The organism is Verrucomicrobiota bacterium, assembly GCA_021413925.1.
Classification (GTDB): Bacteria; Verrucomicrobiota; Verrucomicrobiia; order Chthoniobacterales; family UBA6821; genus UBA6821.
In genome coordinates, this window is sequence record JAIOPL010000016.1 from 1 (window position 1) to 57,671 (window position 57,671).

48 protein-coding genes and 1 pseudogene (1 of these 49 running past the window's edge) are annotated in these 57,671 nt (G+C 60.3%); 12 read left to right on the plus strand and 37 right to left on the minus strand.

The window, feature by feature from the left end:
• Positions 1-324: 324 nt before the first annotated feature.
• Both K8R57_08020 and K8R57_08025 read right to left on the minus strand, forming a co-directional pair.
• Positions 325-900: a hypothetical protein gene (locus K8R57_08020; GenBank protein ID MCE9588244.1), complete on the minus strand. Its 576-nt coding sequence runs from the start codon at positions 898-900 to the stop codon at positions 325-327.
• A gap of 10 nt (positions 901-910) precedes the next feature.
• Positions 911-1,555 carry an SGNH/GDSL hydrolase family protein gene (locus tag K8R57_08025; protein MCE9588245.1) on the minus strand — a complete coding sequence of 215 codons (645 nt, stop codon included), beginning with the start codon at positions 1,553-1,555 and terminating at the stop codon, positions 911-913.
• A gap of 545 nt (positions 1,556-2,100) precedes the next feature.
• Between K8R57_08025 and K8R57_08030 the strand changes: the two genes are divergently transcribed.
• Positions 2,101-3,510 carry an MFS transporter gene (locus tag K8R57_08030; GenBank protein MCE9588246.1) on the plus strand — a complete coding sequence of 470 codons (1,410 nt, stop codon included), beginning with the start codon at positions 2,101-2,103 and terminating at the stop codon, positions 3,508-3,510.
• Positions 3,511-3,777: 267 nt separating this feature from the next.
• Here the strand turns inward: K8R57_08030 and K8R57_08035 are convergent, their stop codons facing one another.
• The 6 genes from K8R57_08035 to K8R57_08060 all read right to left on the minus strand — a co-directional run bounded on the left by K8R57_08035 (position 3,778) and on the right by K8R57_08060 (position 13,729).
• On the minus strand, positions 3,778-7,797 hold the full coding sequence (locus K8R57_08035; GenBank protein MCE9588247.1) for a DUF4838 domain-containing protein: 4,020 nt from the start codon (positions 7,795-7,797) through the stop codon (positions 3,778-3,780).
• Between the two features lie 58 nt (positions 7,798-7,855).
• On the minus strand, positions 7,856-9,244 hold the full coding sequence (locus K8R57_08040; GenBank protein ID MCE9588248.1) for an FAD-dependent oxidoreductase: 1,389 nt from the start codon (positions 9,242-9,244) through the stop codon (positions 7,856-7,858).
• Between the two features lie 148 nt (positions 9,245-9,392).
• Positions 9,393-10,568: a glycoside hydrolase gene (locus K8R57_08045; GenBank protein MCE9588249.1), complete on the minus strand. Its 1,176-nt coding sequence runs from the start codon at positions 10,566-10,568 to the stop codon at positions 9,393-9,395.
• A gap of 200 nt (positions 10,569-10,768) precedes the next feature.
• Positions 10,769-11,686: a dihydrodipicolinate synthase family protein gene (locus K8R57_08050; protein MCE9588250.1), complete on the minus strand. Its 918-nt coding sequence runs from the start codon at positions 11,684-11,686 to the stop codon at positions 10,769-10,771.
• A 62-nt stretch (positions 11,687-11,748) separates the two neighbouring features.
• A complete protein-coding gene (locus K8R57_08055; GenBank protein MCE9588251.1) occupies positions 11,749-12,405 on the minus strand; it encodes a GntR family transcriptional regulator in 657 nt (218 codons plus the stop codon).
• A 457-nt stretch (positions 12,406-12,862) separates the two neighbouring features.
• On the minus strand, positions 12,863-13,729 hold the full coding sequence (locus K8R57_08060) for a helix-turn-helix transcriptional regulator (protein MCE9588252.1): 867 nt from the start codon (positions 13,727-13,729) through the stop codon (positions 12,863-12,865).
• 87 nt (positions 13,730-13,816) lie between these two features.
• On the opposite strand from K8R57_08060, the gene K8R57_08065 reads away from it, so the two are divergent.
• Positions 13,817-14,653: a phytanoyl-CoA dioxygenase family protein gene (locus K8R57_08065; GenBank protein MCE9588253.1), complete on the plus strand. Its 837-nt coding sequence runs from the start codon at positions 13,817-13,819 to the stop codon at positions 14,651-14,653.
• A 349-nt stretch (positions 14,654-15,002) separates the two neighbouring features.
• On the opposite strand, the gene K8R57_08070 is transcribed toward K8R57_08065, so the two are convergent.
• The 12 genes from K8R57_08070 to K8R57_08125 all read right to left on the minus strand — a co-directional run bounded on the left by K8R57_08070 (position 15,003) and on the right by K8R57_08125 (position 31,485).
• Complete coding sequence (locus K8R57_08070) at positions 15,003-16,124, minus strand: right-handed parallel beta-helix repeat-containing protein (GenBank protein ID MCE9588254.1); 1,122 nt, start codon at positions 16,122-16,124, stop codon at positions 15,003-15,005.
• Between the two features lie 4 nt (positions 16,125-16,128).
• The gene (locus K8R57_08075; protein ID MCE9588255.1) at positions 16,129-17,403 is read right to left on the minus strand and encodes an alpha-L-fucosidase; all 1,275 of its coding nucleotides are present in this window, start codon (positions 17,401-17,403) and stop codon (positions 16,129-16,131) included.
• Positions 17,404-17,868: 465 nt separating this feature from the next.
• A complete protein-coding gene (locus K8R57_08080) occupies positions 17,869-19,260 on the minus strand; it encodes a hypothetical protein (GenBank protein MCE9588256.1) in 1,392 nt (463 codons plus the stop codon).
• Positions 19,217-19,891, minus strand: coding sequence for an SGNH/GDSL hydrolase family protein (locus K8R57_08085; GenBank protein MCE9588257.1), 675 nt, complete (start codon positions 19,889-19,891; stop codon positions 19,217-19,219). The genes K8R57_08080 and K8R57_08085 overlap by 44 nt, the downstream gene beginning before the upstream one ends.
• Positions 19,892-19,910: 19 nt before the next feature.
• A complete protein-coding gene (locus tag K8R57_08090; GenBank protein ID MCE9588258.1) occupies positions 19,911-21,005 on the minus strand; it encodes a hypothetical protein in 1,095 nt (364 codons plus the stop codon).
• A gap of 411 nt (positions 21,006-21,416) precedes the next feature.
• Positions 21,417-23,543, minus strand: a complete 2,127-nt coding sequence (locus K8R57_08095) for a beta-galactosidase (GenBank protein MCE9588259.1) — start codon at positions 23,541-23,543, stop codon at positions 21,417-21,419.
• A 28-nt stretch (positions 23,544-23,571) separates the two neighbouring features.
• Positions 23,572-25,674, minus strand: a complete 2,103-nt coding sequence (locus K8R57_08100; protein ID MCE9588260.1) for a glycoside hydrolase family 52 protein — start codon at positions 25,672-25,674, stop codon at positions 23,572-23,574.
• Positions 25,675-26,096: 422 nt separating this feature from the next.
• The gene (uxaC, locus tag K8R57_08105; GenBank protein MCE9588261.1) at positions 26,097-27,524 is read right to left on the minus strand and encodes a glucuronate isomerase; all 1,428 of its coding nucleotides are present in this window, start codon (positions 27,522-27,524) and stop codon (positions 26,097-26,099) included.
• A gap of 48 nt (positions 27,525-27,572) precedes the next feature.
• Positions 27,573-28,076 carry a gluconokinase gene (locus K8R57_08110; GenBank protein ID MCE9588262.1) on the minus strand — a complete coding sequence of 168 codons (504 nt, stop codon included), beginning with the start codon at positions 28,074-28,076 and terminating at the stop codon, positions 27,573-27,575.
• The gene (locus K8R57_08115) at positions 28,073-29,377 is read right to left on the minus strand and encodes a lactate racemase domain-containing protein (protein MCE9588263.1); all 1,305 of its coding nucleotides are present in this window, start codon (positions 29,375-29,377) and stop codon (positions 28,073-28,075) included. Before K8R57_08115 ends, K8R57_08110 begins: the two co-directional genes overlap by 4 nt.
• An 8-nt stretch (positions 29,378-29,385) precedes the next feature.
• Complete coding sequence (locus tag K8R57_08120) at positions 29,386-30,231, minus strand: SDR family oxidoreductase (protein MCE9588264.1); 846 nt, start codon at positions 30,229-30,231, stop codon at positions 29,386-29,388.
• Between the two features lie 6 nt (positions 30,232-30,237).
• A complete protein-coding gene (locus tag K8R57_08125) occupies positions 30,238-31,485 on the minus strand; it encodes a tagaturonate epimerase family protein (GenBank protein ID MCE9588265.1) in 1,248 nt (415 codons plus the stop codon).
• 142 nt (positions 31,486-31,627) lie between these two features.
• On the opposite strand from K8R57_08125, the gene K8R57_08130 reads away from it, so the two are divergent.
• A complete protein-coding gene (locus tag K8R57_08130) occupies positions 31,628-32,431 on the plus strand; it encodes a helix-turn-helix transcriptional regulator (GenBank protein ID MCE9588266.1) in 804 nt (267 codons plus the stop codon).
• Between the two features lie 45 nt (positions 32,432-32,476).
• Here K8R57_08130 and K8R57_08135 read toward each other — a convergent pair whose 3' ends face one another.
• Entirely contained in the window at positions 32,477-33,922 is a 1,446-nt protein-coding gene (locus K8R57_08135; GenBank protein ID MCE9588267.1) for a hypothetical protein, read from the minus strand.
• Between the two features lie 101 nt (positions 33,923-34,023).
• Between K8R57_08135 and K8R57_08140 the strand changes: the two genes are divergently transcribed.
• A complete protein-coding gene (locus K8R57_08140) occupies positions 34,024-34,884 on the plus strand; it encodes an AraC family transcriptional regulator (protein MCE9588268.1) in 861 nt (286 codons plus the stop codon).
• A gap of 49 nt (positions 34,885-34,933) precedes the next feature.
• Here the strand turns inward: K8R57_08140 and K8R57_08145 are convergent, their stop codons facing one another.
• On the minus strand, positions 34,934-35,818 hold the full coding sequence (locus K8R57_08145) for an AraC family transcriptional regulator (GenBank protein ID MCE9588269.1): 885 nt from the start codon (positions 35,816-35,818) through the stop codon (positions 34,934-34,936).
• Positions 35,819-35,952: 134 nt separating this feature from the next.
• Here K8R57_08145 and K8R57_08150 point away from each other — a divergent pair, with 134 nt between their 5' ends.
• Both K8R57_08150 and K8R57_08155 read left to right on the plus strand, forming a co-directional pair.
• On the plus strand, positions 35,953-36,750 hold the full coding sequence (locus K8R57_08150; GenBank protein MCE9588270.1) for a phytanoyl-CoA dioxygenase family protein: 798 nt from the start codon (positions 35,953-35,955) through the stop codon (positions 36,748-36,750).
• 699 nt (positions 36,751-37,449) lie between these two features.
• A complete protein-coding gene (locus K8R57_08155; protein ID MCE9588271.1) occupies positions 37,450-37,683 on the plus strand; it encodes a hypothetical protein in 234 nt (77 codons plus the stop codon).
• Between the two features lie 18 nt (positions 37,684-37,701).
• Here the strand turns inward: K8R57_08155 and K8R57_08160 are convergent, their stop codons facing one another.
• Positions 37,702-38,763: a fatty acid desaturase gene (locus K8R57_08160; protein ID MCE9588272.1), complete on the minus strand. Its 1,062-nt coding sequence runs from the start codon at positions 38,761-38,763 to the stop codon at positions 37,702-37,704.
• A 104-nt stretch (positions 38,764-38,867) separates the two neighbouring features.
• On the opposite strand from K8R57_08160, the gene K8R57_08165 reads away from it, so the two are divergent.
• Positions 38,868-39,722, plus strand: coding sequence for an AraC family transcriptional regulator (locus tag K8R57_08165; GenBank protein ID MCE9588273.1), 855 nt, complete (start codon positions 38,868-38,870; stop codon positions 39,720-39,722).
• Positions 39,723-39,824: 102 nt separating this feature from the next.
• On the opposite strand, the gene nagB is transcribed toward K8R57_08165, so the two are convergent.
• The 12 genes and pseudogenes from nagB to K8R57_08225 form a co-directional block, all read right to left on the minus strand.
• Entirely contained in the window at positions 39,825-40,610 is a 786-nt protein-coding gene (gene nagB / locus K8R57_08170) for a glucosamine-6-phosphate deaminase (GenBank protein MCE9588274.1), read from the minus strand.
• Between the two features lie 37 nt (positions 40,611-40,647).
• Positions 40,648-41,523, minus strand: a complete 876-nt coding sequence (locus K8R57_08175) for a PIG-L family deacetylase (protein ID MCE9588275.1) — start codon at positions 41,521-41,523, stop codon at positions 40,648-40,650.
• Between the two features lie 221 nt (positions 41,524-41,744).
• Positions 41,745-42,845, minus strand: coding sequence for an aminoglycoside phosphotransferase family protein (locus K8R57_08180; GenBank protein MCE9588276.1), 1,101 nt, complete (start codon positions 42,843-42,845; stop codon positions 41,745-41,747).
• A 14-nt stretch (positions 42,846-42,859) separates the two neighbouring features.
• On the minus strand, positions 42,860-43,783 hold the full coding sequence (locus tag K8R57_08185) for a nucleotidyltransferase (protein MCE9588277.1): 924 nt from the start codon (positions 43,781-43,783) through the stop codon (positions 42,860-42,862).
• A 133-nt stretch (positions 43,784-43,916) separates the two neighbouring features.
• Complete coding sequence (locus K8R57_08190; protein MCE9588278.1) at positions 43,917-44,609, minus strand: LUD domain-containing protein; 693 nt, start codon at positions 44,607-44,609, stop codon at positions 43,917-43,919.
• Positions 44,606-46,012, minus strand: a complete 1,407-nt coding sequence (locus K8R57_08195; GenBank protein ID MCE9588279.1) for an iron-sulfur cluster-binding protein — start codon at positions 46,010-46,012, stop codon at positions 44,606-44,608. Before K8R57_08195 ends, K8R57_08190 begins: the two co-directional genes overlap by 4 nt.
• Before the next feature lie 3 nt (positions 46,013-46,015).
• Positions 46,016-46,732 carry a (Fe-S)-binding protein gene (locus tag K8R57_08200; protein ID MCE9588280.1) on the minus strand — a complete coding sequence of 239 codons (717 nt, stop codon included), beginning with the start codon at positions 46,730-46,732 and terminating at the stop codon, positions 46,016-46,018.
• A gap of 93 nt (positions 46,733-46,825) precedes the next feature.
• Positions 46,826-49,015: a bifunctional rhamnulose-1-phosphate aldolase/short-chain dehydrogenase gene (locus tag K8R57_08205; GenBank protein MCE9588281.1), complete on the minus strand. Its 2,190-nt coding sequence runs from the start codon at positions 49,013-49,015 to the stop codon at positions 46,826-46,828.
• 137 nt (positions 49,016-49,152) lie between these two features.
• A pseudogene (locus tag K8R57_08210) lies at positions 49,153-50,506 on the minus strand (rhamnulokinase).
• A 168-nt stretch (positions 50,507-50,674) separates the two neighbouring features.
• Positions 50,675-51,427, minus strand: a complete 753-nt coding sequence (locus K8R57_08215) for a class II aldolase/adducin family protein (GenBank protein ID MCE9588282.1) — start codon at positions 51,425-51,427, stop codon at positions 50,675-50,677.
• Positions 51,428-51,521: 94 nt separating this feature from the next.
• Positions 51,522-53,147: a fucose isomerase gene (locus K8R57_08220; protein MCE9588283.1), complete on the minus strand. Its 1,626-nt coding sequence runs from the start codon at positions 53,145-53,147 to the stop codon at positions 51,522-51,524.
• A 106-nt stretch (positions 53,148-53,253) separates the two neighbouring features.
• Positions 53,254-54,036, minus strand: coding sequence for a DeoR/GlpR family DNA-binding transcription regulator (locus K8R57_08225; protein ID MCE9588284.1), 783 nt, complete (start codon positions 54,034-54,036; stop codon positions 53,254-53,256).
• Positions 54,037-54,098: 62 nt separating this feature from the next.
• On the opposite strand from K8R57_08225, the gene K8R57_08230 reads away from it, so the two are divergent.
• From K8R57_08230 to K8R57_08250, 5 genes are read left to right on the plus strand one after another with little or no spacing between them, the layout of a single operon-like run.
• A complete protein-coding gene (locus K8R57_08230; GenBank protein MCE9588285.1) occupies positions 54,099-54,335 on the plus strand; it encodes a hypothetical protein in 237 nt (78 codons plus the stop codon).
• A 21-nt stretch (positions 54,336-54,356) separates the two neighbouring features.
• Entirely contained in the window at positions 54,357-54,509 is a 153-nt protein-coding gene (locus tag K8R57_08235; GenBank protein ID MCE9588286.1) for a hypothetical protein, read from the plus strand.
• Between the two features lie 28 nt (positions 54,510-54,537).
• Positions 54,538-55,038: a transcriptional regulator NrdR gene (gene nrdR, locus K8R57_08240; GenBank protein ID MCE9588287.1), complete on the plus strand. Its 501-nt coding sequence runs from the start codon at positions 54,538-54,540 to the stop codon at positions 55,036-55,038.
• Positions 55,039-55,049: 11 nt separating this feature from the next.
• Positions 55,050-55,616, plus strand: a complete 567-nt coding sequence (locus K8R57_08245) for a hypothetical protein (protein MCE9588288.1) — start codon at positions 55,050-55,052, stop codon at positions 55,614-55,616.
• A 40-nt stretch (positions 55,617-55,656) separates the two neighbouring features.
• Positions 55,657-55,995, plus strand: a complete 339-nt coding sequence (locus K8R57_08250) for an HIT domain-containing protein (protein MCE9588289.1) — start codon at positions 55,657-55,659, stop codon at positions 55,993-55,995.
• A 34-nt stretch (positions 55,996-56,029) separates the two neighbouring features.
• On the opposite strand, the gene K8R57_08255 is transcribed toward K8R57_08250, so the two are convergent.
• Together K8R57_08255 and nadB are read right to left on the minus strand one after the other, a co-directional pair.
• A complete protein-coding gene (locus tag K8R57_08255; GenBank protein ID MCE9588290.1) occupies positions 56,030-56,740 on the minus strand; it encodes a DUF2076 domain-containing protein in 711 nt (236 codons plus the stop codon).
• Between the two features lie 91 nt (positions 56,741-56,831).
• A protein-coding gene (nadB, locus tag K8R57_08260) for an L-aspartate oxidase (protein MCE9588291.1) crosses the window boundary here: on the minus strand, positions 56,832-57,671 show its 3' portion. Its footprint extends 756 nt past the window's final position; only the last 840 of its 1,596 coding nucleotides appear in the window; its start codon lies off the right edge, out of view — the gene reads right to left on this strand; its stop codon occupies positions 56,832-56,834.

Genomic DNA, 57,671 nt, shown 5'->3' on the forward strand with positions numbered 1-57,671 from the left:
TGCCTGTGGGCTCACTCTTGCAAGCTAGCTTGCAGAGATGAGCACACTGTCAATCACACTCAAGTTCCGACATGTCGAAACTTCCTCCATGCCAGCCAACAGCAGATTTCTGCCATCTCATCTGTTGCGGTCCTCTTCGGTTTCTCGGCTGTCCACTCGGTGGTTTGAAAATCCCCCGGAAACAATTCCTTCTTCCATCCCTTCGTGTGCTTCGTGTCCTTCGTGTCCTTCGTGGTTAAAAATGCAGCCTTCCGCCTTGATAGTCCTTCTCTCGTCCTCACCCACCGGAAAAAGCAGGGAGTCTGTTTTTTGGAGGTCTCTTGGTTATGCCCGGTTGCTTTGTTGCAGATCTGCCAACCGCACCCTGCGCCACTCATGCTTGCGGTGGAAGCTGCAGACGGCATGAGGAGAGGTCGTTGAAATCACGGGCTGGGCCGCTCCCGGCGTGTAGTCGTAGCGGCCGAAGGAGAGCAACCACTCGGGATGTTCCCCCGGGAAGAGCCCCTGGAGCGGAACTCTCGCCTCGACCCTCCACCCCCCGGGCGTGAGCGCGGTGTCACTGGTGAAAATCGGCGCGGCGACCGAGCGTTCCTCAAGGGATTTTTCGGTCCCGGTGCCGTCGAAGTAAAGCTGGAGGACGCTGTTGGAGGGGGTCACATGGAGTTCGTAGTAGGCCTTCTCTTCGGCAGGCCCGAGGAAAATCTCGAACGCATCGCACTGCATAAAGGCCGGATAGTTCAAGGGGAAGACATCCTGGATCGGGTGCGCGTCGATCAACTCCGCGCGGATGAGGAGTTCATTCCCCGCGAGGCCGACGGCCACCTGCCCCGGCGCGAAGGCGGGTTCGGCTTGAGGCAGCCAGGGTTGACCGAATGACCAGACGACCGGTGGATTTTTCATGATGTTCGGGTTAAACCCCCGCGGTTTTTTCGAGCCAGCACTTGGCCATCAACCGGTGCCCTTCGTAGGAGGGATGCACGCCGTCGGCGGCCCAGTGCTCCGGTGGTGCCTGCTTCACAGCCTCGTCGAACATCGACTGGAAAGGCACCAGCACCGCGCCGAATTCCTTGGCAAGTTTTGCAACCACCGCTCGGCGCTGATCGATCTCCCCGACCCAATCGTCGCGGACCACGCCGCAGCGCAAGACGAACGGTTCGCAGAGCACGAACTTCACTGATGGCAGTGCCTCTCGCACCTCGTCGAGCAAGGCACGATAGACACGCTCATACTTCGGAACCGACACGCCGTTGTCGCTGCCCTTGCCGTGCCAGGTGTCATTGACGCCGATGAGGATGCTGAGCACATCGGGCTTGAGATGAATGATGTCGTTCTTGATCCGGACATCGAGGTCCACGATGCGATTGCCGCTGATACCTCGATTGAAAATGCGAAGGCCATCGGCAGGCCTTGTCTCCAGGAGTTCGAAGGCCGCAATCCCGGCGTATCCCTGCGCGAGTCCGGCGCGATCATTGGCAATGCCGGCGGCATCGCGACTGCGGTCGCAATCCGTGATGGAATCGCCTTGGAAGAGGATGGTGCTGTTGTTCGGAATCATGGTGCTGGTAGCCGGAAGAGTCTGCTCGGGTTCTGCCGAAATGATCAAGCCATACCGGGAAGTGAAGGTTGTTGGGCGGAAGGTTGCATTTTTTTAAACCACGAAGGACACAAAGGACACGAAGGACACAAAGGGATGAATCAAGTAAGATAGGTGGAAAACTCCAGATTCCAGGTCTTTTTGGTCGGCTCCTTCCAAGCCCTCGACTCTCGACTCTCGACTCTCGACTCTCGACTCTCGACTTCAGATTGTTGATTGCTGGCATCAGGCTTCTCGATTGACGGCACTTGCCTCCCGGCAAGCGGTGCCGCCCCGTTGGGGCTACGACTGTGTCGTCGTCTTCCGCGCCCCTTCCCAGCGGCTTGGTTCTCGACTCTCGACTCTCGACTTCAGATTATTGATTGCCCAAGGAAGCTCTGATTCATTCCCATGAAGGCTGCGATGAAATCACGGCTTCCCTAACTCTCCCCCTTCATCTTTCATGATCTTTCATTTTGCCTTTCCCTCCCTCCCCTCACGGATCCTCCTCCGCGCCTGAAAGCGCGATGAAGCACCCCAAACAGTTCAGCGTCGGCACCCTGGTCTATTCACCGGCGGGCCTGGCCTGGCTCTTCACGTGGCTGCTGTGGGGCGATTTCTGCTTCACGATGATGGAGACGGTGGTGCCGAGTATCCTCCCCCTGCGGATGCGCGAGCTCAACGCCCCCAACTGGATCCTGGGTCTGGTGATGACGACCATCCCGAGCATCCTCAACGTGCTGCTGAACCCGATCATCAGCACGGCGAGCGACCGGCACCGGGGACGCTTCGGGCGGCGGATCCCGTTCATGCTCTTCACGGTGCCCTTCGTCTCGATCGCGCTCTGCGTGATGGCTTTTTCCACGGAACTGGGCGGATGGATGCACGGGCTGATCGGCCAGACGACCGGTTGGAGCGCGGCGGCGGTCACCGTGGGGGTCATCGCCGTGGCGATGGGACTCTTCAGGTTCAGCGACATGTTCGTCAACACGACCTTCTGGTACTTCTTCAACGACGTGGTGCCCCAGCAGGTCATGGCCCGGTTCCTCGGCCTCTTCCGGGTGGTCGGCGCGGGTGCCGGCGCGCTCTACAGCTACTTTGTCTACCAGTATGCCCTGACCCATCTGCGCCTGATCTTCCTCTGCGTGGCCGGTCTTTACCTTGTCGGCTTCACCCTGATGTGTCTCATGGTGAAGGAAGGGGAGTACCCGCCCCCCGACAAGCTGGTGGAAGGGCGGAGCAATGTTTTCCTGATGATGCGGAACTATGCACGGGAATGCCTGCAGCACCGGATCTACGGCTACTTTTTCCTGCACAACATGTTCTGGAACCTCGCGGCGGCCTGCGCCATTTTCAATGTCTTCCTCAACCTCTCGCTCGGACTGACGCTCAAGCAGCTGGGAACAATCACCGCCGGGGTGGCCGTGACCAACATGCTCCTCGCTTATCCGGCCGGGGCGTTCGCGGACAGGCACCACCCGCTCAGGGTGATGCTCTGGATCAAAACCGGCCTGCTGCTCATCGCGCCGTTGAATTTCATCTGGCTCTTCACCCACTTCACCCCGCAGGTCAATTTCAAGGTCCTGATTGCCCTCCAAGCGGTGAATCTGCCGCTGACCATGATCTATCAGGCCGTCTTGCTGCCCATGACCATGCGAGTCCTGCCGCGGGAACGCTTCGGGCAGTTCTGCTCGTTCAACGCGATCTGCGGGGCGGCCGCCGCCGCGCTGGGCGGCGTCGTGGCCGGCGGCTACATCGACATGATGCGCAAGGTCTTCCCGGACGCGACCTGTGGCAAGGATTTCTGCTACCGCATGATCCCGGCGTGGAACCTTCCGTTCCTGGGGCTGGGATTGATTTTCCTCGTGCTGCTCTACCGCACCTGGAAACAACTCGGCGGCGACACCCATTATGTCCCGCCCGGCTCGGACGCTTGAGCATCACCGCAGAGGGCTGGAGCTGGGAGCTGGACCACCATCTCGTTAATCTCTCGTTTCTTGGGCGATCAGCTTGACCTTCGACAAATCAAAGGACTCGCGCAAAGGCGCAAAGGCGCGAAGGAATCAAAGAGGGAATCTGCACACCAATCCCCAAGTTTAATCCTTCGTGCTCTTCGTGCCCTTCGTGGTGAAATGATCCTCTTTGACTTGGAAAGTGATTCCTTTAACCACCATTCCAAACAGCGATGAGCCATCGTGTTTTCTTCATGGTGCCGCCGCTTCGTTTTGGGACTCCTTCGATTGCATGTTCCCCGCATTCCCCCGTTGATCGGCCAACCATGCGCCAAGAGAAGGGCCGTCGGATTTCTCCTTGCACTGGGTCATGCCTTCGCGCTTGGCGACGCGCTCATACCAATCGAGAAGCTCGGCCTTGGTGGCCATCTCTTTTTCGAGCGGGATCCGGGCTGCCAGCACCGGCAGGCGGGCCTTCTCCACGCGGCGGAGGATGGTGGCATCGCCCTTGGCGGCGGCCGTGGCCTCCGCGAACAAGGCTTCGTATTTCATGATCTCATCCAGCGGGAAGGCGTTTTTCTGGCGGTTGAACCCGCTGCCGAGGGTGATGTTCTTTTGCTGAACATAGTCGTGTGACTGCTGGTAGTAGCGGGCGAGCGGCCCTGCAGCCGGTCCGTAATACGCCTTGAGGAACTCATCGAGCAACGCCTTGTCGTCCGCGGCGGGATTCCAGATCAACTTGGCGAGCAGCCAAGTCCGTTCCTCCTGCAGCTCATGGGTTGTCATGTATTGCTGCTGCACGCGCACCCCGCGCACGTTGTGTGCCGCGAACAGCTCGAGATTCGGCTTGCTGCTCCACAGGTTCGGCTGGAGCCACTGGTGCATGAAATCCGCGGCATAGTCCCAGATATACAGATGCTTCGAGACCTTCGCCCATTCCTCCAGATCCTTGGCGAAGGGCGCGTTCAACTTGTCGGCGGGATCGCCAAGCGGCCGCCCTTGGTTGCACTCGATCGAGCACAACTGGATCGCCACATTGCTTCGCGGCCTGGCGAGGCGCGGCACATTGCGGGAGTATTGATAGGCGAATGTATGGACCAGCACATCGGGGTGCGTCTTTTCGATGCGCTCGGCCACCCGGTTGACAAAACGGATGATCGAGCCGGACGGACCGCCCTCTTCGGCATCCACCGCCGCGCACTGCGGGCACTCGCAATAACCTCCCCAGTCCTCCTGCGCCACCGAGACGATCTTATACCATGGATACAACCGGAGATTTTCCTCCAAGTAATTCACCATGATGTTCTCGACCTCCGGGTTGGAGAGGCAGAGCTGGGCGTTTCTGCCGGCCTGTCGCTTGCCTTTGATCATCGAGAAATACTCCGGATGTTCCTTGAAATACTTTTCCGGCGGCACCGCCTTGTAGAAGGTGTGGCCCATGCTGGGGAAGAACCTGAAGGTGCCGCCGCGCGCATCGTTATACATGGGCGAATCGCCGAGATATTTGTTTCGGACAGACCAATCGGGACTCATCATGGCCAGGAAAGAAGATTGGTCGCGGAGTTCGAAGGTGGGCACATAAGTCAGCGCGAGTTTATCCACCCGCCGCTCACCGCTGGCCGGAACGACCGTGCAGTCCGGTGTATACCAATGGCAGCCAAGTTGGTCCTCCAGGAAGGTGTAAACGGCATACAGCGCCCCCCGTTGGCCGCCGGCCAGCACGAGATGCGTGCCGGCACTGTTCAGGGCGATCCCGTCCGGGCCCAGTTTTTCCCAATCCACCGTCACACCGAGCTTGGGCAGCAGGTTGCTTCGCCCGACCACCAGCAGCGAGCGGCTTGCCGGATCGGCCTCGGCGTCGCGGAGGATTGGAAGATCCTGGCCGGTCATTTGCTCGAGATAATTGCGAAGTTCCCGGGCGGCGCGCTCCTCGGAGGGCGTGGGTTGGTCGGGTATGACAATCGCATGGGTCGCAGCTCCCAGTTGTTTCCCAGCGATCCACACCGCGCAATTCCCCAGCGAAGCCCGACGGCCGGCGAGATAACGCACGGCCTGCTCCAATTCGCCTTGCTGGAGGCGGCGCAATTCCGCCGCCATCGGCGATTCCGGGGGCAGGGCGCCCCGCACGCGTTGCAGCGACTGCCCCACCGCGTCGAGCATGCGCGCGATATCGGCACAGGTGTCCGGCGACCCCTTCACATTCAGGCAGTGCCGGATCAACCGGACATAGTCGGCTCCGGACTCTGCCGTTGCCGCCGGGGAGTCCACGAGGCCCCGTTCCAGCTTGGCCAGCAACTCGAGGTCGGAGGCGAAGCGGTCGCGGTAGAGTTGATTGGGCGGGGTTTGGTTGAAATAAGACTTCGGACGCTCTCCGGCAATCACCGGCTCGGAGGTGGCGGCCGGGATCCGGTTGCGATACGGCCTGTGGTCCGCGCCGTTGTTGGGGTAGTCGGCATAGCGGCCGATCTGCTTGAGGAAGAGGCCCTCCGGCGAAAAGACTTGGACGCGATGATTGCCGGGGTCGGTCGCATACACGCTCCCGTCCGGCGCCACCGCGATGTCGCCGATGGAATCACCAAACTCTCCCGCCCCTCGGCCTTTGCCCCCCCATTTCTTCACCAAACTGCCATCGGCGGCGACTTTCTGGATTTCGCAGCGGCTCGGATCCACGGTGTAGAAAAACTCGCCGGCAGGTTGGAAGCGTTTCCAGACGGTGTTTTTATCCACCCGCTGCAACTCGGAAACATACTTGCCCTCAGCGTCGAATTTCAAAACCCGATTGCCGCCGCCGCCTGTTTGAAGCACATAGATATTGTCCTGCCCATCGCCGGTGATCTGGCCAATCTGGTTCATCTCCTTGATTTCGGCTCCGGTCAGAGGCAGATCACCGATCAGCGTGCCATCCGGCGCATACTTCACGAGACCACTCTTCTCCAGAACAATCATCGCACCTTTGCTGTCGATGATGATTCCCCTGGCCGTGCCCTTGTTTTTCAGTGTGATTTCCTTCACGTAGCGGCCCTTGTTGTCATAAACCGTGAGCGACTTTTCGGCCACATGGATGTTTCCCGCCGGGTCCAGCGCCACAGCGTAAGGGGCCTCGTATTTGAAACGGAAATTGCCCGGGACGCGCGCGACGGCCGCCTCGCCGAATGCCACCAACTGATGTCCCCGTGGATCCAGGATCGAGATCTCGCTCCGCTCCCTGTCGGTCACATGAATGTTGCCGTTCCGATCAATCACGATCTGCTCCGGAGTGTTGAACCGGCCCTCGGTCGTCACTTTCCAAGCTCCCTTGTCCGCACCCTGTGCGTCGAGAACCTGAAGACGGTTGCCGGTCGAGTCGGTGCCATAGAGCGTATCGCCGGCAGGGGACACGGCCAGGCTGTGCAGAAACTCGAACCGCCCTCCCTCCATGCCGTCGCTCCCCAGGGCACGCTGCAGTTTACCCTCCGGGGAGAAGATCTTGATCCGCCGATGCTGGCTGTCGGCCACATAGACCAGCCCGTTCTTGTCGACCGCCACACCCGTCGGCCAATCCAAGTCAGCCCCTTCGGCCCGGCCGATGGACGTCATCGGTTTGCCGGCGGAGTCGAAACTCATGAGCCGGTTGTTCCGGCTGTCGGTCACCCAGACGGTGCCGCGGCCGTCGACCGCAATGCCGTTGGGCCACCCGAACTGTCCGGGGCCATCGCCTTGAGTGCCCCACTTCGCGCGGAACCGGCCGTCCGGCCCCAAGACCTGCACCCGGTAGTTGAGCGTGTCGGTGACATAGATGTTGCCCTCGGCATCCACGGCGATCGCCTGCGGACGGCAAAACTGCCCGTCGCCGCTGCCGGGACCGCCCCACTTGGCGATGAATCCTCCCTTGGAGTCAAACTTCTGGATCCGGTCACTTCCGGAGTCCACGACATAAATGTCTCCCTTGGCATCCACGGCGATGCCCGCAGGCCGGTCAAGCCGGCCATCCCCTTTGCCCGGACCGCCGAAAGCCATGAGCGGTTTGCCATCGGGAGCGAACACCTGGATCTGGTCGTTGAATTCATCCGCCACCAGAATCCGGCCACCGGCATCCCGGGCCACGCCGGCCGGGCCGCGGTAGTCCCACTCTTCGGTGATCCGCTTGGGCACCTGCCAGGGAAATGCCGATGCGACGTCCGCCGCCGGTTTGTCGGCCGGTTCCGCCGCGCTTAGCATTGGGGCTGAAGCCCCCATCAGTGTCAGGCCCAGCCCAAGCAGGCGGGATTTCAGTTTCAGGGAGGTTGTGTTCATGGCGTGAATTCTCGTTTTGGTTAATTGGTAAGATTTCATTGCGATTGGCGGTCTCCTGCTATTCATCCCAATCCACAAGAGCCTCCTGAGCCTGGAGTGTAATCCTGAGACGCGCAGTGTCCACATCGCGAAAAGCGCATTCCTCTTGAGCAACCCTCGCCGCGGCAAGTCCCGCCGCGTGGCCCATGGCGTAGCAGGGCGCCTGCTCGCGGAGCGGCCCCAACACATCCCTCTCGACGCTGATGGCACGGCCGGGACAAATGACATTGCGAATCGGGCGCGGCACCATCACCCGGTAGGGAATCGGCGTGTAGAGGCGCTTCATGCCCACCTTTTTATCGTGCATCGGCTGATGGCTCGGCTTTTTCGGGTCCGGCAAGTCCCACCAATAGCCGCTGAATCCGATGGTGTCCTCGAAATCCCTGGCGTCCACGAGATCCTCGACCGAGTAAACATAATCGCCCACGATTCGCCGTGTCTCCCGGATGCCCAACACCGGCGCCACGCTTTTGATGCGGGCGTCGGCGAAGCCGGGGAAATACTTCCGCATCAGCGCAAACAGTCCCGTCACTTCGCGGCGACCCTGCATCATGCCTCGCGAAACCGAGCGCCCGTCGGTGCCATCCACATCACAAATGCGGGTGGTGTTGATCATGAGCGTTCCCTTTTCGTGCATCTGGATGCTGATGAAAATATCGTAGGAATACGGCCATTCACCCCGTTCACGCAGCGACTGGATGAGTTCCTTCAGGCGGGGGGAATCCTTGGCGTAGATCTCGGCGTTGAGCTTGTCCTGATCCACCCGGTCCACATGAAACATCAGCGTCGCCGGCGTCATGAGCCCGTCCTCCGGGCGCCCCTTTACCATCTCGCAACCGCTGCGCGCGGCCACATCACCGTCACCAGTCGCATCGACCACCGCCTTCGCGGCAAAGGCATGCAGGCCGGACTTGTTGAAGACGATCACATGGCTCACCGCCTGTTCACTGACGATGACATCCACGAGGCCCGTGAAATAGAGCACATCCACACCGGCTTCGGCCATCTTCTCGTCGAGCAGGGCCACCATGGCGATGGGGTCGAACGGCACGCCGGCAGCAAGTCCCGTAGACTGGCCGTAAGGCGTGTATTTTTCTTCCGGGATGGTTTTCGGATCCACCGCGGAGCCGCGGCGGATGAGTTCCTCCGTGATCTCCTTGAAGATTCCCCGCACGCAGTCCCTGCGGTTGTCGGCCGTGCGACCACCGAGCAGATGCGAGACCCCGGCGGAGGTTCCGACACCGCCGAGTTGTCCGGTCTGCTCGATCAGCAACACGCTGGCGCCGGCCCGTCGGGCCGCAAGCGCGGCCGGGATGCCACTCGGTCCTCCGCCGCAGACAATCACATCGTAATGACCCAAGACCGGAAGATTTTTGGAATAATGTTCGGTTGTATGTTCGGTTTTCATGGAAATAAAAATGACGTCTATTCGGGGAGTGGCAGGCCTTGCAGGATTTCAAACGAGGGTTCTACCCCGCCGCCCATGACGAGCACATCCCATTCGCCGAGCACAGGGATATCGCGTCCAGGCTGATCACAGATTCTGGTGTTTTGATTCATGGTTTCAAATCCTCCGGATACTCCAGGAGGCAACGTTTGGCGCCGCAATCTACCAATTCGTGGGAGCTGCCGGCGAAACTTCCGTTCGGGTCCGCATAATGGACGGAATAGACGACCAGCATTCCCTCGGCGGTGAAGCAGATGGAGGGGTAAATCGCCTGGCGGTCCTGGAGTTGAACTCCCGACTCGTCCACCAGCACGGGTTCGCCCCACGATCTGCCGCTGTCGGAAGAGACGGCATAGCAGAGCGGCGTGCGCGGGAAGAAAGCACCGACCAGATGTCTTGTCGCCTGATCCGGGGTATCCCCGGGTTCGGTGGTATGTGAACCGGCACCGGCTTCGAGAGGCTTTGCGTGGTTGTAGAACACGATGAGACGGCCGTCCGGCAGGGTCTTGAGGGTCAGCGGAGCGCAGGCGGCGACAAGCGTTGTCGGCTCGGGAGCCGACCAGGTGTCCCCGCCATCCTCCGACCACGAGGCGTATTTGCAGCCGCTGCCGGTCCGCGCCACCATGATCAGGCGCCCGCCTTCCACCTCCGCCACGCATGGCTCGGCCATGCCGCGTCCATCGGACAATTCGGCCGGCTTGCTGGAACGCTTCCAGGTTTCCCCGGCATCATCGCTGAAAAAGCAGAGGCCCAGGTTGCAGTCGCCCTCATAGGTGCCCATTCCCTGGGGCATGTGCGAAACCGGAACGACGAGCCGGCCATTCTTCATCTGGATCATCCGGTCGTTCATCACATACCAGACGCCTTCGGGCTCGCCGATCGTGCGCGCGGGCGTCCATGTCCGGCCATCGTCATTGGAAAAAGAAATCACTGGCAGACCGCCACCGTGGAGCCCCTCCACATGGCGGTGCCCGAGAAAAGCCAACCGGCCGTCCTGCAGGCGCAGGAATGTGATCCCGCCATCGGAGAGCATGCCGGTCACATTCCACTCCATCCTCAGGCGTCCATCCTCCCGCCAGGTGCGACCCCCATCGCGGCTGCGGTAGGTCATGGGAACGGGAAAAGTGGCGGCGAGCTGTTCGAAATTCGCCGGCGGGCGACCCCAGGGTGCCACCATGAGGATCTCCCCGTCGGGCAGAAGAAAGGTGCCCGGCCCGATGAAGGAGCGCTGGGGAGTGTGGCGGACGAATGTTTCGGGTTGAGCGATGTATTTTGCGCGCTTCATATTGAAAGGTTCATTTATTGTTAACATGGTTGGTGAAGGCTGTGGTTTTTTCACCACGAAGGAATGCAAGAAGGAATGTGTGCATCAAACTCCATCTTCATTCCTTCGTGTGCTTCGCGCTCTTCATGGTGAGATGCTGCCCGGATAAAACCTGCTCGCAATCGAGTCGCTCACGCGGAGGATACGAACAGGGATCAGTTTCATTGAAGTTCGGGCGGCAGGGATTTGAACAGGTCTTGGATGGACGCGACCTGCCCGGCATCCAGGCGCGGGAGCGGCAGACGGCAGGGACCGCAATCGAAGCCGGCCGCGGCCATGGCGACTTTCTGCCCGGCCAGTCCGCCGTGGCAGACGATCTTGAAGATGAGCCGGCGGGATTCCATCTGGAGCCGGCGCGCCTCGACGGCATCCCCCCGCCCGTGCGCGGCGATCAGGCTCCGGTAAAGGGGCGCCATGAAATTGTAAGTGCTTCCGACCGCACCGGTCGCGCCCGCCGCTAGTCCGAAGAGCAGCAACTCGTCGCGGCCGAAAAGGATCTCGAGCTTCTCTCCGGCGAGGGAGAGGCAGTCGAGGTATTCCCCGAGATCAGCGTGGGTGAACTTGACGCCCGCGAAGTTGGGAATCCGCTGGATGGCCGACTCGATCAGGCGCGGGATCGACAGCGCGAGGCCGGTCATCGAGGGGATGTGGTAGTAGTAAAAGGGCAGGTTCGGCGCGGCGGCGGCGACTTCCTCCGCCTGGGCAACCGCGGCCTCCTCGCTGCCGGGCTTGAAGAATGTGGGCGAGAGCATCGCCACGGCATCCGCGCCGGATTCCGCCGCGTGCCGCGCCAACTCGACGGAAACCGCCGGACAATCGTTACCCGCGTGGGCGAAGATACGGAACGATTGATCGCTCCCACGGGCGGCCGTCCAGGCCGCGACCACCTGCTTGCGCTCCTCGGCGGTCATCAGGGCGCCCTCACCCGTGGTTCCGCAGACGAACGCGCCGTCCACCCCGCGTTCGCGCAGGAATTCGTAATAGGGCTTCACCCGGTCTGGATCGACAGCCCCGCCCGGTTTCATGGGAGTGAACGGGGCGGCGATGAGTTGGAATGGTGTTTGTGTTGCTTGGTTCATTGTGTTTTGGAGTCGATGAGTGTTTTCAAGGGTTGCGCTCATGATGCCTCATGCCTCATGCCTCATGCCTTGAGGGCATCGGATTTTCCCGACCAGACATGGCGCCTCACCGCGTCGGCGGCGGCATTCGGCTTGCTGGCGGCAAGCTCCTCAAGCAGCGAGGCATGGGTATTGACCGGTTCCCCGGCCTGCATCGGCATCAGGAGATTGATGCGGTAAAACAACCCGATCTGCATCACCCGGCGATACTCGCGCAGCAATGCGGGGCAGTCGGCCAGTTCCACCAAGGCGATATGAAACTCCACTTCGTGACGGGCGCGCTCGGAGTAGGGCAGTTCTCTGCAATCGGCCGCATGGGCCAGCGGCCGCAGTGTCTCCAAGCGGTTCCTCACCGGATCACCGCAGATCATGCGGGCGGCTTGGCATTCCAGAGCCTCGCGGACGATCAAATGCCCGCGCAGATCCTCCACCCGCGCATGGCGCACGCGTGTACCGAGGCGCGGCAGCGCCTCGACAAGCCCGGCGCATTCCAGCTCGATCATGGCCTCATGAACCGGTGCCGGGCTCATCCTGAGCTCCTGCGCGACTCCGCGCCGGTTCAGCAAATGACCGGGGGAGTAACGCCCATCGAGAATACGATTCAAAATATCCGTGTAAGCCCGCTGCTTCATCGTGGAGGGAGTCCCCACATTGCGTGTTATGGCCCGCAGAGAATTCATGGAGCCATTGGAATACCATTTGATATATCAGCGGCAATAAAAAAGTGAAACACAGAGAACAATCGGATTTTTTAGGGCAGAAAAGAAGACCGGACTCAGAAAGGCGGAGGAAATGAAGCCTTTTAAGCTGATGTCTGTCTGGCCTCTGCAGACTGCATTTTTTAAACCACGAAGCACACGAAGGGGAGGAAAGAGACCAAGGGATCAAAGAACGAACATGTTCGATGTACCTCGATGGCCCTTCCTCTCACCAGATTGGATAAATCATCAAACTCCGTGTTCACTCCTTCGTGTTCTTCGTGCCCTTCGTGGTGAATAATCTACCCCCCTTGCTTCGATCGATCCTGTGATCCGAACCCTTCATTTCACCTCAGGCCACGGGATAAACACACTTTCTGCGGATGATCCCAAATCACCCGGATGATTCCTTTACCTTACTCCGTCGCACGATTCAGGCTTATTTGGAATCCTGTTTACCCAATGAATCCCGACCGACAATGAGGCGGGCCTGCATGCGGTATCGGCGTGGCGTGGTTCCAAAACGGGCGGCGAAGAGTTTGTAGAAGTGAGCCAGATTAGGGAGTCCGCAGTCGTCTGCGATGTGAAGGATCGTGTCATCCGTGCCGGAAAGTCTTGCGGCGGCGTGTTCGAGTCTGGCCGCATTCACGATCTCCGTGGGGCTGATGCCGAGATGGGTGCGGCATGCCCGCGCGACATGATCGGGACTGCGTCCGGCAAGGCGGTAGAAAGACTCAATGCCCTGGGGGAGATGCTCGGTTTTCCTGATTCCATGGCATGCGGCATCCAGCCAATCGGGAACCGCAGGGCGTGGTGTCTCCGAATCTGCGGAGTGGCATCTCAGAAATAAAATTTCGAGCAGAAAAAGATCCAACTGCGCCCGTGAACGGACGGCTGAGTTCAGGCGCTGGGACTGTCGCCTGATGGCAAGAAAGTCCTCATGCCGAAGAGGAATTTCTCTCGATGGCGATGAGAGTTGCATCGGATCTTTTTCTTCAGGGAAGTATCTTTTCAACAACTCCTCCCAGCAGCGCTTGGAGAAGGCCAGATTTACAATACGCATCGTCTTTTCCGCTCCAGCACTAAGCGCGTGGATGTCGGTATCCTTCACCAGCACGACCATTCCTTCCCGGAGAGAGCGTTTGCGGTGGTTGATGTGATGCACTCCCTCGCCCTCCTCGACCCAGAAGATTTCATAAAAATCGTGATCGTGAAAATTGCTTGGAACCGAAGAGTCAAAAAAGCCGCTGGCATAGTGATAATGCTGACCGGCGGGCACAAAGCGTTTCAGAGGGAGCCGATTCATGGTTAATGGCAAATGCCGCTATAGCATAATAAAAAACATCCCCAGCGGAAGAATGTTTTTTCCACCCATGCTTTGATCGGAATCCTTATGAGCACCACATCCACCATAGTCCCGCCACGCCTCAATGCCGACGAAGTTGCGCAATACAGCAATGACGGATACTTCGTATTCAACAAACCGGTTCTGCCAGCAGACCGCTTTCAATCCCTGAAGAACTGCTTCGAGGGTATCCTTGCCAACCTTCCGGCCGACGAGCGTCCCGAGGCCATGGATGTTCCCCACTTCATGCATCCCGAGTTGCTGAAGTATGCCTTCGATGAAAACATCCTCGCCCTTGTCGAGCCGATCGTCGGTCCCGACATCGCGCTCTTCTCCACCCACTTCATCTGCAAGCCGAAGGGCAATGGCAAGCGCGTCCCTTGGCATGAGGACTCCGCCTACTGGAAAGGCCAGATCGACCCGATGGAAGTTGTCACCGTCTGGTTGGCGATCGATCCCTCCACCAAAGTCAACGGCTGCATGAAGGTCATTCCCCGCACGCATGTCGAGGGACAGAAGGGATTTTCCGACTACGATGCCGTTGATATGGCAACGAGCGTCTTCGGCACCGAAATCAAAAAGGAACAGCGCGAAGACGAGCGTCAGGTTTGCATCGAGCTTCAGGCCAACGAATGCTCACTGCATGATTCCCGTATCATGCACGGCAGCGAACCGAATACCTCGCAGATCCGCCGCTGCGGATGGACGATGCGTTTTGCCAGCACCGCCTGCAAATTCAATGAAGAGAAATTCGCCGGCGCGCATCAGGTCTACCTGGCAAAGGGGCGCGACCTTGGCGGCAACCGCTATGCCGACCCTACCCGGTCCTATCCGGAAGTGATGGCCGCCCGTGGCGCCTCCACTCGTTACAAGAACGCTCACTAAAATGAAACCGGCGTCGCGCACGCGGTCCGATCCCGTTTGCGCCGCGCCTCATCGCCTCTTCATTTGCGGCGGCAGCTTTTTGGCAAGAACGGGTTGTCGCGCTATAGCCAAATTAATTTGAGTCATTGCCACAAAATGCAGAAGAGGCACAAGAGGGAGGAAGGAATGTTCACATCAACCCCCCTGTTCACTCCTTCATGCTCTTCGTGGTGATCTGTCAAAAAGCTCTTTTTTCCGGCAGGAATCTGCTGAGTCTTTCGGCGATGGGCGCCAATCCTCCCCGGCATCCATGCCTCAGGGCATCAGGGCCTCGGTGGATCGGGGCTTTCCGAAAGGGGGTGAGGTTCGGTTATCGCCGGGGTGTCGGCTTTTCGAAGAGTTCGCCGGGGTTGTCCTTGATCAGCACGCCCGGCCCGTGGCCTCCGCGGTCGAGGATGAGTTCCTTGAGCGCTCCGGAGTCCATGACATTGTCCTTGATCACCACATTCCGCAGGGCCTGCGCCACGACCCCGAAATCGGGCGACCAGTTCTCCTCCCGGCTGAAGCCGGTGCTGCCCTCGTTGTTCTCGTCATCGAGTCCGGCAACCATGGTGTTGGCGGCGACGGTGACGCCGCGCGCGCCGATGAGAACGATGTGGGCGCTGCAATCCTCGCCCGGGCGGTTCCAGACGGGACGGCCGCTGCGGTAGATCATGTTGCCGGTGATGGTCGTGTAACCGACTCGGCCGACTATGCGGTCGGTCACGACCGGATTGTCCGGTGTGGCCGCGAAGAGGATTCCCGGGCCGCTGCGGTCGATGTAGTTTCCGGTGATGTTGTAATGGGAACCGTTGAGGATGCGCAGGCCGCCGAGTTGGTTCCACTCGATCCTGTTGCCGGTGATGGTGACGGCGTTATTCTCGCCGATACTCGCGTAGCCGGCACCGCCATTGAGGGAAAACCAGTTATCGAGGACGAATCCGTCCCAACCGCGCACGGAGAGGCCGTGCCCCTTGTTTTCGGAAAACATGTTGCCTCGGACCCGGAAGCACCAGATCCGGCTCAGGCGCACTCCGTCGCCGCTGAAGCGCGAGACCTTGCAGCCCTCGATGAGCGGGCTGTCCTCGGTGGTGCCGTAGTCCGGCTTGTCCACCAGGATGCCGTGCACTCCCTCGCCGAGATGCTGTCCATCGAGGCAGAGTCCGTTGACGCGCGCGCCGATGGCGAGCGTGAGATCGAGCAGGCAGGGGGCGGCGGGATCGATGAGCTTGAGCGTGGATCCTCCGTTTCCCTTCCAGGCATAGGCGGGCGAGCCGGTGATACCGGTGTTGGGATGAACCTTCAGCCGGCCTACGCAATAGGTTCCCGGCGAAACCTCGACCGTCGCCTGGCTCTCCGCCGCGAGATCAAGGAGCTTCTGGAAGACTGCCGTGTCATCGGTGATGCCGTCGCCTTTGGCGCCGGCGGATTTGACATTGAAAGGAGTGGTCATGGTTTTAGTGAGCGATGTCCGAGGGGCACGGGTCGTAGTGGGGATGAGGGGCTTTCGGGATGCGGAGCCCGCCGGTTTGGTAAACCACGGGGGCGCTATCGCATTCGATCCTCAGCACGGGCCAGAGGCCGGTCTCGTCGGTTGCGGGCACATTGGCGATCTGAACGCGTGTGCCGGTCTGGGTGAAGGGCAGAGCCTCGCCGTTGTCGAGGCGGCTCACGGAGAGGACCTTGTTCTGCAGTCCGCCGAGGGTCGCCTTGTCGCCGGGAGAGCGGCGCAGCAGCCAGAAAAGGGAATTTCCCTTCACTGTCATCGGGCCGTGGAAATTCCAGTCGCCGCGATGGTTGCCGCGTTCCTGCAGGCTGAAGGTGAAGAGTTCGGTGCCGTAGATCGCCTCGCCGTTTTTGCGGAGCCACTCGCCGACGCGGTGCAGCACACGGGTGCAGGGCTCCGGCACGACGCCCTCCGGCGTGGGCCCGACATTGAAAAGCAGGTTACCGTTCCCCTGCGCGCAGCGGGTGAGCATGTCGAGGACCTGCGACTCGGTTTTCCATTCATGGTCGCCGGCATGGAAGCTCCAGCTCTCGTTCATCGTCACGCAGGCTTCCCACGGGCGCCACGGATTCGGCGCGCTGAGGTGCTGCTCAGGCGTGGCGAAGTCGCCCGGCAGGCCGTTGCGGCCGTTGAAGAGGATGTGCGGCTGGATCCCGCGGACCATGGCGTTCATCTTCTCCGCCTGCCAGCCATCGGCGTTGAACGGCCACCAGCCGTCATACCAGAGGATGTCGATCGGGTTGTAGCGGGTCACCAGCTCGCGGATGCGCGCGTGCGTGGCGGCGATGAACTTCTCGTAGGCGGCGGGATCCTCCAGCGCGGCGACCGAGTCGGGCTGGTCATACCAGTTGTTGAGGCTGTGGTAGAGCCCGACCTTGAGGCCGTGCTTGCGGGCGGCGGCGATGATCTCGGCGACGAGATCGCGTCCGGCCGCACCGCTGTTGCCGATGTGGAAATCCGAGAGTTCGGTCGGATAAAGCCTGAACCCCTCGTGATGCATCGTCGTGAGCACGACATAGCGCATGCCGGCATCCACCGCCATGCGGCAGAGCCTGTCGGCATCGAAATCCTTCGCGGTGAAGCGGGCGGCGAGCTGCTTGTATTCCTCCAGCGGAATCTCCTCGCGGTTCCAGACCCACTCCGCGCGTCCGAGCAGGGAGTAGAGGCCGTAGTGGATGAAGAGCCCGTAGCGGGCTTCGGTGAACCAGTCGGTTGAAGCGGTCATTTGGGTAAACACAAAAAATGCATCAGAGGGGAGGATGTACCAAGGATTTTATCAGGATCCAACGGTTGCGAAGCAACGACCGGGCAAGCAAAACAGGGATAGAGATGCATGGAGGTTTTCACAGGGATAAAGGGGATGAAGGGGATAAAAATGAGTTGAGTCATGGCCACAAGATGCACAAGAGGCACAGGAAAATAGCACCTATCCGACTGGGCTTCATCTTCTGAACGTGTGATCAATCAAACCTTCTGCCAAAACACTTCACCACGAAATTACCAGGTGATCCCTTCCTTCATCCCTCTTGTGTTTTTTGTGCACCTTGTGGCTACACCTTTTCTAAAACCGCTCTAGACTGAAGGCTGGAGGCTGCTAGCGAAATACAGGCATGGTACCCAGCGCATCGCGCTGTGGTGGATGCTGAGTGGGGGATCACGAAAATCCGGGATGAAATCAATGGGCGCCAACTCAGGGATTTTTCTCCCGCACGGAGTCGATTTCCAGATTCCGAACGCGCTGCCAGCGGAGTGCCGGGCGCGCGTCGGGGGCGATCGTGCGGAAGACGAGATTCGAGAGTTTCACATCCTCGACGTCCCTCAAAAAGAGGGCGTAGGAAGGGAGCATGCCGAAGGCGTCGCAGGAGGGATAGGAATCGCGCTTGGACTCCACGCTCGATTCGGCGAGGGCGTCGTCCCCTCCCCCTTCGAATTCCAGGTCGCAATTCGCGATGCGGACGCCCCGTACCGGCTCATCGGGCAGGCCCATGATGTATCCGCCGCGCGGTCCGGCCCGGCGCGCGGAGACATGGGATATTGAAATGTTGCGGGCGAACTGGACCGGGATTTCCTCCTTTTCACCGGAGGCGACCCGGCCGCGATCCCCGAGCTTGATGAAGAACGGGACGCGGACCTGATCCATCTGGACATGGCTGACGGAGATGTTTTCCAGCATGCCGCCGTCGACGCAGCCGATGGCGATCCCGCAGGCGCCGCGCCAGTCGCCACCCTGAGTGCCCGTGCCGGTCTCCTCGACGAGGCTTGGCACCATCTGCAGATTCGACACGGTGATGTTGCGGAAGCCGCCGTTGGACTCGGTGCCGGTCTTGAAGTGGTTGCAATGCGTGCGTGTCAGGCAGTTGGTGACGACGACATTCTCCGTGGGCCGGTCGGCGCCGGATTTCAGGCAGATGGCGTCGTCGTGGGAATCGATCACGCAGTCGCTCACCACCACATCGGTGCAGGAATCGATATCGCATCCGTCGTTGTTGCAAAAACCATGATGATTGAAAACATCAAGTCCCCGCAGGCGCACCTTCACGCATTTCAGGTAGTGCTGCATCCAAAAGCCCGAGTTGAGCAAGCGAAGTCCCTCGACCACCACATCCTCGCATTCAATGAAGAGGATGTTCCTGGGCACTGCGGTCCAGAGATCCCCCGGCCTCATCACCAGCAAGCCCCCCTGCCCGTCAACGGTGCCGGCTCCGCTCAAGCGGATGCGTTTGGCCTTATGCGCGAAGAGAAGGGCACGCACGCCGTTGCGGCCTTCGTAGAAGGGCACGGGCGACGGGTTGTAATGCGTGTAATCGGCGAGGTCGGGATTCCCGAGAAGGACGGCACCGGCCTCGAAATGGAGATGGATGTCGTCGCGCAGTTCCAATCCGCCGCAGAGGTAGCGTCCGGCGGGAAAAACAACGGAGCCGCCGCCCGCGCGGGCGCATTCGTCGATGAGAGTCTGGATGGCCCGGGTGTTCAGGGTGGCGCCGTCGGGCACGACGCCGTGTTCGAGGACATTGATCATGGGATTCGGCGGATTGGCCTCAGCGAAGGAGACCGTGGTTTTCGGCGGCCTGGAGCCATGCATCGGCAATGAGACGGGCGCCGGCGTGTGTGGGATGAATCCCGTCGTAGGCCCAGTGGGCGGCGGGGGCGCGCAGGCAGGCGTCATCGAAGATTTCCTGAAGCGGAACAAGCGGCAAGCCGCGTTCCCCCGCGATGCGGGCGATTTCTTGGCGGCGGCGGGAGAGATGCTCCCGCCAGTAGGGAGTGACCACATCCACCTCGAGCAGGAACGGCTCGAGAAGCAGGATTTTCGTCTCCGGCTTGCGCTCCAGGACGGAATCCAGGAGCCAGGCGTAGTTCTCCTGAAACTTCGCGAAGGCCTCGGCGTCCCTGCGGGCCTTCTCCTCTTCAGGCAGACTCGCGTCGGAGTGGGTGTATTTGCAGAAATTCTGGGTGTCATTCACACCGGCCAGCAGCGAGAGGAGATCGGGTGCGATTTGCAGGGCATCGGCCTCCCATCGCGCGGCGATCTCGGCGACCTTGTGTCCGCTGATGCCCCTGTTGACGAACTCCCAACCGCGGTCGGGGCGTGTGGCCGCGAGGTGCGAGGCCACGAGGAAGGCGTAGCCGTTGCCGAGTTGATAGGCGGGGTTGATTTCCTCCGGCTTGCGGAAGGCGTCGGTGATCGAGTCACCTTGGAACAGGATTTTCATGATTGTTTTGCAGGAAGCGTCAGGATTTTGGACTCGTTGGTATTTTCAACATGTCCAGCATTACCGGCCAGGCATCGTCGGCGTAAAAGCGGTGTCCTCCGTCGCAGATCACATGCCGGCAATTCTCCGGAGATCCAACCGCCTGGTAAATCTCCTGCACCCTTGCAAATTCGGCTTGGGCGGGTCCGATAGGGAATATCCCGTCGCACTTGCCATTTACAATGACAAGTGGCTTGGGCGCGATCAGTCCCGCTATGTCGCCCATTTCCGCATGCAGGAGCAGATTTGGCACATAGTTGCAAACACAGTGGAATGTCGCCTGAATGGACGCGGCAAAAGTGGAGAAGCAGCAGGCGGGCATTGCGGCTTGCACCCGTGGAAGGAGCGCTGCCGCGAACAGTGTTGTCGTGCCTCCACCGGACTCTCCCATCAGACCGACTTTGTTCATAGCCACATCACCGCGCTGCTCAAGATAATCGATGGCACGATCGATATCATAAACGCGCTCGGCCAGCAGCGTCGACCCGACCAACATAGCGTTCATTGCCGCCTGGTGGCACAGATAATCGAGATGCTGCCACTGCAGGCGTTCCTGCCTTTCCCCGAACGAGCGTTGTTCAACGCACAACGCCGCGATGCCACGCGCCATGCAGCCGATCCCGAAATCCTGGTCACCGTCCACCGCCATCGCGACAGATTCGTCCTCGAAGTTGACTGCGATCGAATTGTGCATGCCGGTGGTATGCCCTTGCAGGCAGATGAAGAAATTGTATGGGGGCTGGGCAGATTTGGGCAGGCAGACATAAGCCGGCACATCGGCACCGGGTTCAGAGGTGAACACAATTTTCTCAATCGTCCCCAGCGGATGCTCCCTCTTCCAAATCGTCCGCACATTCAGCGGAACGGGCTCGGGGACGAATTTCATGTAGCCGATCAAGTCAGCCAACTTCCCCCGTAACTCGCTTTGCCAGGCTGAAACATCACCGCCCTGGTATGCCGAGGCAGGCTTCGTGCGCGCGGTCCAAGCTCGGTGGACAAGGGATGGAGAGAGGTTCAGATCCTCCGGCTTGCGGAAGGCGTCGGTGATCGAGTCACCTTGGAACAGGATTTTCATGATTGCTGGAATGAATATTGACCACAGAGAACAGTGAAAACACAGAGGAAAAAAAGACGGCGCCCCTAGGGAATTCCCTAGCTTCAGCCCTCTTCGGTCTCTCGGCTATGCCCTCGGTGGTTTAAAAATCCCTCGGGACCGATTCCTTCTTTCATACTTCCAATCTTCACCCACTGGAAACAGCGAGGAGCCCAACCTTTTTTGGGACTCACCATCCGGATGAACGATCCAGGCCTGTTGGCGCGCTTCCTTATACCATCTCCACTCTTATTCCGGTTGAATTCGCTGGTTCTTTCGGCGATGGGCGTTGTTGTCATCCCTCGGGTTATCTTCAGATAGCCCTCGGTCTTCCGCCTAGCCCATCACCAAAATCCCTTCGCTAATTCCACCAGACTAATCATGGAAATGGTATTAAACCACGCGGAAGACGGAGCCGGATTTGCGGTCGAGATCGATGAGGGCGCATCCATCCGTGACCGGAATGGTTTCGCCGGATTCGAGATCCACGAGACCGGTGGCCGATTTGTCGGCGAAAGTGACCTTCGCCCGGGCGGCTTCGGGATAATGGTTCAGGGCAAAGAGAATCCGATCCTCCGGTCCCTCGTGCAGGACGGCGCTGAAGAGGTTGCGCGGTTGTTTGTAAACGCAGTGGCCGCCCTCGGACTTCATGTCCTTGCCGCTGTTCCAATCGACCCAGGTGACCGTGCCTTCGGGTTCCACGCGGACTTTGGGCGCCGGCGTTTCCTTGTCGAGCAGGGCGGAGAGCCAGGCGATCGACTCCAGCGAATCCTCCTCCGGTTGACCGGATCCGAGGCCTACCGGCATCCACCAGATGCTTCCCTTGCCTTTTGCAAGCGGTTCGCCGGACTTCGCGGGAGCGCCGCCGAGAAAGGTGATGACGGCGCCGGAATCGTTGCGACCGGGCCATGTTCCCGAGACGACGAGTTTACCGCCGTCGTGAACATATTGTTCCAAGGCCTGTGCCGTGACGCTGTGGATGACGGGTGAGCCGGGCAGGATGACCAGAGGTGCCGCTCCGAGCTTCGCCACGGAGTGCACGGGATCGATCACCGAGGCCTGACGGCCGGTATGCTCGACGACTCGGAAAAGACCCTCGTATTCACGCGAAGCCTGGCCGCACTTGGCACCGTCCACCCTGGGTTCGCCGACATAGAGGGCGTTGTCGTTGCAGGGCGATGGATCGCCGATGTAGGAATGCTGGTGGCTGGTGAGGTCATAGATGACCGCGAGATCGGTGGCGGGAACGAGGTCGTCCCAGCCTTTGATCGTCTCGCAGGCGAGCTTTTTGACCGACCGGAGCACGGCCAGACTCGGACGTGCGTGGCCATGGGAACTGACCGGGGAGTCGCCCCAGCAGTCGCGGTCATGAAACATGAACCAGGAAAGCGCCTTGCAGCCTTGCGCCAGCGCGCAGAGGGCCATGAAGCGCATGTGGTCGTACGAGACGCGGGATTTCAGCGCGCGCTCCCAAGTGCCGCTCATGAACTCGGCCGACCAGGTGTAACGCAGCGTCGCGTTCATGAGCTTGAGCACGCGGGCCATCGACTGATAGCCCGAGTAGCTCATGAAGGTGCCGCGGTAGAAATCGTAGCCCGCGATACCGAGCGGGCCGGTGGCTTTCTCGAACTCGGTCATGCGAGTCGGCACGCCCTCGGGACGGTGCGGGTTGAAGTTCGTCATGAAGGTCACCTCCTTCACGCCGTTCGCCTCGTGCATCTCGCGCAGGGCGGCGATGTATTTCGACATGGCCCAGGTCTTGAACTCGCACCAGTCGGCATACCATGCAAAGTCGTCGCCCACCTCGTCAGGGACCTGCCGCGGAGGCTGCACATCCTCGATGGAGGGGTATTTTTGCGGATAAGGGAGAGCGGCGGCGTTGCCGTATTTATCAGTGAGGAACCGGTGGTAGAACCCGCCGCGACCGACGTTCACGGGGTTGTAGTCGCTGGTGAGCATGCCGTCCTGGACGATGTAGCTCACCTCGTTGTCGAGGTTCACCATCGTGATGAAGCCGCCGTTGGATTTGAGGCGGGGCTTGATGATCTTGTCCACCTCGTTGATCCACTTCCGGCACCAGGCGAGATACTCGGGATGCAGATAGGAGGGCTGGGAACCCTCCCGTTTGCCGATCCAGTAGCCCTGCGTCGTGCGATTCTGGTAATCCCAGACCATGATCGAGGGATCGCCCATGATGAGCCATTCGGGATAGGCGCCATGGATCATTTCATTGCAACAAAACGGGCCGCAACGGAAGTTGAGTTCCAGTCCCATCTCGTGCACCAGATCGAGGAAATGGTAGAGGTTGAGATTCGGATTCGTCCGGCCCTCGAAATCGAGCTCGCCCGCCGGATGCTCGGCGCTTGGTGGCCCTACCAGATGCGTGGCCCACTGAACATAGGTGGTGACATTTTTGAGACCGGCGTCCTTGAATTTCTGAAGGATCGGCTTCCAGTAGCGTTTCTCTAGGCGGAAGTATTGGATCTCGCCGCCGAAGATGTTTTTTGATTGGTGTTTCATTGTTGAAATGGGTTTCTTAAAAGAGGCTTCAGGCGCGCTGTTTTTCCTTGAGCCAGAGGATAGAGGTGACGCCGCGCGGGTAGTATTTGCTCCCTTTGGCCTCGCCGCTCACGATCTGGTCGCTCCATGCCCAATAGTTATTTTTCTCGTCGAGCAGCCAAGCGGCGTGGGCTTGGTCCGCAACGACGCCGGCCTTGCCGGGCTTTTCCCCGAGGATTTCGGAGGCGATGAACTGGCAGAGGTAGACTTTGCTGAGCCAGGAATTGTTGCTGGTCGAGCTGATCTTCCAACCTCCGTCCGGAAAGAGACAAATCCCCTGCTTGAGCACGCCACGCAGGTGGCGGCGGAGTGAGGCGATGAGGGGGCCGAATTCGCCATCGGGCGAGAGCGCTTTTTTCAGGCCGAGGGCGTGCGGGATCACAAGACCCTCGATGGCCGGAATGATGCGGCTCTCCACATTCTCGTGAAGGATAGCGGGCAGGAGTCCGTTTTTGTCGGCGGTGGCGCTGATGGTCGCCGCCGCGCGGCGGGCCTGATCAAGGGCTGTGGCCGCGCGTTTCTTGTCGCCGATGGCTGAAAATAGATCGGCCAGGCCGACATAGCTGCCCCAGCATTTCACGGCAAGGTAGAGGTTGTTGCGGGCCTGACCGAGCGAGACATCGAGGCTGTCGTAAGTCGTGATCTCGCTGCCGCCGGCGCAGCGCGAGCTGTCGAGCGACATCACGCCGTCGCGCTGCGCGGGATCGGGATGGTCGCGGTTGAGCAGGCTGGTGAGGATTTTTTGGAATGTGGGGAGGTTCTTTTTGCGCCAGGCCGTGTCGCCGGATTGCTTCACATAGACGAGGGCGCAGACGAGCCAGTTCACCAACTCCTCGTGCGACATGTGGGAGAAGCAGCCGTGGAGCCCGCTCTTTTCATAGACCGAGCGCTGCGGTGGCGAGAAATGGTTGGTGATGCCCATGTCGTGCGTGAAGGTGATACCGCCCGGATACTCGGTCGCATCGCCGGGAAAACGCACGGTGTCGGTGTAGGAATAACGCCGGAGGAACCAGTCGAGTTCGTTGCGCACGGTCCAGGGATTCATCTCCATCTCGAAGAAGAGCTGGTCGATCGTGAGGTCGAGCGTGTTGAGCATCCGGTATTCCCCCTCGTTCACCGCCCAGAGCGGCTTGCCTTCGAATTCCAGAAACTGCGTGCTGCCGTAGTAGCTGTGCACGGCCTGCGCGAGCATGAAGGAACGGGCTTCGCCGAGTTTGGCCTTGGCGAGTTTTTTGTCGAACGCATCGCCCCGTTTTTTCAACGCACCGAAGTTCTCCAACGCATAGGCGGCGACGGCCTCGATATCGGAAAAATAGCGCGTGTAGTGGTAGCGTGTGTTCAGACCCGTGGTGGCCTGCCCCGCACGGTGGAAGCAAACCGCAAAGCGGAAGGTCTGCTTCTTTCCTGCCTTGGCCCTGCACACCAAAAGGCCCACGCCGCCGATGCCGAAGGAATGATTGAAGGGATCGCTCTCCCCGAGAATGTCCTCGACGCTGAATCCCAGCGCGGAGTGGACACCCGGCGAGTCGCTGGCGATGGCCAGGGTATCCCCGCAGGCGATGCCGGTGATTTTTTCCAACCCCTCGACGAGCCGCATTCCGCGCACCGGGTCGTTGCCCTGAAAGCCGAAGATCGCCAAGCGGTCTTTCTTCGAGCGCGTGTTGTCCACCGTCAGCTCCACGGTCAAGGCGGGCACATAGGCAAGTCGAAGATCCTTGTCGGAAACCTTTCCGGGCTCGGGTGCAGCCATCGCCGGGGTATGGATGGCGAAGGTCAGATCCCCCGCCGTCCAGGTGTCGGAACCGGCGGAGAATTCGCGCCGGATCGCCTTGTCGGGCCATGAGCGCGGAACCACGCGCTTTTGGACCGCCCCGGCCTCCACATCGAAGCGGGCGCTGTCATCCGCCGTCTCCTGAAAGAACGGCAGGCAGGTGATGCTCTCCCCGTCCGCGAGGCCGATGAAGACATTCTGGTCGGCCGGCTTGCCGAGTTCCAGACCGAGGCCGCCCTTTGCTCCTTTGGCGCCGAGGGTAAAACTGGCGAACGCTCCGATGGGTGAATGCTGGGTGTTGAAGTGGATGTTTTGTTTCATTTGATGATGCTGGATTTTTGAAAAATAGGAGTGCTGCTTTCAGTTTATGGGCGCGGCTGACAAAATGGTTCAGTCGGCTCAACCGGCCAGCCGGGGACTTGGAATGTCGATCCCGAGCGGGTTGGGGAAAAATTCACAACGCAGGTGCGTCGGTGATGTCATGGATTCTAAGCAAAATTGATTCTAGGGAAGGCCTGCCCCTTCGACCTCGAAGGAAGAATGCAAAAAAGTATGAATTATGAAATATGAGTCACAGGTCAAGACATAGGGAACACATGGCGTGAGTGTTTGGTGATGGTGGTGATGTTTTAGTTGTTGGTCAATGGCAGGAAGGTTTGGAGCGCAGGCAACGGAGAGGAATGGGCGAATGCCCTTGCCTCCATCCAGCCGTAGCCAGCCTCGCCATGTTGGATTGGGAGCGCTTATGGGTTCTCGTAGAACCCGAAGTAGCGCCGGGCGTTGCGGTAGCTGATGTCCTCCACCATACTTCCGACCAACGCAATGTCGTCGGGCAGAAGACCGCGCTCGATGTCATCGCCGAGGATGTTGCAGAGCAGGCGGCGGAAGTATTCGTGCCGGGTGTAGGAGAGGAAGGAACGGCTGTCGGTGAGCATGCCGACAAACTGGCTGAGAAGGCCGAGCTGCGAGAGGCTCTCGATCTGCCGCCTCATGCCGTCGATTTGATCGAGGAACCACCAACCGCTGCCGAACTGGATCTTGCCGGCCGTGATGCCGTCCTGGAAATTCCCGAGCATCGTCGCGATGAGTTCGTTGTCGCGCGGATTGAGGTTGTAGATGATCGTCTTCGGCAGGCTCCCGGCGAGGTCGAGCCGATCGAGGTGTTTGGCCAATGTCGCCGCAACGGGCATATCGCCGATGGAGTCGAATCCGCAATCGGGACCGAGCAGTTTCTTCATCCGGCTGTTGTTGTTCCGGATTGCCCCGTAGTGGATCTGCATGGTCCACCCCTTCGCCGCATCCATCACGGCCAGTTCGTGGAGCATGTATGATTTGTAGCGGAGTGCCTCATCGGGTGTGACGGCGCCTCCCGCCCGCGCCTTGGCAAAGATCGAGGCCGCCTCGCTCTCCGTGCAATCCTCGGCCCAGATGGTGTCCACTCCCCGGTCGGAGAGACGGCAACCGCGCGAGGCGAAGAAGTCGTGACGGTTCTGTAGGGCCTGCATGAAATCGGATAGCGTGCTGATGGCGACCCCCGAGGCCTTCTCGAGAAGCTCAAGCCATGTGGTGAAAGCGGCGGGTTGGTCGACGAGGAGGGCCTTGTCGGGACGCCATGTAGGACGCACTTGGGTGTCGAAGGAGGCATCGGCGGCGATCGCGGCATGGTGTTCCAATGAATCCACCGGATCGTCCGTCGTGCAGACGACCTCGACCTTGGATTTCCTCATCAACCCACGGCAGGAAAAACCGGGCTGGGCCAGAAGCTCGTTGCACTGGTCGTAGATGCCGCGCGCGGTTTCGGGATTGAGCAGGCGGTCGCTGATTCCGAAATAACGCGCAAGTTCGATGTGGGACCAGTGGTAGAGGGGATTGCGCAGCAGCTTGGGCATCGTTGCGGCGTATTGCCCGAACTTTTCCCAAGGAGGTGCATCGCCCGTGCAGTAGCGTTCGTTGACACCGGCGGTTCGCATCGCCCGCCATTTGTAATGGTCACCCCCGAGCCAAAGAGTGGCGATGTTCTCCCAGCGGATGTCATCAGCGATTTCCTTCGGCGGCAGATGGCAGTGGTAGTCGATGATCGGGAGGTCGGCCGCGTGTCGATGGTAGAGTTCGCGGGCAGTCGGTGTGTCCAGAAGGAAGTCCTCGTGGATGAAGGGGCGGTTGTTACTCATGGATGGTTCCGGTAGAGGGCGGGATGATGCGTCATCAGAAATCAGAAATCAGGAAGACAGGCTCCCGAGACTCTCCAGCGCCGAGCGGACAACCTCGTCGAGGGGTTGATCGATGGGGACGATCAGGGCCTCCCCTTCATGAGGCTCCTCGAGGGTGGCGAACTGGCTCTCAAGCAGCGCCGCGGGCATGAAATGACCGGTGCGCGCTTCCAGGCGCGTCCGGATGCACTCCCTGGATCCCTTTAAGTAGATGAAGCGCAGGCCGGGCAGGCCGGAGGAGAGGCGCTCACGGTAGACACGGCGCAGTGCGGAGCAGGCGAGGAAGGTCGGGCGTGAGGAGTCTGACCGGGAGGCCAGTTCGGCATTGAGCAGGTCGAGCCAACCCCATCGGTCCTCGTCCTGAAGCGGGATCCCGGCGGCCATTTTCGCGCGGTTGGCCGGAGGGTGGAAGTCATCGGCATCGAGAAAGTCGCCACCGCCCGCCTCGGCAAGCATCCGGGCGACGCTGCTCTTCCCGCAGCCGGAGACTCCCATGACGACATGAAGGCTCATGAGGTGCGGCGTTCGGAGTTCCCCGGTGAGCCGGAGTCCCCGGAAGCCCATGGTGCGGGATCCTCGAGCTGGAAAAGCATCTCGCCCGCCTTGGGAACAAGCAGGATCCGCTCCTCCTCGCGGCCGGCGTAATCGTCGGGGTTAATGCCGGCGGGATCGCGGTAGCCCATGTTGATGCGCTCGCAGACCTCGCGGGGGATTCCGGTGGCGAGGGTGACGCGGGCGCGGCATTTCTCGACGCCGTTCTCGTAGGTGCCGACGCCGCGCACATGGGTGCTGTGGGCGATGGTTCCCCACGGGTAGTCCTTGAAGCGTTCCCACTGGCCAAGGAAGTAGTCGCGGCAGTGGTAGCCGATCTCCTCGATGAGCTTGCCGTGAACCACGGAGATCTCATGGATGTGCGGCGCGTAGATGATGAGTTCCCCGCCGTCGGCCAGCACCGGCTCGAGCTTGTACATGCACTTTCCCCCCACCCAGAGCTCGTCATACATCGCCGGGGCGCAGGAGAGGATCGTGTGGAAGGGGTGCTTCTTGTAGGTGATGTGAAGCCTGCGGGAGAGTTCGGAGGCCTCGTCCCAGGCCTGCTCGGGGGTCCCGGCGAAGAGGCCGGCAAGCCCGCCCTTGTCGACCACCATGCAGAGGCAACGCTTCGGGACGGGGACCAGGGCGGCCGCACGGTCGACGACCTTGCGCACCGGGGTCCACTTGTGCCCGATGATCATGGGGTTGGTGACCACGGCTCCGAGCCAGTGGAAGAAGTTCAGGATCTCCGGCCCGGCCACTCCGGGAAAAAGGTACTTGTTGCCCCCGGAAAAGCCGACGACCTCGTGGGGGAAGACGGGGCCAATGATGAGGAGTTCATCGTAGTCGAAGAGGCGCGCGTTGACATCCACGGGAACCTCCATCGAGAAGCGCCCGCCGGAGAGTTCGCTGATCTCGTCGGGCGTGAGCGTGCCGATGCGGCGGAGGGCGGCGGGGTTGTCCCACTCGTGGTTGAGGAGTCGGACACCGGCATAGCGGGTGGCCCGTTCCTCCGCAGTGATCCCGAGGCGCTTGCAGATGGCCTCCTCATCCATCGGCGGATGAGTTCCGAGCGCAATCATCACGTCGAGGGCGGCCACCTCGCCGGCCAACTGACGGTGGAGTTCCCTGAAGACCACCCCGAGCGGGCAGCTGCGGGTGGCGTCGGGCACGATGAGGAGGAGTCGCTTGCCGCGCAGTTCCTCCGCGGGACAGCCGCGGGCGATGATCTCCGCAACCCGGTCGTCCGTGATGCCGTGATCCGTGATTCCGGTTTCCATGGGCGTCTTCAGATGGTCTGGGAGAGGAAGCCCCCGTCGACGCGGAGGTCGGTCCCGGTCACGAAGCCGCTTGCCCCGGTGCTGGCCAGAAACACGGCGGCACCGACCAGTTCGGAGGCGTGACCGAAGCGGGCCATCGGGGTGTGGGAGAGGATGGAGGCAGCCCGGGCGGTGGGGGTGCCATCCTCGTTGAAGAGGAGCTTGCGGTTCTGCTCGGCGGGGAAAAATCCCGGGGTGATGGAATTCACGCGGACACCGAGGGGGGCCCATTCCCGCGCCAGGAACCGGGTGAGATTGATGACGGCCGCCTTGGCCGCCGAGTAGGCGACGACGCGGGAGAGCGGAAGATGGGCGGAGACGCTGGCGATGTTGATGATGCTCCCCCTGCCTCTCTCTCCCATGCCGGGGCCGAAGACCTGGCACGGCAGGAGGGCGCCGCCCACCAGATTGAGGTCGAAGCTGGCACGCCAGTCATCGGCGGCGATCTTCTCGAAGGGGTGGTCGGGCGTGACGGTCACGGAGGGATCGTTCCCTCCGGCTGCATTCACCAGAATGGAGGGAGCACCGAGGGCGGAGGTGATCTGCTCCCGCGCTTTGACGAGACTCTCTTCGGAGGAGGCGTCGGTCGCAACGAAGAGGGCCTTGCCCCCCGCCGCGGTGATCCGATCCACGCACTCACCACCCCGTCCGGCATGGCGTCCCGCCACAGCGACGGTCGCTCCGGCCGCGGCAAGTCCCTCGGCAAGGGCCCCGCCCAGGACGCCTGTCGCCCCGATGACGACGGCGACCTCCCCCGAAAGATCGAAGAGGCCTTGATCTGATTTTCCTGATTGAGGGGATTCCGGCGTTGCCATGGTTTTTTAGCAGAAGAGGGGCTCGATGTGTTTCCTGAGGAGATTGTCACGGACCCTGCGTCCGACGATCCCGCGGTGTTCCTTGAGGGCATCAGTGTAGCGGGTCCCCATGGCGGCGGCGACCTTGAAGGAAACGTGGATGAACTGCCGGAACTGAAGGTTGTATTGCGGGCAGGCGGCATCGTGGTTGAGAGCAGCGACGAAATCCTCCGATGACCAGGAATTGACCGTCTCGACGGAGGGCAACTCCGCGATGGTGATGTCGACCACGGGGGCGTAGGGTTTGATGAGTTCCTCCGCGTGAGGCAGTGCCGCGGCGTAGATCTCCCTGGCGATGGCCAGGCCCTCGCCTCCCGCCTCGGCCAGACCCGCGACCTCCTCCAGCCAGGTCGTGCCGGCGGTTTTCAGGTGAAGCCCCGCGTTGTGACGGGCCACGAGACGTCGGATGATGGGGTAGAGGGAAAACTTGTCACTGCCGGAGTGGACGCTGATCTTGAGGGTCGGGGGGAGGCCGAATTCGCGCACCGCATAAGCCAGCACGGCCAGATCCGCGTCGAACTCGCGCTCGAAGGCCGCGATGTCGCCGACATAATCCACGCCCTTGTTGAATCGTCCGGTGAACTTGGGCGCGATGGTCTGGGCGGGAATCCCCTCGTCGGCGATCATGGCGAGGATGATCAGTAGTTCCGCCGGAGTCTGCGGGGTGTCGGTTTCATCCACCGAGACCTCCACGGCAAAGGAATCGGCCGGTTTGGCGGCCGCGATGTGACGGTAAATTCGCCCCGCCTCCTGCATCGCCCAGAGGAACTTTCCGGCCGTGCGTTCGAGGTCGGCGCGTGTGATTTCCAGCGGCGCATCGAGCAGGGGAAGGCGATGGGTGCCGACGAGGCCGGAATGCTTTTCGAGAAAAGCCGCCATGCTCTCAGGGCTTGCCGGCTTGCCGGAATAATCGGCCACATCCAGCGTGAAGAAATCGCTCGCAGCGAGGAAGCCGTCCACCGTGTGCAGGTTGATATGATCGGCATCCACGAAGTAGGGGGCGGTCCAGTTCAAGGCCTTCACAGCGGCATCGGCCTCGGCGCGCAGATCCTCAGGCTTCGTGCCGATCAGGGTGTGCTCGCGGTTCGACTTGTTCCAGACAGGGTGGAGAGGCACTCCGCGCCCGGCGGCGGACTGGACGGCGGAGAGCTGGGCCTCGCCCTGATGGGCGAAACGGTCGCCCATTCCGATGGTGAATCGTGGTAGTTCTTTCATGGTGGTGGTTGTGATGTTGATGGGGGGGCTTTGCCATGAGACCCCTGAAAGTCGGATCCATCACACTCCCGCGGGACGGATAAGAAAACAGGAAAGCGGTAGCCATTCCGCTAGGCCTGACATAAACTGCTAGCTAGCTCGCATGAAGGAATCAGTTGCCAAAGTGACGGTCCATCCCCCGCCGGGTCGTCCAAGTTGGGGCGGGCAAGGAAATCTCCCCCTGATTTACCTTGGCTGGGGACGCCGCGACTTCGGGCAGAACCCCCTCCCTGTCCACTACGACAGGGGCACCAACTACTTCATTCTCCTCCGCGGAGAGATTATGCTGACGGTCGGAGAGGACCGGAAGGTCGTTCGTGGAGCGACAGCCATCCTGATCGATTCGGACTGCCGGTTCGGGATCACGCAGGCCCGGCGGGAAAACGTCAACATCCTGGTCTGGGTCTGGAAGGACCGGCCGGAGTTGCCCGAACTCAGGATTTCAGCGGGGGGCTACCGCACCCTTGACCTGCGGGAGACATCACTGGATGCGCTTCAGGAACTGCACGCCCGGTCCCGGAGGGAGATCGCCGTATCGGACAACTCCCTGCCCTCCACTCTCAACGCGCTGAGGCAGTTGCTGGAAGTCGAAATCCTGCGGGCCTCGCGAACAGCGGAAGCCACCGGCGATCTGAGATGGGAACTGGCCCATTCCTGGATGATGAACAGCCTTTCCATCCACACCCCTGTTCCCGCGCTCTGCGACTATCTCGGAATGTCCCCGAGCACGCTGCATCGCTTCTTCCGCGAGCGGACCGGGGTCTCGCCGGGCGCCTACTTCCGGAAGCTCAAGGCAGGGGAGGCGGCGCGATTGATCGGGAAAGAGGGGTGGCAGGTCAAGGCCGCCGCCCACCACCTCGGCTACAGGCATGCCAACGATCTCAGCCGCGCCTTGCGAAAACGGTGAAGTGGAAGGCAAGACAGGTAATGGGCTGCAGGCAAGGGACTGGAATCACGCCGAGGCGGGAAGCGTTTTGAGGTCGGGGCGTTTCCCCTCGTAAGTCTCGGCAAAGGCGAGGGCTTTGGGATCGGGCGTGATGCCGCGCTGGGCGCACCAGGTGCGGTAGAGTTCAGGCCACCAGTTCCGGTGCTCGGTGAGCCCTTGTTTTTGCGAATCGCTCCAGCCGACGAGCACCTTGGCCCAGCAGGTGTCACCATAATCAATCGCCTCCTTGGCGTCCGGCATGTCGGCCACATACCAATCACGGCCGATACGGGCATGCAGGACCTCGTCGGCCCAGTCGAAGTCTTGGAAGGTAGTGGCCAAGGGGTTACCGGCCTCCTGGCTCACCACCCACTCATGGCGCTTGCCGGTTTTCGGCATCAACCCCTGCTCGATGAAATAAAGCACGGCATGGCGTTCCTTGGGAGTGAGCTGGGTGTTGAGGGCGCGCGACCAAGTGGAATTCACCATGACCAGATGAGGCCAGTCGATCCCTTCGGAAACAAATCCCACCTCGCCCATCATGGCATGACGCGCCTCGTCCCAGAGCTGACGCGTCATGTCGCGGTAATAGGCCCACGGCTTACCTTTGGTTTCATGCAGGATGCTCGACATCATTTCCGGCACATCGATTTCGCGAAGCCGCTTGTAGAACATCATCAGCACCTTCGCATTCGGCGGCATTTCCTCATCGTAAAGGAACACCTCAGCGTTGACACCCATGTTGTAGGGATCAGGGAAACGCTCGTCGCGCCGAGGCGTGCCCTCGAAGACAAAAGCCTTCGAGCTGTAATGGCGGATCGGGGCTTCCGTATTTTGCGAAGTTTTCCCCGAGCCGTCCAATCCCCCCGCGCTGGCGAGGCAGACATCGAGAAGCGAGAGACAATTGGCTGATTCTTCCAAGCCAGCGTCGCCTCCGAATGCCGCTACGGCTTGCTCACCCCATGCACACATTTCTTCGACATCCATCAGAGTATGGCGGCACAGGCGGAGCGAAGGATGATCAGCCAGAGGATGCGTCTCCGCGATATAGCGCTGAAGCCCCTCGCGAAGCGCCGGCAACGCCTTGCGATAGAGACCAGCCAGTCGTTCCTTGACCGATGGCGTCGTCAGAATCTCGTCAAAAAAAACATCCAGCGCGGGATGCTGGCTTTTTTCAAAGCCCAGCGGGGGCTCGCGCATCTCACCGACTCTTGCGCGGAAGAGCGAGTCCATTTGAGCCGCCAGATGCGCATGATAGCTGAAAGCCATCTTGAGTTCATACACCGGCTCCTCCGCAATGTGAGCGATGCAAATCTGGTGGATGCGCCAGAACGCGTAATGGAAGCGCTTGAGCCTCTTGACACAGGTCTCGACGGAGAGGCCGGGCTTCTTCGCCTCGTCAAATGTGGCAATGCCGATCAAGGGCGGAAGTTTTAGATAAGGGGAATCTGTGGGAAGGGGAGTCGGTTTCATCAGTCGCAATCACAACGGAATTTCTGCAATCGATCTTCTAGTGTCTTATCCAAGACCAGTATTAATTTGTCTTTTTATGACTTTCTAAATAGGGATTTCTCATGAAAGCTGCAATCGAAGCCATTCCGTGGTGGAATGGCACTCGCGTGCTGCGGGCATACCGCCGCGCGGAATGCACCTTCCCTTGGAACTGGCATTACCATCCGGAAATCGAACTGACATTGATTACACAAGGCTCCGGCACGCGGCTTGTGGGCGATCACAGCGGGGAGTACAAATCCGGCGACCTCGTCCTGCTGGGCCCGAACTTGCCGCATACTTGGTTCTCACGAAAAACCGAGCGCTCCGCCGCTGTCAACGAGGCGATCGTTGTGCAGTTTTTGGAATCGGCGTTTCCAAGGACACTGCTTGAGCTTCCGGAATTCGATTCCGTTCGCTCTCTCCTGCTCCGCTCTGCGATGGGGGTGAGGTTTTCTCCCAAAACGGCTGCCCGACTGGAAAAGCGGCTGCGGGCGTTGACCAAAGCGGATGGATTTGAAGGCTGGTTGAAACTGGCCCGACTCCTCCATGAACTATCGCAGACTGAAGGCGAAACGCTCGTCGAGCCATCCTACCGCAACGAGCGGGCCTTCAAGATGGGTTCGCGTTTGGGAAAAATCATCGAGCACATTGAAAGCCATTCCGACGGGGAATTCTCCCTTGGCGATGCAGCCCGCTTCGCCAACCTCACCCCCTCCTCATTCGCCCGCTTTTTCAGGAAGACAACGGGCAAAACCTTCGTGGATTTCCGAAACGGGTGCCGCATTGGCAAGGCCTGCCAGAGACTTGTCGAGAGCGATCAAAGCATCCTTGAAATCGCCCTCGCCAGCGGATTCGGGAACCTTCCCAACTTCAACCGCCAGTTCCGAAAGTCCACAGGCATGACCCCGCGCGACTACCGAAAACTCCGCAATCCGAATTGAATACTTCCCGTCCGTTACCAACCGCTGCCTGCGCAACCGGCGGCCGTCATCAGCCCTTTACCGATCGCCGATAAGCCAGCGGGGAGCGGCCGAGGATTTTCTGGAAGATGCGCGAGAAGTAATACGGGTCGTCGTAGCCGAGTTTGGCCGCCACTTCTTTCACGCTCAGTGCCGTGGTGTCCAGATCATGGCATGCGGCCTGCATCCGGAGTCGGATGTGGTGTTCGACAGGGGATGATCCAGTCTGCTCGCGAAAGAGCGCGGAGTAGCGGGTCGGCGAGAGTCCGGCGTGCCGCGAGAGTTCCCGGAGGGTCAGTGAGCGGGCGACATTGGCGCGCATGAATTCGATACTCTTCGTCAGATCGTGCGCGATGGTGAGAGAACCACCTCCCAAACTTCGTCCCGTTTGAAAAAACAAAAGCCCCAGCACATACCTCAGGCTGTGGGAAACAAGCAGCACAGTGCGCTCGGTGAGGCCGGTGGATGCCAATCGGTATGATTCCCGAAACATGCGCGCGATTTCAATGGCATCAGCGGACGGGATCGAGAGCACATAGTCGTGGGCTGGCAGCAGACTGGCGTAGGAGGCCGCAGCCGTTCCCGCGAAGTGGGCCCAATGGATCGACCAGGGATTGTCATGATCCACTCCGTAGGCGTGCGGCTTGTTCGCCGGAATGAAAAGGACTTCACCGGCCGCGATGATGAATCGGCGTCCATCAATTTCGGCCCACCCTTTTCCTCTGGTGCAAAAGATCAAAATGCACTCATCGAGCCCGTGAGGCCTCGCGATCTGATGCAAACGCGCTTTGGGATACCATCCAAGGCATTTGACATGCAGACCGACACCGAGCGGATGGCGGCCCACCTGGCTGAGCAGATTGGCGGGCAAGAAATGAATGATCTGGCCTGGGAACCCCTGTGTCTTGGCTTTCATAGACGGTAAGATAGTCCATCTTTTTGGGAAGTTCGTCCATTTTCATTTTCCTGAAAAAAAGCGACTTTGATAAACCTATGAGCAGCACCAAATCCCCCGTACCCGAACTTCCCAAATCCGTGGACCTGGGTGAAATGAAAGCCTCCTTCCAGCAGCACGGCTACGCTGTCGCCCGAGGCCTCTTTTCGGATGCCGAGGTCGAGGAAATCAAATACACCTTCGCCCGCATCGCGGAGAACGGACCTATTCCGGGACATTTTGAACAAGTCTCCAAGGAGGAGGCCGGCGGCGATCCCCTGAAGGAATTTCCGCGCGTGTTGCATCCCCACAGATTTGACGCCGTATCGCGCAGGAATCTGGTCCATCCGGGTGTTCTCACCTGCCTGAGGGAACTCATGCAGGACGACGTTCTGGCGGCACAGAGCATGTTCTACTACAAGCCGCCGGGCTCACGCGGCCAAGCGATGCACCAGGACAATTTCTATCTCCTAGTGGAGCCGCAGACCTGTGTGGCCGCATGGACCGCCATCGACGACGCCGACCCTGAAAATGGCGGCATGTATCTCGTCGCCGATACGGCCGATGAGGAGATTTCCTGCCCCGAGATGGCCAATGTCGCTGAATCCTTCACCACACACTTCGTGCCGACGCCGAAAGGCAAAAAGGCGCTTCCCTGCGTCATGAAGGCGGGCGACACCCTCTTCTTCAACGGCAGCTCCATCCACGGATCCGGCCCCAACCGTTCCAAGGAGCGTTTCCGCCGTTCCTTTATCTGCCACTATGTCCCCAAATCTACACAACGCATCAGCAAGACTTATCTCCCTCTGCTAACGCCAGAGGGCAAGGACATCATGATCGAAGCCAACAAGGGCGGCGGAGCTTGCGGCAATTCCTGGCAAGATGGCGTGGTATGGGAGGGTGGAACGCATTGATGTTTTTGGTTCTTCGCTATTTTTAGTAGGCGACTGAGAGAGGAATCCTGAACAGTCACCACAGAGGCCATGCTCCCCAATGAGGCGTTTAGGCTGAAGGCTGAAGACTGTTAGGTGGGGGGGCGTGAAGAGGCATGTTCTCGTGCATGGGCTCTGTCTCCCCGGAGCTGGAATGTCATAGGGCTCACACTCTCAAGCAGGCTTGAAGAACATCGAGCGGTGGGAAGCGCGATGATACCCAATCAGAGATTGGCCCAAAGCAAGGGGGCGAACGCGGGAGCGAGGATAGCAAATGATCCCTCCGGCAGTATTTTCCCGATGCAACGGATGCGAACATCGAGTGCCGGGAGGCACGATGTAGCCTGCGAAGTAGTCCGAAGGACGAACCAAACACCCGGGAGGGTGTGCGGTAGAGAGCGATGGAATCGCTCCCCGAAGAGTGCCACGGCTTCCCGGGAGGGAAGTGGCATCAACCCGTCAGGAGGCGGCGAGGCAATCAACGGCCAGGCAAGCAATTCCTGAGTTCCTGATATTTCTTCCGTGTCTCGCCTTCAGGGAACCGTTCATTTCGATGACGGAGCCAGATTGATTGTGGAATCCGGCTAGCACACGCCTTCTCTTTGCACGATTCTAAGGGCGGACGGCGATCAGGGATTCGTCGAACTCGTCCTTTCTCCCTAAGAAGGCGACATCGGCACATTGCGCGGTTTCTCAGCAAAATCAGGCGCGATCAAATGTCCTGTTGCCGATGAAAACTTCCATCACGGAACAATCGAAACAAACCTCTACTTCGACAGATTGTTCCTGGATATCCTTGCACACCACAAGGCAGGCAATCCCTCGCGCGCGGATGCAAAAATCGCCCTGCAAGGTATCGAGATACTGGAAAAATGGACCATCTCAGCGAAGGAGAGTCGCATTGTAGGCTGGTAGTCTTCTTGGCGGTTCAACTCAAGCCACATTCGGCAACTCGGGAACGAAGACATAGTCCGGGTTATCGCGTTGTTTTTTGAGAACGGGAATGATCTCACGCCAGGTGGCCCAGAGCCCGTGCGGAGCGGGTGGCAAGTCGTGCGCGATCGCTTTGCGAAGCGCCGGCAGGTTGTAGAATGGCACCGCCGGGAACATGTGGTGCTCCACATGATACTGCATGTTCCAATAGAGGAACCCAATGAAAGGACTGCAGGTGAAGGTGCGGCAGCAGAGTCTGAAATCCGGGGAGTCGGGCACGAGACCGATGTGCTGGGGCGTTCCGCAGAGCGTCACCAACCAGCCACAATAGAAAACAGGCAGGTTGACCAAGAGAATTAGGATCCACTGCCCGGTGGCGATGAACGCCGCAGCCAAAGCCAGATGGCCGAACAAAACAACAGAGGCCCATTTGCGGTGGCGGCGGCGAAGTTCCTCGTTCTCCTCAGGAAGGACTTTCTGCATCCACTCCTCACCGCCGTCGAAGAGGCCCTCACCATTGAGGTTGCCGGTTGCGTATTTGAACCATTTTTTTAACGCCCCCCAAACTCCGACCGGATTTGGGAAGGGCACCAGTTGCCAGAACCAGAACTTCACGGCATCCCAGTCCATTTTTTGCGGAAGGATCACCTCACCATCATGGTCGTGATGCACGGTGACCTGATGGTGCTTCACATGGCTCACGCGGAAGGTGACCGGGTCGCTCCATGTCAGGAACGAGAACACATCCATGAAAAGATCATTCAGCCACTGCCTACGGAATGGCGTCTTGTGAACCAACTCGTGCACGGCCACGAGACCCATGAACCCGGCAAAGGTGCCGTGGAGGAAGACAAACAATACAAGGAGCGGAACCATCCATGCCCAATTTGCCTGCGTGATGCTTCCACAAGCGACATAGGCCGCCGTGCCTGTGCAGGCGTAGAGACCCAGATGGAGGAGCGCTTGACGGAGTGCTTTTCCGTCATGGCGTTTCATCAGCTCGCTCATCACGCCTTTGTCCACTTTCGTGCGATACCAGTTGATTTTGATTTGTTCGTTCATGGCAGATCGAAACAAAACATTTGGGCGGCAAAGAGTCTATATCCCCACTGACTTATTTCATATCTCTATTGCCTATTTTTAAAAATGGAGGCACCTTGAGTCGCATGGCACCTCGTTCTTCGAAGCCAGTTAGCGCGGTTGCAAAAACCGAAGACCTCTACCGAGCGGAGTCGCGCGGGAGCGATCTCCACATGTTTGGACGGGCTCTCTACCTGCCTGGTGGATGGCACGGCCCGCGAAGTCAGAATGTGTTTTTTCTCATCACGATTTTGGAAGGCAGTGTCGAGATCAACTACAATAGCCGCCGGATTCAGCTTGGATCTGGCGAAGGAGTCATCCTGCCTCCCCGTGGAATGGAGTTCTTCCGTTTTGATCCGGATGTTAAAAGCGTCCACCACTGGTGCCAGATTGCGCCGAGCCTCACAAACAGGCACGAACGCGAACTCATCGGGTTGGCTAGTCACCCCTCGCCCGTTCCGGCCTCCGTCAACATCCTTATCGAGGAAGGGCTCTCCATCCCAGTTAATCCAGGCCCGCACTTGAACCTCGCGATGCAGATCCTTGCAAAAGCCTGTCTGCTTCGCTTTGCGGCCCAGGCCTCCGAAAACATTTCAACAAAGCAACCCCGCCACCAGGCCGTGGAGCGGGCGCTCGAAGCGGTCTCCATGAACCCCGCGAGATTCCGCAGCGCCGAGGACCTCGCCCACCACTGCGGGATTTCCTACTCTCGCCTTCGAAAACTTTTTCAGGACGATCAAGGCGAGACCCCCACGGCCATGATCTGGCGCTTAAAGGCCGATCAAGCGATTCAACTGATCCGCGCCACCGGCCTAACCTTGGCCGAAGTCGCGGAACAGTGCGGCTTCTCCAACGCTTTCCACCTCTCCAGATGCGTCAAAGATCGCACAGGAATCCCCCCCCGCGAACTCCGGAAAACCGAACAGGCAACTGGACGATGATTGCCGAACGCGGTGTTCCTCTGCAGCCGCACTTGCGGCTGGAGGCGTGTATCGTCATCACTCACATGAGACAGCGAGGAGCCATTTTTGCTTATGCTCCAGCTATTGATCCGCCTGCCATGAGGGCTTGTTCTGGAAGACCCATTTGTAGTACTCGGCTCGTTCAAGTTTCACGGCGGAGGATTCATCCAGATAGAACTTCGCATCCGGATGCATCTGGAGGATCGAAGCGGGATTGCTTCCTGTGATCGGGCCCTCCGTGGCACCGGCAACCGCATCGGCTTTTCCCTCACCGAAGGCGAGCAGCACCACCGAGCGGCTCTCCATGATGGTGCCGATCCCCATGGTGATGACATGGTGGGGGACATCCTCCGGCTTGTCGAAGAAGCGGGCGTTGTCCTCGCGGGTACGCTGGGTAAGGGTCTTGATGCGGGTGCGGGAAGCGAGCGAGGAGCCATGCTCGTTGAAGCCGATGTGGCCGTCCGAGCCGATTCCGAGAACCTGCAGGTCGATTCCTCCCGCATCGCGGATCGCCTGCTCATAGGCGGCGCAATGGGCCGGCACATCCTTGGTCAGACCGTCGGGAAGATGGATGTTGTCCCGCGGAATATTCACCCCGTGGAAGAAATTCTCCTCCATGAAGAGGTGGTAGGATGCGGCATGGTCGGGGGCTAGGCCGAGGTACTCATCAAGGTTGAAGGTCCGGACCCGGGAGAGGTTGAGCCCCTCCTCTCGGTGCATGCGGATGAGTTCCTTGTAGAGGGTCACGGGTGTGCTTCCGGTGGCAAGTCCCAGGACGGCATCGGGCTTTTCACGCACGAGACGGGCGATGCGGCGCGCGGCGAGGTGAGAGGCGGCGGCTGGATCTGGCGTGATGATGAGTTCCATGGTGAAGGGGTTTCGGAATGCCTGAATCGGGGTGTGATTATTGGGTCAGGGCACGTGCAAGCTTGATCCGGATGTCATCTCGGAAGCGGTCGACGTGACTCAGCGTGTAATCGAGAAGATCGGAGGTCTCGGCCCCGATCATCGGTGAGAGATCCATGGCGAAGGCGGCCTCGGTGAGGTCGTCTCCGGTGTGGGAATCCAGGAGAGTGGCGTTGGCCCGGCGTCTGCCCGCCACGGCAAGATCATAACGCTTCCCGCCGGCGATCTGGGAATCGAAGAGTCCGTTCAGGGAGGCCGCCAGATGGCCGTGCCCTCCGAGATCCTGAACGACCTTGTCCCCGTCCTCCATCCAGTCGAGGCCGCGCCACATCTCGCAGCCGAGTAGCTTGGCCGGACGGTGCGCCGGGGAAACTTCCCTGAGTGCCTCGAGCACGGCGACGAGGACACGGAGATGGGTCTCGTGCTTGTCGGCAGGATTGTGCGTGTAGATAACGGAGGGCTTCATCCTGAGAAGGAGCGCCACCAGATCGGAGACCATGGGGCCTCCGATGGGTTGCGAGATTTCCCTGCTGGGATAGCCGAGTTGGGCCACAAAGGAATATCGTCCAGCAAGGGCCGCCGTTCGCTGCTCCTGCATCCGAATTGCCGATAGATCGGAGGGCAATACCGCTGCATAGGGGCCGTCATGGGCACTTCCCGCCCCGTCGGTGCAGGTGATCCCGCCGAACCATTTCTCCGTGGAATAAAAGCACTCGGCGATCCCATGGAAGGCCATGAACTCAAGGTCATCCTGATGAGCTCCAATCCCAAGGTGCGTCGTGCGGGAGATGGCGGAATCCTCGGCCCGGCCGTCCGGGATAAAGAGGTCGCGCACTCGGGGGAAGGGAGTCTGGGAGGAGCCGCTACCGTTCATGAATATAACTATTCTTCAGGATGGTGGCTAAAAAAGCCAGCCAACAGACGCATTCCCTCATGGGAAGGGAGTCGGGAAGCGCGCAGGTGAGGAATAAACATGGAAAAGTGAAAGGGTGAAAGGCGGGGAGTATGATGAGGAATGAAGGGACTAATTTCGGCAGCCTACCGCGCCGGCTCCAACCGGCCAGCTTGAGATTTTCCTCCGCCTCCGCCTTTTCCTTACTGGGAGTCGACAAAGCGGCGCATCACCTCTTCCTGATCCTCGATGCTGGCGACCAGTGCCAACTGTGTGCGGCATCGTTCGAGATTATGGGAGGCGTGCTTGGTCTTGAAGTAGACATCCCCCTCCAGATAGTCCGTCAGGAAACGGATGCCTACCTCGAGAGAGATCAGCTTACCGGAGAAGGGGAGATGGGCTTTTTCGGCCTCGTTGAGGAAGCCGCCAGCCGAGGACAGATAGCCCCGGACCAGCGCCTCGAACATCGGCATCTGCATACGCACCTTGGAGAGGTCGGTCTCATCCTCGGCCGCCGGACTGGTGGCCGTCCGCACCATGTCACCGAAGTCGTAGAGGGCAAGTCCCGGCATCACCGTGTCGAGATCGATGACGCAGATGCCAGTCTCCGTGGCGTCGTCGACCATCACATTGTTGAGCTTGGTGTCGTTGTGGGTGATCCGCTCGGGGATCTCACCTTTCCCATGGAGGTCGAGCAGGACATCCACGAGAGCCTCGCGTTCCCGGAGGAAATCCCATTCCCGCTGCACCGAGGAGAGGCGCCCCTTGGGATCCGCTTCGACCGTCGCGCGGAGCTTCTCGAAGCGGGAGCGGGTGTTGTGAAAATCAGGGATCGTCTCGTGCAGACGAGGGCCCTTCAGACCCGCTACAAGGCGCTGGAATTCCCCGAACGCCTTCGCCACCTCCGTGGCTTGGCGGGCGTTGCGGATGATGTCGTAGGTGCGGGACCCCTCGATGAAGGGATAGCAGCGCCAGATGCCGCCCTGCTCATCCCGGACATGGGAGTAACCCTGCTTCGTGCGGATCACCGTGAGCACACAGCGCGACGGATCGGCGACATCCGCCTCGATCAGGCGCCTGTATCCTTCGTCTGTCACCCGCAGGATATTCTCCATCACGGCTTCCGGGTCCTTGAAGATCTGCGTATTGATGCGCTGGATGATGTAGCGGACCCGTGTCCCGGCCTGGCTGTAGGTGGTGACGAAGGTATCGTTGATATGGCCGCTTCCGTAGGGCTGGCTCTCGAGGAGCGTTCCGTAGATTTGGAAGTGCTCCGCCACCTTCGCGATGGCTTCCTTGGTCATGGCGACGCCGGTGCTCATGAATGGAGCGTCATGAGGGGTGTCGGGTAGAGGCCTTCCCTCACCATCCTACCGATAGCCGCGGCCACCGCATCACGATCCTCCCGGTAGGTCACGCCGTACCATTGCCCGGCGGAGCGGAGCACCGAGGTCTCGGCGGCACCCGTTGCCATCATCGAGGTGACCGCGCTCGGGATGTAGAACTCCGACTTCGCGGAGGCCAGCCCCCCCTCCATCAGGAAAGTTGTGAAGAGATGGCCGAGCATCGGGAAGATCGCCGGGGTGAATCCCCAGAAGTTCATCGAGACCATCTCATTCCCGGTGAAAGTCCGCCAGACTCCATGTGTGTCCGTTCCGGTGATCACTCCATCCTCTCCGCGCCGAATGCCGGAGCACTCCTCCACGCCCAGCAGTTTCCCCTCGGGAGAGAGTTCACAGATGCCGCGCGACACCTCGCCGTGCTCCGAGAGGGTGTTGACGAGGGGATAGGCCACCATCGAGAAGTGGGCCGGCGTTCCCGCGATCACTCCCCGGAGATAATCGGCCATGACGGCGAAGGCCTCCCTCCCGTAGAAATCATCCGCATTGACCATCAGGAACGGCTCATGGATCTGATTGCGGGCGCACCAGACGGCGTGTCCGGTGCCCCAGGGCTTTTCGCGTTCGGGAGGCAGGGAAAAACCCTCCGGAAGTTCGTTCAGCTCCTGGTAGGCGATGCCGATCTCAACCTTGCCTTCGTAGCGGGAGACGACGATCCGGCGGAACTCCTCCTCGAAATCACGCCTGATCACAAAAACCACCTTGCCGAAGCCGGAGGCAAGCGCATCGTGCACCGAATAATCGAGAACAACCTCCCCAGAGGGGCCGACCGGATCGATCTGTTTCAGACCTCTATAACGGCTCCCCATCCCGGCGGCCAAAACAAGTAACGTAGGTTTCATGTAATATTCCATTGAACCCATGACCGGGCCCGGGATGCAATTCCCAACTCAGGGAAACTTTTTACAATCCCGGGAAAACCCAACCCCGGATGAAAAAGATTCTACTCTCTCGAAAGCCTTGGTCAGCGACTGACTAATCGATCAATAAAACCGTCAGACGCTTCGGTCCGTGAGCTCCCAGAACAAGGATGCGCTCGATATCGCCGGTGCGCGATGGACCGGTGATGAAGGAGATGAATGAGGGAAACTGCTTCCCATATTTCTGCTTCACGTACTCAAAGGCAGCAGTGAGGTCGGGAACTATCTGGGAGGTTCTGGCTATCACGATGTGATGGGGCGGAAGGACAGAGAGAGCCCGGCCTCCGGCACTCTCAACAGAGACCATGATGCCACCGGTCTGGGCAACAAGAACCTCACAGCCGGTCAAACCAGCATCGCATGACTCGAGGTCGTCGATCGAATAACCCTTCTCTGTCCTGACAACGGGAAGACCAATCCCTTCCAGCAGGGCATCCGTATCGTGATGGGAGTGGCTGCCTATCTTCTTCCATCCGCTCTCACCCGCGATCTTCGTGAACAGCTCGCGTGCTGCGGTAACCGTCGGAACCCGGTGGAACTCGGTTGTCAGCCCCTCAGAAATCTTGGCGAAGAGATCGATACGCTCTGGAAGTGTCTCCCCAACCTTAGGGAGCCACTCACGCTGTGCATGGCCGTTGTGATCAGCAGCAGCTTCGCTCTGAGAGTGCGAGGTATGCGGACGAGGTGCCGGATTATTGCGCAGGGCCTCGCGGATCCGACCCAAGATGATGGCGCGTCCTCCGGTCATGGCTTGCCCTTTCGTTGTTTCTTCCACTGCTCGTGGAAGGACTGGGGTGCCAGCGTGGGAAATTTCCGTGAGCCGGTCCAGGCGCGAAGCGGATCGAGGATCGTCCCGTTCACCAAACCCTGAAGCGGTTGGAAGACACGCCCGAAGACAACGGCCAGGCGATAGAGGGCGGGATGCCCCATCATAAGTGAGAAGCCTCCGAAAGCGACTTTCTCACCGACCGCCGGGGAGGCTTTGGCACCATTGCGGCGGTTCTGCAGCAGGTGATGGTGCAGGTCGATCTTCACCGGGCAGGCCTCGGTGCACGCGCCGCAGAGCGAGGAGGCGGCGGAGAGGTGCTTCCAGTCCTTAAGACCTCGCAGGTGAGGCGTGATGACCGAGCCGATCGGACCGCCGTAGGTGGTTCCGTAGCTGTAGCCGCCCACGTTCTTGAAGATGGGACAGACATTCAAACAAGCTCCGCAGCGGATACACCCCAGCGAATCACGCTGCTCGGCATCGGCGAGGAGCTCGGTGCGGCGGTTGTCCAGAAGGACGATATGCATCTGCTCGGGGCCATCAGGCTCGCCCGGTTGGCGGGGGCCCGAGTACATGGTGTTGTAGCAGGTCATGGTCTGCCCGGCTCCGGCGGTGGCGAGCATCGGCAGGAAGAGGGAGAGATCCTCGAGCTTCGGGAGCACCTTTTCGATGCCGAGCAGGGCGACATGGATCCTGGGAAGCGAGGTGGTGAGGCGGGCATTCCCCTCGTTCTCGGTGATGGAGATCATGCCGGTCTCCGCCACGGCGAAGTTCGTGCCGCTGATGCCCATGTCGGCCTCGCAGTATTTCCGGCGCATCACGTCGCGCGCGATCATGGTCAGCTTCTCGGGCTCATCTGTTGGCTCGGAACCCAGCTCTTTCTGGAAGAGATCGCTAATCTGCCTCCGCGTGAGGTGCATCGCGGGGAAGACAAGGTGGAAGGGAGCCTCCTTGCGGAGCTGCACGATGTACTCGCCGAGATCCGACTCGAAGACGCCAAAGCCCTCCTTCTCGAGGGCATCGTTCAGGTGAATCTCCTCGCTGGTCATCGTCTTGGACTTGATGATGGAGCGGACGCCGTTCTCCTTGGCTACCTTGAGGATGTATTCCCGGGCTGCCTCGGCGTTCGGGGCCCAGAAGACCTTGGCACCGCGAGCGGTGATCTTCTGCTCGAACTCGAGGAGGTATTTGTCCAGATGGTTGACCGCCTCGTACTTTATCTCAGCGGCAAGGTCTCGGGCCCCCTGCCAGTCCTGAAAGTTGGCCTTGTTTTGGTCACGTTTTAGGTAGTAGCCGCTCATGCCTTTCTGAATAAAGGCACGGAAGCCCTTGTCCGCCGTGTAGCGGCGGGAAAGCGTCTGGAAATCGGCGGACTGCGTGGCCATGGGTTACTTCGATGCCAATATTTCCGCGAGGTGAAGGCTGCGGATGCCGCTCTTCTCCTTCTCGAGCATCCCGCGGATCTGCATCAGGCAGCTGGAGTCGTTGGAGACCACGGTGTCGGCGCCGGTCTCAAGGATCGAAGCGCACTTCACCTCGTCCATAGCGGTCGAGATCGGGGCATATTTGACGGCAAAGGTGCCTCCGAAGCCACAGCAAGTCTCGGCTTCGCACATTTCCACCAACTCCAGTCCCTTCACATTAGAAAGCAGGGCACGCGGTTCACTCTTGATCCCGAGCTCACGCAGTCCGTGGCAGCCGTCGTGGAAGGTCACTTTCCCCTCGAATTTGGCCCCGACATCGGTGACGCCGAGCACATTCACAAGGAAGCTCGAGAACTCGTGGGTCTTTGCAGCCAATTCCCGTGCCTCGAGCTCATCGGGCTCCCCCTTGAAGAGATCGGGGTAGAAGACCTTGATCATCGTAACGCAGGAGCCGGAAGGCCCGACCACGACTTCGGCATCGCGGAAGGCCTTCATCGTGACGCGGGCCGCCGACCGGGCCTCGTCCCAGTAGCCTGAGTTGAATGGGGGCTGCCCGCAGCAGCTCTGGCCCTCGGGAAAGAGGACCTCGTGGCCCAGTCCCTCGAGCACGCGCACCACCGACCAGGCCACTTTCGGGTAGAGCTGGTCGACGAAGCAGGGAACGAAGAGGGAAATGCGCACGAAGAATCAGGGGTTTAGGCTGAAGGCCATTAGACTATTAGCACAGAAAGGGGTCATCCGGATGACAATTCATCCGAGCAACCCGCAAATCTGCTACCGCAGGAAGGCCTCGTGGAGGCCGCCGTCGACCGTGATGATCTGGCCGGTGGTCTTGCTGAGGCGCTGGCTAACGAGGAGGAAGTAGGCCTCCGCCTGATCGGCCGGGGTGATCGGGGCCTTCGTGAGGGTGCGGTCGGCGTAGAACTGCGCCAGCTTGCTCACGAGCGACTCGGTCTCCTCGTCGTCGGTGTAGGGAATGTTGTACTTGGCCAGCGAGCCGATGACCCGGTCGCGAGGGAACATCGCGCTCCCCTGGACGACGGTCGCCGGGGCGACGCCGTTCACGCGGACAAGCGGAGCAAGCTCCATGGCAAGCTCGCGCACGAGGTGGTTGGCGGCGGCCTTGGAGGTATCGTAGGCAAGGCTGCCCTTCTTGGCGACGGCTGCGTTGGCGCTGGTGGTGAGCACCATGGCGCCGCGCAGTCCCTGTTCCCTGAATGTCCTGGAGGCCTCGTCGGCGACGAGGTAGCTGCCGGTGACGTTGATGTTGAAGGTGAGGGCCCACTTGTCATCGGGGATGTGGCCGGTCGTGTCGCTCGGGACGAAGATGCCCGCGGTGACCTCGATGGCGTCGAATCCGCCGTAGGCGAGGGCGACCTGGTCAAGCATCGCGCGGATGCTGGCACGATCGGTGATGTTGCCTCCGAATCCGATGGCCGGGCCGCAGCCGCTGACTCCGGTGCCCGCGACACCGATGCCGATGCCATACTTGTCGGTGATCTCCTTGGCGGTCGCCTCGGCGGCGGCCTGGTTGAGGTCGACGCAGACGATGTGCGCCCCTTCCTTCACGAGGCGGCGGGCGGTCTCCTTGCCGATGCCGGATCCGGCGCCGATCACGATGTGGATCTGGCGGGCGAGTTCCTTCTCGGCGGGCATGCGCTGGAGCTTGGCCTCCTCAAGGAGCCAGTACTCGATGTCAAAGGCCTCCTGCTGGGGCAGTGAGACATATTCGTCGATCGCCTCGGCGCCGCGCATGACCTCGACGGCGCAGTTGTAGAACTCCGCGGTGACGCGGCTCTCGCTCTTGTCCTTGCCCCACGCGACCATTCCCAGTCCGGGGATGAGGATGACGGTCGGGTTCGGATCGCGCATCGCGGGGGAGTTCGCGTGCTTGCAGCGGTCGTAGTAGGCGGCGTAGTCCGCGCGGTAGGCGTCGAGGCCGGCGGAGAGCTTGGCCTTGAGTGCCGCGACATCCTCGGTCTGCGGATTCCAGTCGACGTAGAGGGGCTTGATCTTCGTGCGGAGGAAGTGATCCGGGCAGGAGGTGCCGAGCTCGGCGAGGCGGGCGGCATCCTTGGAGTTCACGAAGCGGAGGATCTTCTCGTCGGACTGGACGGTGCCGACAAAGCGCTTCTGCTGGCTGACCTGACCGCGGAGCCAGGGAAGGATGGCGGCGAAAGCCTTGTCACGGGCCTCCCCGTCGAGCGACTGGTACTTGGCACCGCCGAACGCGGCGGCGTCTCCACCCTTGGCGGCATGCTTCTCCTCGATGTAGGCAGCGGCCTTGTCGATGAAGGCAAGGGTCTTCGCGCAGCAGGTCTTGGCATCGTCATCCCAGGAGATGAAGCCGTGCTGACCCATCATGATGGCCTTGATTGTGGGATTCTTCTTCTCGATCTCCTGCATGGCGAGGCCGAGCTCGAAGCCGGGGCGCATCCAGCCGACATACTCCATCTCGCCACCGAAGATCTCCTTCGTCAGCTCCTGGCAACGACGGCTTGCGGCGACGGCGATGATCGCGTTCGGGTGCATGTGGTCGACATGCTTACCGGTGAGGAAGCTGTGGAGCGGCGTGTCGATCGAAGAGGGGCGGGGATTGAGGTTGAAGGTGGTGTGGGCGTAGGCGCCGACCATGTCGTCCTCGGCCTGGGACTTCAGCCCCTTGTCGGCACGGGCGCCATAGCTCTTCTGCAGACCGATCAGCTTCTCCTGATAGAGGGAGGAGAAGTTCTCGCGCTTGGAGGTGCGGAGATCGCCGCCGGAGCCCTTCACCCAGAGCACCTCGACCATCTCGCCGGTGAGGGGATCCTTCTCCATGATCTTGGAGGACGTGTTGCCGCCTCCGGTGTTGGTGATGCGCTGGTCGGAGCCGAGCAGGTTGGAGCGGTAGACGAGTTGGTCGACGGGATCGAGCTTGGAGGCCTTGGCGTCATCCCAGAGGTTGGGGAGTGGTTGGTAGGGCATGGTGTTTGAGGTTAAAAGGTGAAAGGTTGAAGCGTTAGAACGTGACGATGGGCTGCAATTTTTGGATTTCAGGGTTTGTAGGTTTAGGTTTTTGAACTTTCTAACAACTAGACATTTTTAACGATTTTAACGTCACTTCATGGCAGGGCCGTGAAGCGTCCATAGGCCGCTTCCCAGACCGCGGGTTCCTGCGGTTCGTAGGTATTCTGAGGGAAGGATCGGGCCACGATGGCCCGGGCCTCCGCCAGCGAGGAGACGGCTCCTCCGGCGATGGCCTGGATAAGGATGTTCCCCGCGGCCGTCGCCTCGACGGGGCCCGTGATGACCTTCCGCCCGGTGGCGCTGGCGGCGCACTGGTTGAGAAGTTCGTTGCGGGTGCCGCCTCCGACAATGTGGAGTCGTTTGATCGGCTTGCCGGTGAGTTGTTCCAGCTCGGAGAGGCTCTTGCGGTAGAGCAGGGAGAGGCTCTCGAGAATGCAGCGGGCGATCGCACCCACCAAGGGCCATGCTCACGAGATCGGTGTAAGTGTGCTCATGGCCGCTCTCGCGCCAGAAGCGCATGCATTCCTGAAGGATCCAGAGTCCCGTGATGTTCTTGAGAAGACGGATGGTTCCCCCGTAGCCAACCTCGTTGGTGAACTGGAGCTTCCTTGCTTCCTCCGTCAGCACCGGAGTCGGCGACTCGACGCCGAGGAGCGACCAGGTGCCGGAGCTGAGGTAGGCCCATCCCTCGTCTTCGCTTGCCGGAACAGCCGCCACTGCGGCCCCGGTGTCGTGCGAACAGCTGGCGACCACCTTCACCTGACCGAGACGAGTCTCGGACTGGAGTTCCTCCGTGAGGGTTCCGATGACGGTGCCGGAAGGGACGACCTTCGGGAAAATCGATTCGGGGAGTCCGAGGCGCCTGATGAGAGGGCGGGCCCAGTCATGCTTCGCCGGATCGAAGAGCTGGGTCGTGCTGGCGAGAGATTCCTCGGCCACGGGATCGCCTCCGAGGAGATGGTTCATCGTGTCGCCGATCAGCAGGAATCGGTCCGCGAAATTCAGGATCTCGGGGCGCTGCAGCAGATCCGTATGGAGCTGGCAGAGCGTGTTGAGGGTCATGAACTGGATGCCCGTCGTCGCGTAGATCTCCTCCCTCGTCACATCGCCGAGGCGCTCGTAGGAACCGTCCGTCCGCTCGTCACGGTACTGGTAGGGAACTCCCAGAAACGGCTCGGAGCCCTTCAAGAGCGCATAGTCGACACCCCAGGAATCGGAACTCAGCGACCGGATCGGCAATTCGCGGGCTCCCGCTTTTTTCAGGCCCTCCACGATCTCCGCGTAGAGATGGAGCAGATCCCAGCGGCGCGATCCCTTGATCGTCACGGCCGAGTTGGAGAAGCGGTGAATCTCCTCCAGCGTCAGACGCCCCTCCCAGAGCGTGCCAAGCATGACACGGCCGCTCTCGGCACCGAGATCGATGGCCAGATAGTGGGAGTGGGTGGACATGTGATGGGGGCGAGTAAGGCTGAAGGGGTTTAGACTGAAGGCTGTTAGGTCAGAGGCTGTGCGTATGAAGGAAGACCCGTCTCGCGAATATGGTTTCTTTTTGGGTTTTGGATTCTTGGTTCTTCCTAACAGTCTAAAAGTCTTCAGCCTAATAGCCTCTTCCGCTCGTCAGAGCTTCAACACCTTGCGGCGGTAGTGTTCGTCGGAGCGGCCCGAGATGCGGGCGACGTTCTCGGGCGTGAGGAAGACGGGGCCTCCCAGCGCCGCGGCGCCGACGAAGATCTTCGCCGCCTTCTCGGCCATCATGAGCGAGGCCATCACGCCGGCGGGGCTGCCGCCGAGACCGATGATCCCGTGGTTCCGGAGCAGGATGATGCGCGGCGGCTCCCCGTGGCGCTCCATATACTGCTTCACCCCCGAAGCGATCGCGCGGGCGAGATGGACGCCGGGATCGGTGTAGGGAACGAGCACCGACTCGGTGCCGCAGCAGACGATCTCGTCGGGGAAGGTCCGCTTGGTGGCGTACTCCTCCGCACGGGGGGAGCAGAGGATCTGGTTCACCGCGATGGCGTGGACATGCCCGACGTAGGAAATACCCGGAAGCGACAGGAGATACGCGTGGAAGAGCCCCTCGACCGAGGGCTTCGCGGCGTTCTTGTCGACACGGCTCTCAAGCAGCAGGCGCTCCACGTCCTCGTCGGCCCAGGTTCCCTCAAGCAGGGGAAGCAGGGTCGAGAAGCGGCAGAGGGTCAATCCCGGCTCGCCAAGCGTGCCGAGGCAGTGTCCGCTCGCCTTCACAAGGAAGGTCTCGTCATCGACACGGGTCGAGGCGTTCCCCTCGCCGAGGATCGCCATCCCGCGCTCCTCGCGGCCAAGGTCGTGACAGAGTCCGATGAGTTTCTGGGTGAGTTCGGAAGACATGATTGAGAAAGTGAAAAAGTCGTGAGGAAGCAGGCGGACGGTGGATCCGTTTTAACCTTTCGACTTTTTAACGTTTTAACTGGTCCAGTGGTGATCAGATCTCCCCGCAGATGGCGACCTTCATGCCAAGTTCGCGCATTGCGGCAGCCTTGGCGAAGAGGCCCTTCTTCGCGCCCTCCTTGTCGGGTGCGTAGACGACCTGGATGTGGTTGGCCTTGTGGCGGGCCATCATCTCGTCGCGGCTGATGCCGGGGAGGATGGTGTGCATGATCGGCCACTGCGGCGTGGAGAGCTTCCAGCGATCCTCGGTCTCGGCCTGCGGCAGCTCCACGATCTCGCCGAGGCCTGTGTCGTAGCAGAGCTCGCCGCCGTCGATGAAGATACGGCTCCAGACGATCCAGCCCGGCTTACTGACGCCCTTGACGGTACCGCCGCCGAGGCGGAAGTACATGGAGGGCTGGCGCTCGCTCGATGTCCCCTTGAAGCCGCCGATGAAGTGGGCGGGAGGTGCGGCGCCGGAGATGAGGAACACCCAGACATAGGCGTCGAGGGTCTCGGAGAGATTCTTGCCGCCGGGACCCTTGTAATGCCGGCCCCACCGGAGATCGTGGAGTGTGTTCTCAGGCGCGAAGCCGAGCTGGCGCCAGAGCTTGTAGGTGATGAGCCCGTCGAGACCGGAGCACTCGTCCACCTCGTTGAAGTGGGGAAGCGCTTCGCCGGCGAAGAGTTCCTTGCGGGTCACCTCGTCATAAACGGGGGGACGCTCGACGTTGTTGAGGAGTCCCTCGACGAGGTCGGAGGCTGGGGCGAGGTCCTTGAGGCCCTGCTGGTACTGGATGCCGATCGTGGCGCATCCGAACTCCTCGGCGATGCGGACGGCGGCGATGTACATCTTGCACTGCTGGAGGATCTGGTTCTCGGTGAGGTCGTTCTCCTCGCTGGTGCCGAGCTTGAAGGTCATGCCGCGGTCGAGGAGCCACTGGTAGACGGCGCGCGCCTCCTCATCCTTGACGGTGAGCATCTTGGCGTAGAGCGCGGACTGGCTGAGGCGCTCCTTGAAGACGCCGGTCTTGTGGATGAGCTCGTCCGGAATGATCGCGTTGTACATGCCCATGCAACCCTCGTCGAAGACACCCATGATCTCCTTGTGGTCGCGGAACTTCCTCGCGAACTCGGTGCCGAGCTTCTCGGCATCGGCGGGAACGCCGGCCTTCTCGTAGGCCTTCACATGAGGGGTGGCATGGGTGACGCTGCCGGTGGTCAGCCAGGAGCGGAGTCCCTTGAGGAACGCCTCGTCGCCGAAGTCATCGCTCCAGAGCGTACTGTACTTCACGCCCGCCTTGGTGAGGGAGCCGTTGAGGTTGAGCATGCCGACGAGGCCGGGCCATGTGCCGCTCCAGTTGGCGACGGTCAGGATCGGACCCTGATGGGTGAGGAGTCCCTGCAGGAGATGGTGGCTGTACTGCCAGACAGCCTCGGCGACGATGATCGGGGCGTCCTTGGGGATGTTTCGGAAGACCTCCATGCCGTACTTCTGGCTGTCGATGAAGCTGTGGCCTTTCTTCGCATCGAAGCCGTGACCGCGGCGGATCGTGCGGCCTTCCTTTTGGACGGCCTTGATCAGCAGCGCCTCCATGGCCTGCTGTGCCTCCTCGCATTTCTGGTTGGCGGAGGCGCGGAGATCGCCGTTGGCGATGAGGATGATGTCTTGGGTGCTCATGTGGTTTGGGTTATTGGTGATGGGTTATTGGTGATGGGGTAATACTCGACTTTCTACGGATGTTTTTTGGGTCTGGGGATGAAATCAGCGCTTCCAAGGGTTGAGGTTAGGAGTTGGAGTGGAGAAGGACGCCGGGCTTGAGGGTGATGCCGGCCTGGCGGAGTTCGGGAAGCGAAAGATCGCTGACCAAGGTGTGGATCTTCGGCCATGATGCGAGATGCTCGGGGGCGGTGTGGCCCAGCTTGGTACGGTCGAGGCAGAAGCAGGAGCGGCCCGCCCGCTTCATCACGGCCTGCTGGAGCCGGATGATATCACGCTGAGAATTCCAGAGCCCCTGCGCGTTCATTCCCTGCGCGCTCAGAAAGGCAATGTCGACCTGCTGCAGGGTCGCGGCCTTCACCGCCTCGTTGCCAAGCAGGACCGACTGGCGCTCAAGAAGCTGGCCGCCCAGCAGGATCGTCTTCGCTCCGGGCAGGGAGCCGAGTGTTTCCAGAAGGGCGAGGTTGTTGGTGATGACCGTGAGCTGCTCGGGCAGATGGCGCCGCAGTTCCTGGGCGATCGCAAAAGCGGTCGTGCCGGCATCAAGATAGACGCGCATTCCGGGCCTGATCAGCGAGGCCGCCGCGCGGGCGATGGATCCCTTGGCATCGGTTCCCTCGTGGAGACGCTCGCGGAAGGAGGTGAAGGTCGCGTTGAATTCACCGAGCGCCCCGCCGTAGGTACGGGTGATCCTCTCCTCACTCTCCAGTGCGGTGAGGTCACGGCGGGCTGTCGCCTCGGAGACGCCCAACTCCTCGCAGAGGTCGCTGATCGGCAGGTAACCGCGCTCAAGAAGGAGCTCTGTCAGCCGCGAACGACGGGCCTCAACGATGTGTTTGGCAACACGCATGGCCAACCAGTCTCTTGGCGGATATGATCGAAGTCAATCATTTGTTGTTTTCACGTGGAACCATGAGATGCCTCGGACCTTACCGGGACGGTGACCCGCAGACCCTCAAGCCGGTGTCATTTTGGGTGTCTTCAACTGTTGATCTGAATGGCCTTTGCGCAGTTGACCTGGAGGGGCTGCGCGATATCGCCACCTGTCTCAACGCACGAAGCAAAGCCCTCGACTGTCTTGGTTTTCGAGAACGAGTTGCCAAGTCCACTGTGGCCGACGCCAACGAGCAGAGAGACTATCGACTCTAAAAGGATCTTGCTCGTGGACTCATGCGCAAGGCGCGTGTCCTCTACGCCGGAGAGGATCTCGGATTGGAACTGGAGAACACGGTTTTACGCTCTGGATTACCTCTGCTTCGACTCGCCCTGCGGGCTGCCTCCCAGAGAGTCTTTTATCTTTCCAACCACAATATCTTGTGGTGAATTTAAAGAAGACTTCTGGTTTTACACAATGCTTTGCCCCAAGTGCTCCTCCCAAGACGATAAAGTCATCGACTCCCGTCTCTCAAAGGATGGCACGAGTATCCGCCGGCGTAGGGAGTGTATCGCCTGTGAAAGCCGTTTCACAACCTACGAGCAGATCGAGCGGGTGGAGCTCCTAGCCGTGAAGCGGGACGGGAGGAGGGAGCCATTCGACCGCCAGAAGCTCCTCGGGAGCCTCATCAAGGCCTGCGAGAAGCGCCCTATCTCTCTCGATATCATGGAGGAATCCGTTCATGCGATCATCAGTGATCTTGAGTCCGGCCAAGATCGAGAAATCTCCACCAAGACCATTGGTGCCAAGGTCATGGAACGTCTTCACGCGGTGGATCCCGTGGCCTATGTGCGCTTCGCCTCGGTCTACCGGCGCTTCGAAGATATAGGAGAATTCATTGAGGAGATCCAGTCTCTGGAACGTCGCGCCCCGGTCTCCGAAGACCAGAAGGAGCTCTTCAACAAGATTTCCAACTAAGCCATCCGCCCATGATAGCACTCCTCGATGGCATGCCGCTGGTGACCCTTCCCGATGGAAGGAGCGCGACTTTCGACAAGCGCTGGATCACCGCGTCGATCATGAGTGCGGCGGAACAGGCTGGCCATCATCGCTGGTGGCTCGCCGAGCACATCGCCGAGAGCGTCTCGGTCTATCTGCACCGTGACTTCGAGGCCACCACCGTGGAGATCCCAAGCCTCATGGAGGCCGTCCTCCATGTCCTGGAGTCGCTCGGGTTCCATGATGTGGCAATGCACTTCCGCCTACCCGATCCACCGGTCAGCCTCTCTCTCACCGAACTGGCTCGTGAGGCGGGGGATTGCTACGAACTGGCCTTCTTCGGCCTCTTGGGAGAACAACTCCAACGCGCCGCAAGTTCCAGGGCCGCACGGCTAGAGATCCATGATCTCTCGGGATGTGTGCGTCTCATGGGTATGGGCAGGCGCCGCAGGAGCGTGCAGAGTCTCCGCGCGGAGATCGTGGAATTCATCCGTCAGCATGGGCAGGCCGCCGGTGAGTCGCGCCTCGGAGAGGCCCTCGAGATCCAACTAAGTTAGGAAACAATTCCTCACTGAGGATCAAGGACAATTTGGCGCTATGACACTCTTTGAGAGGATCGCCTCGCGCGAAATCCCGGCCACGATCCTAGCCGAGGGAGAAGACTGGATCGCCTTCTGCGACATCGCACCGCAGGCACCCGTCCACTTCCTGGTGGTTCCGAAGCGCTGTATTCCCCGGATCAATGAGGCGGCCCCCTCCGACATCGCTCTCCTGGGCACTCTCCTTGCCGCTGCCGCATCAACGGCCAGGCAGGAAGGTTTAGCCGAAAACGGCTACCGCATCGTGATCAACAATGGATCTGATGGAGGGGAAACCGTTCCCCATCTGCATCTGCATGTCCTTGGCGGCCGCCACATGCAGTGGCCGCCGGGGTAGTGTTTTTTGAGTTCTGGCTGAATTGTTTTCAGCTTCAACCGAAAGAGGAGTCGTCTCCTCCGGAGAAGTCCATGTCCTGATCCTGATCAAAGTCGGTTGAGGTGACGTGATTGTCAGCAAGCCGTGTGTCGCCGGAGTTATCAAAATTGGAATCACCCTGAGAGGCATCGGAGGGGCTATCGTAATAGTTATTGGTGATCTCGGTGGGCTGGTTCTGACCAAGGAATCCTCCAGAGGAGCCCATGCCGCCCATACCACCGAAAGATCCGGCATTGTGGCCCATCAGGTTCTCGATACCCCGGAAAAGCAACGCTCCTCCGGCAACGCCAGCGGCCGTGACAAGCGCACTCTGGAGAAAACTTCCCCCCTGGGATGGGAAGATTCCTGGAGCAGCGACCACGGCTTGCTGGGGAACCGAAGGAGGAGCAACCTGTCGTGCGGGAGCAGGTGCGGGCTGTGATGTTCCGAAGAGATTGGCCACTCCGGAAAGGAAGCTTCCACCACTCTGCTGGGCCTGCGATTTTGCCTCTGCAAGCTGTTTTTCCAGATCAGCAATCCGGGTCTGAGCTCCTATCAGGGCCTGCTGGAGCACGAGAACGCTCTGGGTGAGAAGATAGGGAGCATGGGGATTGGCAATGACCCTGCTTGAGATGAGGCTCTCGGCCTCGGAATCGAGGGGCTGAGGGGCGGCTTGATCGAGGCGATTGTGGAGTCCGTTAATGAGGTGGGCTTCTTCTGAAGTCATAGGGCACAACTAAGCCCGATTTCGTGAGGTTTGCAAGTGCCCCACGGCAACAATTCCGACTTCCCTCCGAGAAAGAGTCGGAAGGGTCGGATCAGATCCGACGGATCAGCGTGTCGTTTAAAAACTTCACATCATCATGCATGGGATAATCGAGCGTGTAGTGCAGTCCTCGGCTCTCCTTTCTGCTAATGGCGCAGTCGACAATGAGGGATGCTGCGGTGGCGAGATTGCGGAGCTCGAGCAGGTCGGTGGTGATCTTGAAGTTCCAGTAGAATTCTTGGATCTCGGTCTGGAGATTGCGGAGGCGGGTGGCCGCGCGCTGGAGCCGCTTGTCGGTGCGGACAATGCCGACGTAATCCCACATGAGACGGCGGATCTCGTCCCAGTTGTGATAAATCACTACGAGTTCGTCGACGTCCTGAACCTTCCCAGGACGCCACTCCGGGAGACTGATCTCGGTTCCCTGATGGTGGTGGTTCCGGCTGGCCTTCGCCTCGGCGCGATGGGCCATGACAAGCGCCTCTAGCAATGAATTGCTGGCTAGACGGTTCGCACCGTGCAGTCCGGTACTGGCAACTTCACCCACGGCATAGAGTCCCCGCAGCGTAGTCTCGCCGTTCATGTCGGTTTTCACCCCTCCGCACTGATAATGAGCGGCGGGTACTACCGGAATCGGCTGCTTCGTAATGTCGATCCCGAGGCCAAGACATGTCTCGTAAATGGTGGGAAACCGCTCTCGGATGAAGTCCGCGGGCTTGTGGGAGATGTCGAGGTAGACGCAAGGCTTGCCTGTACGCTTCATCTCGGCGTCGATAGCGCGGGCTACGATGTCGCGGGGAGCCAACTCGAGCCGCTCGTCATATTTCTCCATGAAGCGGTGTCCCTTATTGTCCGTGAGAACTCCCCCCTCCCCCCGGACTGCCTCGGTTAT

Excerpts from the sequence above, each read along its gene's own strand:
- K8R57_08150 (MCE9588270.1), top strand. The coding sequence starts at position 35,953 with ATGAAAGCCTCCTTCCAGCAGCACGGCTACGCTGTCGCCCGAGGCCTC.
- K8R57_08120 (MCE9588264.1), bottom strand. The coding sequence starts at position 30,231 with ATGGCAACGCCGGAATCCCCTCAATCAGGAAAATCAGATCAAGGCCTC.
- K8R57_08255 (MCE9588290.1), bottom strand. The coding sequence starts at position 56,740 with ATGACTTCAGAAGAAGCCCACCTCATTAACGGACTCCACAATCGCCTC.
- K8R57_08135 (MCE9588267.1), bottom strand. The coding sequence starts at position 33,922 with ATGAAACCGACTCCCCTTCCCACAGATTCCCCTTATCTAAAACTTCCG.
- K8R57_08145 (MCE9588269.1), bottom strand. The coding sequence starts at position 35,818 with ATGAAAGCCAAGACACAGGGGTTCCCAGGCCAGATCATTCATTTCTTG.
- K8R57_08085 (MCE9588257.1), bottom strand. The coding sequence starts at position 19,891 with ATGAAAATCCTGTTCCAAGGTGACTCGATCACCGACGCCTTCCGCAAG.
- K8R57_08125 (MCE9588265.1), bottom strand. The coding sequence starts at position 31,485 with ATGAAAGAACTACCACGATTCACCATCGGAATGGGCGACCGTTTCGCC.
- K8R57_08180 (MCE9588276.1), bottom strand. The coding sequence starts at position 42,845 with ATGACCAAGGAAGCCATCGCGAAGGTGGCGGAGCACTTCCAAATCTAC.
- K8R57_08065 (MCE9588253.1), top strand. The coding sequence starts at position 13,817 with ATGAGCACCACATCCACCATAGTCCCGCCACGCCTCAATGCCGACGAA.
- K8R57_08220 (MCE9588283.1), bottom strand. The coding sequence starts at position 53,147 with ATGAGCACCCAAGACATCATCCTCATCGCCAACGGCGATCTCCGCGCC.
- K8R57_08190 (MCE9588278.1), bottom strand. The coding sequence starts at position 44,609 with ATGACCGGAGGACGCGCCATCATCTTGGGTCGGATCCGCGAGGCCCTG.
- K8R57_08100 (MCE9588260.1), bottom strand. The coding sequence starts at position 25,674 with ATGAAACAAAACATCCACTTCAACACCCAGCATTCACCCATCGGAGCG.
- K8R57_08045 (MCE9588249.1), bottom strand. The coding sequence starts at position 10,568 with ATGAAGCGCGCAAAATACATCGCTCAACCCGAAACATTCGTCCGCCAC.
- K8R57_08050 (MCE9588250.1), bottom strand. The coding sequence starts at position 11,686 with ATGAACCAAGCAACACAAACACCATTCCAACTCATCGCCGCCCCGTTC.
- K8R57_08165 (MCE9588273.1), top strand. The coding sequence starts at position 38,868 with ATGGCACCTCGTTCTTCGAAGCCAGTTAGCGCGGTTGCAAAAACCGAA.
- K8R57_08160 (MCE9588272.1), bottom strand. The coding sequence starts at position 38,763 with ATGAACGAACAAATCAAAATCAACTGGTATCGCACGAAAGTGGACAAA.
- K8R57_08040 (MCE9588248.1), bottom strand. The coding sequence starts at position 9,244 with ATGAAAACCGAACATACAACCGAACATTATTCCAAAAATCTTCCGGTC.
- K8R57_08030 (MCE9588246.1), top strand. The coding sequence starts at position 2,101 with ATGAAGCACCCCAAACAGTTCAGCGTCGGCACCCTGGTCTATTCACCG.
- K8R57_08115 (MCE9588263.1), bottom strand. The coding sequence starts at position 29,377 with ATGGAAACCGGAATCACGGATCACGGCATCACGGACGACCGGGTTGCG.
- K8R57_08215 (MCE9588282.1), bottom strand. The coding sequence starts at position 51,427 with ATGTCTTCCGAACTCACCCAGAAACTCATCGGACTCTGTCACGACCTT.
- nrdR (MCE9588287.1), top strand. The coding sequence starts at position 54,538 with ATGCTTTGCCCCAAGTGCTCCTCCCAAGACGATAAAGTCATCGACTCC.
- K8R57_08060 (MCE9588252.1), bottom strand. The coding sequence starts at position 13,729 with ATGAATCGGCTCCCTCTGAAACGCTTTGTGCCCGCCGGTCAGCATTAT.
- K8R57_08090 (MCE9588258.1), bottom strand. The coding sequence starts at position 21,005 with ATGAAAATCCTGTTCCAAGGTGACTCGATCACCGACGCCTTCCGCAAG.
- K8R57_08055 (MCE9588251.1), bottom strand. The coding sequence starts at position 12,405 with ATGAATTCTCTGCGGGCCATAACACGCAATGTGGGGACTCCCTCCACG.
- nagB (MCE9588274.1), bottom strand. The coding sequence starts at position 40,610 with ATGGAACTCATCATCACGCCAGATCCAGCCGCCGCCTCTCACCTCGCC.
- K8R57_08130 (MCE9588266.1), top strand. The coding sequence starts at position 31,628 with ATGAAGGAATCAGTTGCCAAAGTGACGGTCCATCCCCCGCCGGGTCGT.
- uxaC (MCE9588261.1), bottom strand. The coding sequence starts at position 27,524 with ATGAGTAACAACCGCCCCTTCATCCACGAGGACTTCCTTCTGGACACA.
- K8R57_08245 (MCE9588288.1), top strand. The coding sequence starts at position 55,050 with ATGATAGCACTCCTCGATGGCATGCCGCTGGTGACCCTTCCCGATGGA.
- K8R57_08195 (MCE9588279.1), bottom strand. The coding sequence starts at position 46,012 with ATGGCCACGCAGTCCGCCGATTTCCAGACGCTTTCCCGCCGCTACACG.
- K8R57_08140 (MCE9588268.1), top strand. The coding sequence starts at position 34,024 with ATGAAAGCTGCAATCGAAGCCATTCCGTGGTGGAATGGCACTCGCGTG.
- K8R57_08095 (MCE9588259.1), bottom strand. The coding sequence starts at position 23,543 with ATGAAACACCAATCAAAAAACATCTTCGGCGGCGAGATCCAATACTTC.
- K8R57_08250 (MCE9588289.1), top strand. The coding sequence starts at position 55,657 with ATGACACTCTTTGAGAGGATCGCCTCGCGCGAAATCCCGGCCACGATC.
- K8R57_08025 (MCE9588245.1), bottom strand. The coding sequence starts at position 1,555 with ATGATTCCGAACAACAGCACCATCCTCTTCCAAGGCGATTCCATCACG.
- K8R57_08075 (MCE9588255.1), bottom strand. The coding sequence starts at position 17,403 with ATGACCGCTTCAACCGACTGGTTCACCGAAGCCCGCTACGGGCTCTTC.
- K8R57_08235 (MCE9588286.1), top strand. The coding sequence starts at position 54,357 with ATGCGCAAGGCGCGTGTCCTCTACGCCGGAGAGGATCTCGGATTGGAA.
- K8R57_08185 (MCE9588277.1), bottom strand. The coding sequence starts at position 43,783 with ATGAAACCTACGTTACTTGTTTTGGCCGCCGGGATGGGGAGCCGTTAT.
- K8R57_08070 (MCE9588254.1), bottom strand. The coding sequence starts at position 16,124 with ATGACCACTCCTTTCAATGTCAAATCCGCCGGCGCCAAAGGCGACGGC.
- K8R57_08110 (MCE9588262.1), bottom strand. The coding sequence starts at position 28,076 with ATGAGCCTTCATGTCGTCATGGGAGTCTCCGGCTGCGGGAAGAGCAGC.
- K8R57_08020 (MCE9588244.1), bottom strand. The coding sequence starts at position 900 with ATGAAAAATCCACCGGTCGTCTGGTCATTCGGTCAACCCTGGCTGCCT.
- K8R57_08205 (MCE9588281.1), bottom strand. The coding sequence starts at position 49,015 with ATGCCCTACCAACCACTCCCCAACCTCTGGGATGACGCCAAGGCCTCC.
- K8R57_08230 (MCE9588285.1), top strand. The coding sequence starts at position 54,099 with ATGAGATGCCTCGGACCTTACCGGGACGGTGACCCGCAGACCCTCAAG.
- K8R57_08035 (MCE9588247.1), bottom strand. The coding sequence starts at position 7,797 with ATGAACACAACCTCCCTGAAACTGAAATCCCGCCTGCTTGGGCTGGGC.
- K8R57_08175 (MCE9588275.1), bottom strand. The coding sequence starts at position 41,523 with ATGAACGGTAGCGGCTCCTCCCAGACTCCCTTCCCCCGAGTGCGCGAC.
- K8R57_08080 (MCE9588256.1), bottom strand. The coding sequence starts at position 19,260 with ATGCATGGCTCCAGGCCGCCGAAAACCACGGTCTCCTTCGCTGAGGCC.
- K8R57_08225 (MCE9588284.1), bottom strand. The coding sequence starts at position 54,036 with ATGCGTGTTGCCAAACACATCGTTGAGGCCCGTCGTTCGCGGCTGACA.